Annotated in this window: 47 protein-coding genes and 2 tRNA genes (1 of these 49 running past the window's edge); 17 read left to right on the forward strand and 32 right to left on the reverse strand. The window is 39.8% G+C overall.

The window, feature by feature from the left end; all coding sequences use genetic code 11:
• From CVS91_RS03330 to CVS91_RS03340, 3 genes are all read left to right on the forward strand, one after another.
• Nucleotides 1-1,802, forward strand: partial view of an FtsK/SpoIIIE family DNA translocase gene (locus CVS91_RS03330; protein WP_107830290.1) — the 3' portion only. 304 nt of this gene lie to the left of the window's left edge; only the last 1,802 of its 2,106 coding nucleotides appear in the window; the start codon falls outside the window, past its left edge; its stop codon occupies nucleotides 1,800-1,802.
• 116 nt (nucleotides 1,803-1,918) lie between these two features.
• A complete protein-coding gene (locus tag CVS91_RS03335) occupies nucleotides 1,919-3,037 on the forward strand; it encodes a GGDEF domain-containing protein (protein WP_107830292.1) in 1,119 nt (372 codons plus the stop codon).
• Between the two features lie 322 nt (nucleotides 3,038-3,359).
• Nucleotides 3,360-3,974, forward strand: a complete 615-nt coding sequence (locus CVS91_RS03340; RefSeq protein ID WP_234409657.1) for a tyrosine-type recombinase/integrase — start codon at nucleotides 3,360-3,362, stop codon at nucleotides 3,972-3,974.
• A gap of 28 nt (nucleotides 3,975-4,002) precedes the next feature.
• Here the strand turns inward: CVS91_RS03340 and CVS91_RS03345 are convergent.
• The 5 genes from CVS91_RS03345 to rpmB all read right to left on the reverse strand — a co-directional run bounded on the left by CVS91_RS03345 (nucleotide 4,003) and on the right by rpmB (nucleotide 5,997).
• Nucleotides 4,003-4,077 (reverse strand) — tRNA-Met (locus CVS91_RS03345).
• A gap of 27 nt (nucleotides 4,078-4,104) precedes the next feature.
• A tRNA-Gln gene (locus CVS91_RS03350) sits at nucleotides 4,105-4,179 on the reverse strand.
• Between the two features lie 134 nt (nucleotides 4,180-4,313).
• Nucleotides 4,314-4,520, reverse strand: a complete 207-nt coding sequence (locus tag CVS91_RS03355) for a DUF465 domain-containing protein (RefSeq protein ID WP_002942218.1) — start codon at nucleotides 4,518-4,520, stop codon at nucleotides 4,314-4,316.
• A 132-nt stretch (nucleotides 4,521-4,652) separates the two neighbouring features.
• Nucleotides 4,653-5,783, reverse strand: coding sequence for a potassium channel family protein (locus CVS91_RS03360; protein ID WP_012001697.1), 1,131 nt, complete (start codon nucleotides 5,781-5,783; stop codon nucleotides 4,653-4,655).
• A gap of 22 nt (nucleotides 5,784-5,805) precedes the next feature.
• Nucleotides 5,806-5,997 (reverse strand): 50S ribosomal protein L28, encoded by a 192-nt coding sequence (rpmB, locus tag CVS91_RS03365; protein WP_002942221.1) that lies wholly within the window; start codon nucleotides 5,995-5,997, stop codon nucleotides 5,806-5,808.
• A 151-nt stretch (nucleotides 5,998-6,148) separates the two neighbouring features.
• Here rpmB and CVS91_RS03370 point away from each other — a divergent pair, with 151 nt between their 5' ends.
• Genes CVS91_RS03370 through CVS91_RS03385 form a run of 4 tightly spaced genes read left to right on the forward strand, consistent with a single transcriptional unit; the run spans nucleotide 6,149 to nucleotide 9,722 of the window.
• Nucleotides 6,149-6,895 carry a hypothetical protein gene (locus CVS91_RS03370; protein ID WP_107830296.1) on the forward strand — a complete coding sequence of 249 codons (747 nt, stop codon included), beginning with the start codon at nucleotides 6,149-6,151 and terminating at the stop codon, nucleotides 6,893-6,895.
• Complete coding sequence (locus tag CVS91_RS03375) at nucleotides 6,892-8,265, forward strand: prephenate dehydrogenase (protein WP_107830298.1); 1,374 nt, start codon at nucleotides 6,892-6,894, stop codon at nucleotides 8,263-8,265. The genes CVS91_RS03370 and CVS91_RS03375 overlap by 4 nt, the downstream gene beginning before the upstream one ends.
• A 9-nt stretch (nucleotides 8,266-8,274) precedes the next feature.
• A complete protein-coding gene (rpe, locus tag CVS91_RS03380; protein ID WP_009293926.1) occupies nucleotides 8,275-8,922 on the forward strand; it encodes a ribulose-phosphate 3-epimerase in 648 nt (215 codons plus the stop codon).
• Nucleotides 8,919-9,722 (forward strand): 3'-5' exonuclease, encoded by an 804-nt coding sequence (locus CVS91_RS03385; protein WP_107830300.1) that lies wholly within the window; start codon nucleotides 8,919-8,921, stop codon nucleotides 9,720-9,722. The genes rpe and CVS91_RS03385 overlap by 4 nt, the downstream gene beginning before the upstream one ends.
• Nucleotides 9,723-10,155: 433 nt before the next feature.
• Here CVS91_RS03385 and CVS91_RS03395 read toward each other — a convergent pair whose 3' ends face one another.
• From CVS91_RS03395 to CVS91_RS03410, 4 genes are all read right to left on the reverse strand, one after another.
• Nucleotides 10,156-12,273 carry an RNA degradosome polyphosphate kinase gene (locus tag CVS91_RS03395; protein WP_258034049.1) on the reverse strand — a complete coding sequence of 706 codons (2,118 nt, stop codon included), beginning with the start codon at nucleotides 12,271-12,273 and terminating at the stop codon, nucleotides 10,156-10,158.
• A gap of 163 nt (nucleotides 12,274-12,436) precedes the next feature.
• Nucleotides 12,437-13,021 (reverse strand): NUDIX domain-containing protein, encoded by a 585-nt coding sequence (locus CVS91_RS03400; protein ID WP_103636879.1) that lies wholly within the window; start codon nucleotides 13,019-13,021, stop codon nucleotides 12,437-12,439.
• Nucleotides 13,006-14,373 carry a magnesium transporter gene (gene mgtE, locus CVS91_RS03405; RefSeq protein ID WP_103606976.1) on the reverse strand — a complete coding sequence of 456 codons (1,368 nt, stop codon included), beginning with the start codon at nucleotides 14,371-14,373 and terminating at the stop codon, nucleotides 13,006-13,008. The genes CVS91_RS03400 and mgtE overlap by 16 nt, the downstream gene beginning before the upstream one ends.
• Nucleotides 14,374-14,382: 9 nt before the next feature.
• Nucleotides 14,383-15,552: a peptidoglycan DD-metalloendopeptidase family protein gene (locus CVS91_RS03410; RefSeq protein ID WP_107830302.1), complete on the reverse strand. Its 1,170-nt coding sequence runs from the start codon at nucleotides 15,550-15,552 to the stop codon at nucleotides 14,383-14,385.
• 114 nt (nucleotides 15,553-15,666) lie between these two features.
• Here CVS91_RS03410 and CVS91_RS03415 point away from each other — a divergent pair, with 114 nt between their 5' ends.
• Together CVS91_RS03415 and CVS91_RS03420 are read left to right on the forward strand one after the other, a co-directional pair.
• Complete coding sequence (locus tag CVS91_RS03415) at nucleotides 15,667-16,389, forward strand: plasminogen-binding N-terminal domain-containing protein (protein WP_002942758.1); 723 nt, start codon at nucleotides 15,667-15,669, stop codon at nucleotides 16,387-16,389.
• 3 nt (nucleotides 16,390-16,392) lie between these two features.
• On the forward strand, nucleotides 16,393-17,214 hold the full coding sequence (locus CVS91_RS03420) for a YihY family inner membrane protein (RefSeq protein ID WP_002942744.1): 822 nt from the start codon (nucleotides 16,393-16,395) through the stop codon (nucleotides 17,212-17,214).
• 74 nt (nucleotides 17,215-17,288) lie between these two features.
• Here the strand turns inward: CVS91_RS03420 and CVS91_RS03425 are convergent, their stop codons facing one another.
• The 19 genes from CVS91_RS03425 to murJ form a co-directional block, all read right to left on the reverse strand.
• Nucleotides 17,289-18,317, reverse strand: coding sequence for a hypothetical protein (locus CVS91_RS03425; RefSeq protein WP_107830304.1), 1,029 nt, complete (start codon nucleotides 18,315-18,317; stop codon nucleotides 17,289-17,291).
• Nucleotides 18,298-19,020, reverse strand: coding sequence for a metallophosphoesterase (locus CVS91_RS03430; protein ID WP_107830306.1), 723 nt, complete (start codon nucleotides 19,018-19,020; stop codon nucleotides 18,298-18,300). The genes CVS91_RS03425 and CVS91_RS03430 overlap by 20 nt, the downstream gene beginning before the upstream one ends.
• Nucleotides 19,021-19,148: 128 nt before the next feature.
• Nucleotides 19,149-20,624, reverse strand: coding sequence for an aldehyde dehydrogenase family protein (locus CVS91_RS03435; RefSeq protein WP_107830308.1), 1,476 nt, complete (start codon nucleotides 20,622-20,624; stop codon nucleotides 19,149-19,151).
• 126 nt (nucleotides 20,625-20,750) lie between these two features.
• Entirely contained in the window at nucleotides 20,751-21,920 is a 1,170-nt protein-coding gene (locus tag CVS91_RS03440) for a sensor histidine kinase (protein ID WP_107830309.1), read from the reverse strand.
• Nucleotides 21,913-22,575 (reverse strand): response regulator transcription factor, encoded by a 663-nt coding sequence (locus CVS91_RS03445; protein ID WP_107830311.1) that lies wholly within the window; start codon nucleotides 22,573-22,575, stop codon nucleotides 21,913-21,915. The genes CVS91_RS03440 and CVS91_RS03445 overlap by 8 nt, the downstream gene beginning before the upstream one ends.
• A gap of 9 nt (nucleotides 22,576-22,584) precedes the next feature.
• Nucleotides 22,585-22,827 (reverse strand): pyruvate kinase, encoded by a 243-nt coding sequence (locus CVS91_RS03450; RefSeq protein WP_107830313.1) that lies wholly within the window; start codon nucleotides 22,825-22,827, stop codon nucleotides 22,585-22,587.
• 62 nt (nucleotides 22,828-22,889) lie between these two features.
• On the reverse strand, nucleotides 22,890-23,795 hold the full coding sequence (locus CVS91_RS03455; protein WP_107830319.1) for an AEC family transporter: 906 nt from the start codon (nucleotides 23,793-23,795) through the stop codon (nucleotides 22,890-22,892).
• Between the two features lie 94 nt (nucleotides 23,796-23,889).
• Nucleotides 23,890-25,650, reverse strand: a complete 1,761-nt coding sequence (locus CVS91_RS03460) for a response regulator (protein WP_107830321.1) — start codon at nucleotides 25,648-25,650, stop codon at nucleotides 23,890-23,892.
• Nucleotides 25,651-25,758: 108 nt separating this feature from the next.
• Entirely contained in the window at nucleotides 25,759-26,397 is a 639-nt protein-coding gene (locus CVS91_RS03465) for a YggS family pyridoxal phosphate-dependent enzyme (protein ID WP_199906222.1), read from the reverse strand.
• Nucleotides 26,394-27,503: an RIP metalloprotease RseP gene (rseP, locus tag CVS91_RS03470; protein ID WP_107830323.1), complete on the reverse strand. Its 1,110-nt coding sequence runs from the start codon at nucleotides 27,501-27,503 to the stop codon at nucleotides 26,394-26,396. The genes CVS91_RS03465 and rseP overlap by 4 nt, the downstream gene beginning before the upstream one ends.
• A 76-nt stretch (nucleotides 27,504-27,579) precedes the next feature.
• Nucleotides 27,580-28,476 carry a hypothetical protein gene (locus tag CVS91_RS03475; RefSeq protein WP_107830325.1) on the reverse strand — a complete coding sequence of 299 codons (897 nt, stop codon included), beginning with the start codon at nucleotides 28,474-28,476 and terminating at the stop codon, nucleotides 27,580-27,582.
• 2 nt (nucleotides 28,477-28,478) lie between these two features.
• Nucleotides 28,479-29,024 (reverse strand): CDP-diacylglycerol--glycerol-3-phosphate 3-phosphatidyltransferase, encoded by a 546-nt coding sequence (gene pgsA, locus CVS91_RS03480; protein ID WP_103590285.1) that lies wholly within the window; start codon nucleotides 29,022-29,024, stop codon nucleotides 28,479-28,481.
• Nucleotides 29,025-29,055: 31 nt separating this feature from the next.
• Nucleotides 29,056-29,844: an enoyl-ACP reductase gene (locus CVS91_RS03485; RefSeq protein ID WP_002942175.1), complete on the reverse strand. Its 789-nt coding sequence runs from the start codon at nucleotides 29,842-29,844 to the stop codon at nucleotides 29,056-29,058.
• Entirely contained in the window at nucleotides 29,844-30,713 is an 870-nt protein-coding gene (gene dapA / locus CVS91_RS03490) for a 4-hydroxy-tetrahydrodipicolinate synthase (RefSeq protein ID WP_413784151.1), read from the reverse strand. The genes CVS91_RS03485 and dapA overlap by 1 nt, the downstream gene beginning before the upstream one ends.
• Nucleotides 30,714-30,739: 26 nt before the next feature.
• A complete protein-coding gene (locus CVS91_RS03495; protein ID WP_107830329.1) occupies nucleotides 30,740-31,981 on the reverse strand; it encodes a M16 family metallopeptidase in 1,242 nt (413 codons plus the stop codon).
• Between the two features lie 11 nt (nucleotides 31,982-31,992).
• Nucleotides 31,993-33,066: a quinone-dependent dihydroorotate dehydrogenase gene (locus CVS91_RS03500; RefSeq protein WP_107830331.1), complete on the reverse strand. Its 1,074-nt coding sequence runs from the start codon at nucleotides 33,064-33,066 to the stop codon at nucleotides 31,993-31,995.
• 53 nt (nucleotides 33,067-33,119) lie between these two features.
• Nucleotides 33,120-34,844 carry an ABC transporter ATP-binding protein gene (locus CVS91_RS03505; protein ID WP_107830333.1) on the reverse strand — a complete coding sequence of 575 codons (1,725 nt, stop codon included), beginning with the start codon at nucleotides 34,842-34,844 and terminating at the stop codon, nucleotides 33,120-33,122.
• Complete coding sequence (cysS, locus tag CVS91_RS03510; RefSeq protein WP_107830335.1) at nucleotides 34,837-36,231, reverse strand: cysteine--tRNA ligase; 1,395 nt, start codon at nucleotides 36,229-36,231, stop codon at nucleotides 34,837-34,839. Before cysS ends, CVS91_RS03505 begins: the two co-directional genes overlap by 8 nt.
• Nucleotides 36,218-37,618, reverse strand: a complete 1,401-nt coding sequence (gene murJ / locus CVS91_RS03515) for a murein biosynthesis integral membrane protein MurJ (RefSeq protein WP_107830337.1) — start codon at nucleotides 37,616-37,618, stop codon at nucleotides 36,218-36,220. Before murJ ends, cysS begins: the two co-directional genes overlap by 14 nt.
• 122 nt (nucleotides 37,619-37,740) lie before the next feature.
• On the opposite strand from murJ, the gene CVS91_RS03520 reads away from it, so the two are divergent.
• The 7 genes from CVS91_RS03520 (at nucleotide 37,741) to CVS91_RS03550 (ending at nucleotide 44,218) form a co-directional block, all read left to right on the forward strand.
• Nucleotides 37,741-39,672: a flagellar assembly protein A gene (locus CVS91_RS03520; protein ID WP_103612064.1), complete on the forward strand. Its 1,932-nt coding sequence runs from the start codon at nucleotides 37,741-37,743 to the stop codon at nucleotides 39,670-39,672.
• Entirely contained in the window at nucleotides 39,672-40,226 is a 555-nt protein-coding gene (gene ruvA, locus CVS91_RS03525; protein WP_021085097.1) for a Holliday junction branch migration protein RuvA, read from the forward strand. Before CVS91_RS03520 ends, ruvA begins: the two co-directional genes overlap by 1 nt.
• 11 nt (nucleotides 40,227-40,237) lie before the next feature.
• Nucleotides 40,238-41,278 carry a D-alanine--D-alanine ligase gene (locus CVS91_RS03530; RefSeq protein WP_107830339.1) on the forward strand — a complete coding sequence of 347 codons (1,041 nt, stop codon included), beginning with the start codon at nucleotides 40,238-40,240 and terminating at the stop codon, nucleotides 41,276-41,278.
• A 64-nt stretch (nucleotides 41,279-41,342) separates the two neighbouring features.
• Entirely contained in the window at nucleotides 41,343-41,573 is a 231-nt protein-coding gene (locus tag CVS91_RS03535) for a type II toxin-antitoxin system Phd/YefM family antitoxin (protein WP_002942153.1), read from the forward strand.
• A complete protein-coding gene (locus CVS91_RS03540; protein WP_107830341.1) occupies nucleotides 41,563-42,348 on the forward strand; it encodes an alpha/beta fold hydrolase in 786 nt (261 codons plus the stop codon). Before CVS91_RS03535 ends, CVS91_RS03540 begins: the two co-directional genes overlap by 11 nt.
• The gene (locus CVS91_RS03545) at nucleotides 42,345-43,769 is read left to right on the forward strand and encodes a UDP-N-acetylmuramoyl-tripeptide--D-alanyl-D-alanine ligase (protein ID WP_107830343.1); all 1,425 of its coding nucleotides are present in this window, start codon (nucleotides 42,345-42,347) and stop codon (nucleotides 43,767-43,769) included. The genes CVS91_RS03540 and CVS91_RS03545 overlap by 4 nt, the downstream gene beginning before the upstream one ends.
• Nucleotides 43,766-44,218, forward strand: a complete 453-nt coding sequence (locus tag CVS91_RS03550) for a hypothetical protein (RefSeq protein ID WP_107830345.1) — start codon at nucleotides 43,766-43,768, stop codon at nucleotides 44,216-44,218. The genes CVS91_RS03545 and CVS91_RS03550 overlap by 4 nt, the downstream gene beginning before the upstream one ends.
• A 174-nt stretch (nucleotides 44,219-44,392) precedes the next feature.
• Here the strand turns inward: CVS91_RS03550 and CVS91_RS10280 are convergent, their stop codons facing one another.
• From CVS91_RS10280 to pta, 4 genes are read right to left on the reverse strand one after another with little or no spacing between them, the layout of a single operon-like run.
• Complete coding sequence (locus CVS91_RS10280; protein ID WP_199906223.1) at nucleotides 44,393-44,887, reverse strand: hypothetical protein; 495 nt, start codon at nucleotides 44,885-44,887, stop codon at nucleotides 44,393-44,395.
• A 51-nt stretch (nucleotides 44,888-44,938) separates the two neighbouring features.
• Nucleotides 44,939-46,000 (reverse strand): tyrosine-type recombinase/integrase, encoded by a 1,062-nt coding sequence (locus tag CVS91_RS03560; protein WP_107830347.1) that lies wholly within the window; start codon nucleotides 45,998-46,000, stop codon nucleotides 44,939-44,941.
• 2 nt (nucleotides 46,001-46,002) lie between these two features.
• Nucleotides 46,003-47,196 carry an acetate kinase gene (locus CVS91_RS03565; protein ID WP_107830349.1) on the reverse strand — a complete coding sequence of 398 codons (1,194 nt, stop codon included), beginning with the start codon at nucleotides 47,194-47,196 and terminating at the stop codon, nucleotides 46,003-46,005.
• 1 nt (nucleotide 47,197) lies between these two features.
• Nucleotides 47,198-48,565: a phosphate acetyltransferase gene (gene pta / locus CVS91_RS03570; RefSeq protein WP_107830351.1), complete on the reverse strand. Its 1,368-nt coding sequence runs from the start codon at nucleotides 48,563-48,565 to the stop codon at nucleotides 47,198-47,200.
• 67 nt (nucleotides 48,566-48,632) lie between these two features.
• Here pta and flgH point away from each other — a divergent pair, with 67 nt between their 5' ends.
• Nucleotides 48,633-49,340 (forward strand): flagellar basal body L-ring protein FlgH, encoded by a 708-nt coding sequence (gene flgH / locus CVS91_RS03575; protein WP_107830353.1) that lies wholly within the window; start codon nucleotides 48,633-48,635, stop codon nucleotides 49,338-49,340.
• The last annotated feature ends 219 nt before the right edge of the window (nucleotides 49,341-49,559 follow it).

Consider the following 49,559-nt stretch of genomic DNA (forward strand, 5'->3'; position numbering starts at 1 on the left):
GTGCTATCGGCACTGCGGTTGCTATACTTATGATATTTATTATCTCTCTTGGGCTTGCTTTTAGAGAAAATTTTATCATCGTTTTAAGAAAGGCTTTTGTAGATAAAGAGCCAAATGGCTATGAAGACAAAAGTGCAAGCGTAAAAGAGGTAAGGGCAAGGCAGATACCAAAGATAGAGCGCAAAAAGCCAAAAGCTGAAGAGATAAAAGAAGAAGAGCTTATAGACGCTCAGGTGCTAAATGATGATGAGCCAAATTTAGAGAGCGAGCCAGAGCCAGAGATGGAGCCGGCACAAGAGAGCAGACCTGCAACTATAAGCGGGGTTGAAATTTTAAATGAAGTGGCTGAAAACAAAAAACTTCTTGATCAGATAGAACGCGGCAAGGTCGAAAAGCCAAAAGACTTTGTCTTGCCGCCACTTAAATTTCTAAACGATCCCCCAAAGCGCTCGCACAATATCAATGAGGCCGAGATCGACCAACAAATTTCAAATTTGCTAGATAAACTGCGTAAATTTAAGATAGATGGTGACGTGGTGAGAACTTATACTGGCCCTATCGTCACGACATTTGAGTTTCGCCCAGCCCCGCACATCAAGGTGAGTAAAATTCTCACTTTGCAAGATGATCTAGCGATGGCGCTAAAGGCTCAAACTATCCGTATCCAAGCGCCGATCCCTGGCAAAGACGTCGTTGGCATAGAGGTGCCAAATCAAAATTTAGAGACGATTTATCTAAAAGAAATTTTAGAGAGTGAAGTCTTTAAAAACGCGAGCAGCCCGCTAACCATGGCTCTTGGTAAAGATATCGTGGGCGCTCCTTTTGTGACTGACCTTAAAAAGCTCCCACATTTGCTAATAGCTGGAACAACTGGATCTGGTAAGAGTGTGGGCATAAATGCGATGCTTTTAAGTTTGCTTTATAGAAATAGCCCACAAACTTTGCGCCTAATGATGATCGATCCAAAGATGCTTGAATTTAGCATATATAACGACATCCCACATCTTTTGACGCCTGTTATCACAGAGGCTAAAAAGGCGATCACAGCGCTTTCAAACATGGTCGCTGAGATGGAGCGAAGATATAAGATAATGAGCCAAACTCGCACAAAAAATATAGAGAGCTACAACGAAAAGATGAAGAACGAGGGCGGCGAGCAGTTTCCATATATCGTCGTGATCATCGATGAGCTGGCCGATCTTATGATGACTAGCGGCAAGGATGTGGAGCTTTACATCGGCCGCCTAGCGCAGATGGCAAGGGCTAGTGGCATACACTTAATAGTAGCGACCCAGCGTCCAAGTGTCGACGTCGTGACTGGCCTTATAAAGGCAAATTTACCAAGCAGGATAAGCTATAGAGTAGGGCAGAGGATCGATAGTAAGGTCATCCTTGATCAAATGGGAGCTGAGAGCTTGCTAGGGCGAGGAGATATGCTATTTACGCCTCCTGGAAGCCCTGGAGTGATCAGGCTACATGCGCCATTTGCAAGCGAAAAAGAGATCGAGACAATCGTAAATTTCTTAAAAGAGCAACAAGATGTGATTTACGATGAGAAATTTCTAGCAGAAGAGGGCTCTAGCGCAGGCTCAGCTGCTGGTGTGCTAGGTGAAGAAGAGCTTGATGAGCTTTATGAAGAGGCAAAAGAGATCATCTTAAGCGAGCAAAAAACATCGATCAGCTACCTGCAAAGACGCTTAAAAATAGGCTACAACAAAGCTGCAAATATAATCGAACAGATGGAAAAAATGGGCGTTTTAAGCCCTGTAAATGCAAAAGGGCAGAGGGATATTTTGGTTTAATATAAATTTATATTTAAAAAATAAATTAATCTAAACTGCTAGCAAAAAATTTATTTACATATAAGTTATATTAAAATAAAATAAAGTGTAAATTAGGCTATGCAGGGAGTAGTAAAATGGCACAACAAGTCGTATTTGCTTGGGGAAGGGAATTTGAAACAAATATTAAACAAGTTGATTCTGAACATAGATATTTGGTTGAAATAATCAACTCTTTAGGAAACAAACTTACTATACAAAATACCGTTTTAAGTGATATGATACCTTTGTTTGAAGAACTGGTTGATTATACAAAATATCATTTTTCAAACGAAGAAGGGTTGATGTTGGAGGCAGGCGTTGATGCAAGACATGCCAAAGAACATCTCAAAGCTCACAGAATTTTTATCAAAGAAGTTACATCAAAATATAAAAATTTAAATTCAAACAATATAAAGGTTGAGGCAAAAGAACTACTTGACTTTTTGGTGCAATGGCTGACCTTTCATATACTTGGCATAGATAAAAATTTATCTGCTCAAATGCGACTTATAAAATCAGGCTATACTCCAGAACAGGCATATGAAGAGGTAAGCGGAGTAAATCACGAGCAGCTTGATACTTTAGTTAAATCATTTAATGGTGTTTTTGGTGTTTTGATGAAATATAATGAAGAACTTTTGATGCTTAAAAATTCACTTGAAGAAAAAGTTAAACAGCGCACAGAAGAGTTGCTTGAGAGCAATAAAAAATTAGAAATTTTAGCTATGACTGATCAATTAACAGCACTTGCAAATCGTCGTAGAATGAGTTATGAGCTTGAAGACTGTTTGCAAAAATACACTGAAAGTAAAGTTCCATTTACGATCATAATGTTCGATCTTGATAATTTCAAAACCATTAATGATACTTTTGGACACGATGCTGGCGATGTTGTGCTTGTGGAATTTTCAAATGTCCTTAAATTTAATCTACGCACTGATGATATAATATGCCGTATAGGTGGAGATGAATTTTTAGTAATATGCCCTAGCACCGATGCTGATGGTGCATTAAAAATAGCTACAAAAATTCATAAAAAGATAAATAAAATACGTATCGAATTTAAAAATGCTTGCTGGATCGGATCCGCAAGTATCGGAGTTGTTACGGTAAATGATAAGATCGCAGCAAAGGATAAAATTTTAAAAGCTGCTGATAAATCAGTTTATGATGCTAAAAATGCTGGAAAAAATAAAGTTGTTTGCTTTAAATGATTTTTAGATTCCAAGTTTTAAATTTACATTAAAAATATAACTTCTTGTGTGTTTTAAAATTTTTAGTTTTTAGCATTTTTTTAAATTTTTATTCATTTTTTATTCGTAGAATAATATACCTTTTTAGCGTATAGACTTAGAATGCTACAATGCTACTCAAAGTTTAAATCTATGCTTAGCTTCAAAGGACTTCAAGTTAGGCAAGTAGTAACCAAAAGACCTGCTTTAAGAGATGATGAGCTTCTAAGCACTAAAGAGTTTTTATATAACAGAGCTAAAAAAATCTAAAGCACTATCAAGTGTAGAGATATATGAGCTCTTTATAGTCTTATCTAATCTTGGACTAAGACCCTCTGAATACTTTGCATTAGAGCTTGGAGATATAAACTTCGAGCACGATACACTCTCTATCTCAAAGGCGGTTAAGACACATAAGACTAAGAAACCTATCATAGGAGCTCCTAAGAACGGACAAAGCAGGACACTACCTTGTGGAGAGAATGTTATGGAAGTCTTTAGAGCTATTAAGCAACGCTTAGAAATAGCTAAGAGTGTTAGTAGGGCGGAAGCTTTAAAACTCTTTACTGAAACAAAAACTAACGGAGTGCTTAGAATGACCTACTATTGGGTAGCCAATGGTGCTTACGATGATTGCAGAGACCTACCACTAGATAAGTGCCCTATAACCCATCTAAATATTGATAGTAGCAGTAGGATGTGGGGGGCAGTAAAAGAGTTTTTAGGATATAAGGGAGATGATAGTGCTCACGGTCTTTACGTATTATGCCATACGGTGGCTTCTAGGTTAGTGAGTTTGAAGGGATTTAATGCTCATAAATTGATGGCTTTTATGGGTCATACAGATATTAAAAGTAGCCTGCATTACGTGCATCTAAATGTTGATGATATACGTGATGGTATGGGAGTTGGTGTTTAGTTAAAAGGTGGTAAAAGTCCTTGGTATTTGGTTGCGGAGGACGGATTTGAACCGCCGACCTTCGGGTTATGAGCCCGACGAGCTACCACTGCTCTACTCCGCGATAAGAGTTATTTGGGATTTTAAAGTGTGGATGGGGTAAGAGGATTCGAACCTCTGAATGACTGGACCAAAACCAGTTGCCTTACCGCTTGGCGATACCCCAATGTTTTTAAGAGTTGTAATTATATAGACTTTAATGCCATTTGTCAAGGTTTTTTGTAAAAAAATTATTTTTATTAGAAATAAAATTTTCCAAACCAAGATTTAAAAGCAAAAAATGGTTTGGAAATGGTTTTCTTATTTTTGCTCTTTGTATTTTAAAATTTGGGCGTAAATTTCGTCTTTTAGTTTTAATTTTTCTTTTTTCAAGGCATCAAGCTCAGAGGCTTGTGCAGCTTTACTGTCTATTTTTTCATTTAGCTCGTCATGCTTTTTGCAAAGTGCGGCAAAATGAACATCTACTTTTTTCAACTCATTTATGAGATCAGTGTATTCGTGTAACATACGTAGCTCCTGTAAAAAATTTATAAATTCTAACAAGGCTTTGTAAATGTTTGGCTATCTAAATTTAGATCTATAAAAGCTTCTAGCATATAGTGGTTGAGTCAAATTTATGCCACGAATCAAATGCAAAAACTAAACGTATTTTAGTTCTTCTGGCTTGTGTTTGCTCTTTACTAGGCGTTTGGTTAGGCGTATGCCATCAACTGTGCCGATGACTAAAAGCTTTGTGCCAGTGCCGATTAGAGTATCACCATTTGGCATCGGGATAAATTTGTTATTTATGTCTCTAATGCCTACCACGTCAGCATTTGTGATATTTCTTAGGTGTGTCTCTTTTAGTCTTTTAAACCTGATCCAAGAGTAATCAGGCACAAGAATTTCTTCTATGTCGATAGGCGAGCTTTTTGTGTATAGAAATTGCTCGAGTAAATTTTCCATATCAGGTCTTACGCTCATGGCGCTTAGACGCTGTGCGACTAGGCGAGATGGGCTTACTACGTTATCAGCACCAAGTTTTTTAAGTCTTTGTGTATCATCTTCGCTATCTGAGTTTGTGATGATGTGGTAAGGTTTTTTGCGGCCTATCTCTTTTTCATAAAGTCTAACAGATGCGATAAGCGCGATATTATCAGCGATATTTGGGCTAAGAGTGATTAGTCCTTTTGCGCTTGAAAGATGCGTTTTTAAAAAGGCGATTTGAGTGTGAGGCTGAGCTTTTATGAAGTATGGATACTTGTAAATTTGAGCTATTTCTGCGATATCTTCTCTGTCGTCAACCACTACAAATGGTATGTGATTTTCACGAAACTGAGCGCTAAGCTCGATCGTGTAGAGGTTGTGGTAACAAATAACGAAGTGATTTTTTAGTCTTGCGATCTTGTAAAGCATGCGCCTTTCCTTTAAAATGCTAATTAATGTGCCTCTTTTTAGAACTTCTACAACGATACCGATTGATAGCGTAAAAATAATGAAGCCAACAAGGATAAATGTTATAGTAAAAATTCGCCCCTTTGGAGTTATGGGCGCAACTTCGGTAAAACCGACCGTCGTGAAGGTCATACCTGCTTGGTAAAAGGCATCTATGAGGGAGAAGTTATCTATAAAGATATAACCCAGTGTTCCAAAAAGTAACAGTAGTACGACTGAAATTAGTGGAAATCTAAAAGGTTTTAGTTGTTCGTAAAGCTCAGTATCTAGGCTTATTTCTGGTTTTGCGGAGTTTGACCAGTTGAGGAATTTTAAAAGTCTTGAGAGAAAAGACATAAATTCCTCTTCATTTTATCTCTTAGTTTGACTGTTTTTTCATAGTTCTTAGAGTAGAAGCAGCAACTTTTATTCTTCTTGTTGTGCCATCTTCTAGAGTAACACGGATAGTTCTAAGATTTGGTAAAAATCTTCTTTTAGTTTTATTGTTGGCGTGGCTCACGTTGTTGCCTACCATTGGTCCTTTGCCGGTTATCGCACATCTTTTTGACATTTTTTTTCCTTATAAACAAAAATTTCTGCTGATTTTATCTAAACAAAACCAAAGTATTGCTTAAAATGAACATTTATATTTATAAGTTTTGTTGATTTTTTATTTAATTAAGGCTAAAATAGCCCCAAAATAAAAAATCGGTAAAACAAAAATGCTAACTAAAAATCAAATAGATGAAATTTTAAATTTTATCTATACAATGCCCGATGTTTTTTATGAGTGCCAAAAGCACTTGGATGAGGGCGACATCACTGCTGCTATAGAGCTTTTTAGGGGTGACGAAGTTTTTAAAGCATATTTTACTACAGTTATAAAATTAGGAGATTTTGCTCCTAAAAGTTGGTCAAGAGATATCTATTCAATGGCATATATGGTTGGCATAGATAACCTAAAAATGATAATTTGCTCTTATTTTGTTTTTATCAAATCTCCAAAAAGATATAAAAATTTTGGTGTAAATTTATACTCGATTATGGAGTTTAATGCCAAATTTCTATCTGACTGGAGCAAACTTCTAAACTACCTTGGACTAAAAAATCAAAAAAATTTATTTCTAGCTGCCTACGCGCTCATTCTTCTTATATTTTGCGAGCTGATCTTTTTGAAGTATCCACACTCGCTTAAACATATCGTTGGTTTTTCTGATATGAGCTTTGATAGGATTTTGCAGCGAAGGTTTGACATTTCGCTATTTGGAGTACTTTTAAAGCTTGCAGGATGGGATAGCGACAGGCTCAATAGAGAAGAGATTTTGGTCTTAAAATACTTTAAAATTTTGCTCTCTTATGAGGCAAGCACTGCTAAATTTTTTGACTTTGGTATAGATAGGATCACCGATGTTAGCGTCCATGCTTCGGCTGATATGGTTATAAATTTAAAAAAGGCTCTTAGAAAATGAAAGTAACTTTTGAGGGCTCTTTGGCCATAGTTAGGCCATTTGGATTTTTAGAGGTTAATATCACCCCTTCAAGCATCAAAAAGGCCGAAGTAGAGCAAATTTGCGCAAGGCAGATAAGTGCCATTTTGCTTTCATTAAAAAATGTCACATTTTTTAGCCCACTTTGGCTAAATAGCACGTGCGAGCATCTATCAAGCATCGCTAAGCAGATAGGCGCTGAGTTTGCAGTCTGCGACTATGATGATACTTTTTACGAGCTTGTGGCAAAGACTTCAAAAAATATTTTGAGATTTTCACTCTTTGAAAATGAAAGAGTTGCGACGCTATTTTTAAACGATACGCTAGCAGATAGTAGTGAAGCCATCGTGATTTATAACAAAAATGAGCAGTATAAAGACTACATCAACTCGCTTTTGGAGCAAAAGTGCTACAAGTGTAAATTTGTAAAAAGCGTGGAAGAATTTAATGCCGCCAAGCAAGCTTACAAATACACCATCAGCACCCTAAATCACATCGTTTTAGGCAAAAAAGAGTTTAGCACCTTTGTAAGAGGCGACGTCGTCATTTATAAGACAGTAGGGCTCATGGATAGCTCTTTTGTGCAGAATTTTGACTATAAATTTCACGAAAGATTACAAAAGATAGGCTTTAAATTCTTTGTTTTTTGGTCTGATTCGGTCGGTGCTTTAAATACCATAGGTGCTAGTTTTCTGATAAAGCTATCTGAGCTGAGCCAAAAAAGTGGCGGTATATTGGCGATTTGCGGCTTAAATGAGGGCAACATCTCAGAGACACTTGCCTCAAATTTAAAAGCGGCAAAGATACTTTTATATAAAAAGATGGATGATTTTTTCAAAGATGACTCGACGCTCTATTTTAAAAAGCGCCTTATCGATATTGAGCCTACAAAGATGAATAAAAACTTAGTTGAGTTTTTGCCACTTGTGATCTCAAGTATCACAGACGTGCTCTCGCCTTTGATAGAGAGTGAAATTTTATGCCTTGACGCAAAGATTAGCAACTTTAATGTAGAGGGCGAAAATGACTATTTGCGGGCTTGCGTGCTCTTTTATGGCGACGTACAGATGAGAATTTTGCTTGGTGTTAAAAAGGACAAGCTTGGTAAAATTTGCTCTATTTTTTCAGATAATGGCGATCTAGAGTGTGGCTGTTTAAGCGGATTTTCTCAAATTTTTAGTATCATTGCAAGCAAAATTTTAGATATTTTCATCGAGAGAAATTTAAAGGTAAAACTTAGCAACTTTAAATTTTTCGAAAATGAGATGTTTTTCGACAGAGCAAGCAGTGGAATTTTTGCCACATTAAATGCAAAAGAGAGCCAAACTGGCGTGATTTTTATAAGTAAATAAGGATTTAAAATGTACGTTGCACCTAGTATTTTGTCGGCTGATTTTGGAAATTTAGCAGCTGAGATAAGAGCCATTTGCGAGGCTGGGTGCGATCTGGTGCATGTTGATGTTATGGACGGGCATTTTGTGCCAAATTTAACCATCGGACCAGTCGTGGTAAGTGCCGTTGCAAAGGCTGCTACAAAGCCACTTGATATTCATTTGATGGTTGAAAATAATTCTTTTTTTGCTGACCTTTTTTTGCCGTTAAAGCCAAAATTTCTAACCTTTCACATAGAAGAAGAGAAGCATCCAATGAGGCTCATCGATCACATCAGAAAAAATGGCGTTAGCCCTGGTATCGTGCTAAATCCGCACACGCCAGTTAGTGCGATCGAGCATATCATAGATGAAGTCGATATGGTGCTATTAATGAGCGTAAATCCTGGCTTTGGCGGTCAGAAATTTATGCCAGTCGTGCTTGAGAAAACAAGGGCGCTACGAGAGCTGATAGAACGCAAAAATGCCAAGTGTCTCATCGAAGTAGATGGCGGCGTAAATGGACTAAATGCGCCTGATCTTGAAGAGGCTGGAGCTGATGTCTTGGTGGCTGGCAGCTATATCTTTTCATCAAATTCATACGAACAAGCCATTCGCGCCATAAAGCTTGAGTTTTGAAACCAAAAAAACAGCGTTTAGAAAATAGCATTGAAATTTTAGCTAGGCAAAATTTAGGCTATCACGAGTTTATCTTGAAATTTAGTGATATCGAGGAAATTTCATCGCTCATTGACGTGCGCGACCTTGATATGTGGCGAACTCTCGGGCTTGACATCACTAGAAATGAAAGCAACGAGATCGAGCTTGGCACCAGATTTAGAGATATTAGCGAGCAGGAATTTTGCGTCGTAGATATCGAAACGACTGGTGGCACGACAAATGGCCAGATCATCGAAATAGGCGCTATAAAAATGAAAAATGGCACCGAAATAGGGCGCTTTGAAAGCTTTGTAGCAGCTAGTGCGGTGCCTGAAAATATCACAGAGCTAACTGGCATAAGAGCAAGCGATCTAGTCGGTGCGCCAAATTTGCTAAACGTGCTGGAGCGGTTTAAAGTTTTTCTTGGAACTAGCGTCTTTATCGCACACAACGTAAATTTTGACTACGGATTTATCTCGCATAGTCTAAATGAGATCGGCCTTGGCATGCTGCTAAACAGAAAGCTTTGCACCATCGATCTTAGCCGCCGAACAATAGCTTCGCAAAAATACGGCCTTGGCTCGCTAAAAGAGCTCCTTGGCATAAACAACACCCATCACAGAGCCCTAAATGACGCGGTAGCAGCGGCTGAAATCTTTAAAGTCTGCCTCAAGCGCCTACCTTTTAGCATCCAAACGACAGAGGATCTCATAAGCTTTAGCAAAAATGCCCCAAGCGTAAAGCTAAAACCAGAACCAGTTTTAAAAGCTTTGGAATAGGGCTGGTTTAAATTTAAGCCACTTGGCTGGGGATTTAGAAATTTGATTTAGCTATGACCCATTTAAACGAGATCGTCTATCTTTTCTCGGTTTGCGATCATTGTGCTTTTCAAAACGCCACGATCTATCCGTGCGCACGCCGATCTTTGCAAAATCTCCTAAAACAAAGTTGCCATTGTGATAGATTCCTCGTGAATGCTAGTTTTTGCATGTGTATAGCCAAGCCGTCGCTACTGATGACGTATTTTGCTAGGCTGGTTGCTTTTGTAGCTAAATTTAGAGTTTGTGCCAATGTGAAAATTTATTTTCGTTAAAATTGCTAGCTAAATTTGGAGTCAAATTTAGCTAGAAACTAAAATTAGTCTTTGGATTTAAGATTTAGGATTTATGGTAAAAATGGCTTTTAAACTTAAATTTAAAAGCCATTTATCTTTTAGCTCTCTTTTAAAAGCTTGCTTGCAAGCATGTCAGCTTTTGCTTTGTCGGTGTCTTTTTTGACGGATTTGTAAATTTTAGAGATGTAGTTTTCTAAAACTTCGTGGCAAGAGATCACTTTTTCGCCCTCGCGTCTAGCTACTTTTGTGTATTCGCCGTTATTTTGTAGCTCAAATGCTAAGTCATTATCACTTAGCTGAAGCTCTAAAATTTCAAGCAGTCTCTCTTGCAGTCTTGGCTCAAAGATAGGTGTCATGAGCTCCAAGCGGCGCTCTAAATTTCGTGGCATCCAGTCAGCGCTTGAGATGTAAATTTTTGGATTAGCGTGCTTAAAATATAAAATTCTAGCGTGCTCCAAATACTTACCGATGATCGAGCGAACTCTTATATTTTCGCTTTTGCCTTTTACGCCAGGCCTTAGTCCGCACACACCCCGAACGATCAAGTCGATCTTTACGCCTGCGTTTGAGGCGCGACTAAGCTCGTTTATCACGTCTTCGTCTATTAGCGCGTTCATCTTAGCGATGATCCTGCCCTCGCTGCCTTTGCTAGCCTCCACTCTTATCTTTTCGATGATGCGTTCTTTTATCTGAAAGGGCGACATGCTAAGGGCGTTTAGACGACGGTTTTTGTTATATCCTGAGAGGATGTGAAAAAACGAGGTCGTATCTTGGCTAAATTCCTCTTTGCTGGTAAATAGGCTAACGTCAGTGTAAATTTTTGCTGAGCTGCCATTGTAGTTGCCAGTGCCAAAGTGCATGTAAAATTTAAGTTTATCACCGATCTGGCGGATCACTTGGCTAACTTTTGCATGGACTTTAAAGCCTGTGATACCATATATCACGTGTGCGCCAGCATCTTCAAGCGCCTTTGCCCAGTGCAAGTTGTTTTCTTCATCAAACCTCGCTTTTAGCTCGACCATCACGGTTACTTGCTTTCCGTCGCTTGCAGCGTCTATCAGGCTTTGAATGATCGGTGAGTTTTTATCGACCCTGTAAAGCGTCATGCGTATCGAGATCACCTTTGGATCTTTGCTCGCTTCTCTTATAAAGCTAACGACTGGATCAAAGCTCTCAAATGGATGAACTAGCAGCACATCCTCTTTATCTATGGCGTCAAAGATCGAGACGCCATTGCCAAATGGAGGCAGGGTTTTTGGGGCGTATGGTGGGTTTGCTAAGTGGCTAAAGTTCTTGCTCCCAGCTATCTCCCAAAGAGAGCTAAGCGTGAGCGGGATGCTTGAAAAGTAGATATCTTTATGAAAAATTTTCATGTGAAAATTTAAAAACTCTAAGATATCAGCGTCTGCATCTTTATCTATCTGCATACGCACAAAAGCCCCTTTTCTACGAAGCTTTAGCCCTTGCTCAAGTATCATCATAAAGTCATCCGCCTCTTCTTCTTCGATGACGATATCAGCATTTCTTGTCACTCTAAAAGCAGCCGAGCTAATGAGCTTATATCCTGGGAAAATTTCTTCTGCGTGGCGGTGCACGATCGTTTCAATCGGCACAAAAACGTTGCTACTTGGCTGGGTAAATCTTGGCAATACTCTTGAAATTCTTATCATGCCGTATTTTAAAATTTCAGGGTGCTCGATGTCAGCAAGCTTAACGGCGAGCGAGAAGCTAAGGTTGTTTAGGTGCGGAAATGGATGTGTCGCATCAACAGCGATAGGCACGATAACTGGCAGGATGTTTGAGAAAAAATACTCGTCGCATTTTTGCTTTAAACTATCATCAAGCTCGTCATAGTTTTTGATAAAAAGACCCTCTTTGCTAAGCGCATCAACGGTGCTTTTGTAGTGGCTTTCAACTAAATTTTGCTCATCTTGAAGATATTTTCTGATCTCACGTAGTTGATCAAGTGGGCTCATGCCATCGCTGCTACTTGTCGTCACTCCAGCTGCAAAAAGCTGCTTTAGACCAGCTACTCTTATCATATAAAATTCATCAAGATTTGTCATATAAATGGCTATAAATTTTAGCTTTTCAAGTAAAGGTATATCCTTTTCACACTGAGCGAGCACCCTTGAGTTGAAGCGTAGCCAGCTTAATTCGCGGTTGATAAAAAGAGTTTCATTTTCGCTCATCATTTTCTCCTTATAATTTTTGATTATTTTATGATATGTGCGGTTATAAAGTTCTTATTTTGTTAAAAATTTAGTTACAATAGTGCAAATTTTAAACATAAAGGTTTCTTATGTCGGATTATATTATATTAGTTGGCATTTTTGTTGTGGCGGTTGTTGTCTTTGCGCTTATCAAAAAGGTCTCTTTTTAGCCTTTAAATTTCTCCCACCACAAGTAGGCAAAGATGAGCCCAAAGCCCTTGACCTTGCTCTCGTCAAAGGCAAATTTCATCATATCTTCTCGTTTTATAAAAACTAGCTCGATATCCTCGCCATCGATGCCACCGCCTGCATTTACTTTCATGCTCTCATCGATCTTTGCGTAAAACATCGTTTGCATGTTGCCGCCAAAGCCAAAAGCGCCGTACGTCATCGTGATGCGCTCCATCTCTTTTAGCTCGTATCCGACCTCTTCGACTGCCTCTTCTCTAGCTGTTTGCTCTTCGCTTAGCCCCTTATCCATAAGTCCTGCGCAAAGCTCATAAGTAAAGCCTTGCTCGCTTGTTTTGATGTCTTCTTTTTCTTGCGAGTACCAAACGGCTGGGCGAAACTGCTTTACAAATAAAAATGCATCTTTTTGCTCGTGATATAAAAATATACTAACGCTATTCATCACTTTGACGCAGTCCCAGTCCCTTTGCAAGCCATTTTGTTTAAATTTCATCTTAAATGGCTTTAGGTATTTTGACTCACCAAGAGGTAAAATTTCTAAATTTGTTATAGTAGTATCCATTTTGCAAGTCCTAAAAAGCTAAAAAATCCTATCGCATCAGTAAATGTAGTAAGAATGACCGCCGAGCCAACGGCAGGATCGATGTTAAAGCGCCTTAGCGTCAAAGGTATGATCGTGCCAAAAAAACCAGCAAAGAATAAATTTGTAACCATACTAAGGCCAATAACCACGCCAAGCATGCCTTTGTCAAACCAAACAGCGGCGATCACGCCCATGATAGCGCCAAAGATGAGGCCATTTACGAGTGAGATCGTCACCTCGCGCTTTAAAACGCTCTTTGCATCTTTAAATTCTATCTCGCCAAGTGCCAAACGACGAACCGTAACGGCAAGTGCTTGCGTGCCAGTGTTGCCACCCATTGAAGCAACTATTGGCATAAGCACGGCAAGTGCGACGTAAGCTGCGATCGTCTCATCAAAAAGTCCGATGATAGATGAGCTAAAAAGTGCTGTTAGTAAATTTATGCCAAGCCAAACCGCACGGCCACGACCCGCTTTAAATAGCGTATCGTCTTCTTCTGACTCGTCATCAACGCCAGCTAGGTTATAAATTTGCTCTGTTGCGCTCTCTTGGATGTAGTCGTGGATATCATCATACGTGATACGACCTAGCAAAATTCCAGTGCTACTTGTAACTGCGATAACGTTTAGATCGTACTCTTGAAACATATCGGCGACATCTTGCATGAGATCCATATCGTTTGCCATGTGAGGTTTGTAGTGGTCGATCTGGGTTGATTCGATATTTTGTTTTAGCGTCTTTGTAAAGTCAAAAAGGATGAGATCTTCAAGCGGGATGGCGTATTGCAAGACGCTATTTTTATCGATGATGAAAAGCTGTGAGACGTTTTCTAGTTTGCCTTCTTGCTTCTCTTGCCTTAGTCTTGCGACTGCGCTGCCAAGCTTCTCTTCAAGATGAGCTGAAAATAGCTCTGTTTGCATGTGCGCACCAGCTCTATCTTCGTCATAGCTTCTAAGTCTTAAAATTTCGTTTTGATTTTCTTTATCTAGCTCGTTAAAAAGCTCTCTAGCCTTGTCCTCATCGATATCCTCGATGTATTGAAGTAGGTCGGTCGCATCGTCACTCTCTAGCTCTTCAAGCGCTTCTACGATCTTTTCAGCTGGGAGCGTGTCGATCACGTCTTTTAGCATGTGATCAGGTAACTCTATCGCCACATCACCCAAAATTTCAGGATCTAGCTTTTCAAGGTACTGAGCAAAAAGCTCTTCATCGTGCTTTTTAAGTGTTTTAAGATGCTGGGCTAGCTCGTAAGCAGAGAGCTCACCGTCTTCTAAATTTTCATCTAAGTGCTGATCTATCAGCTCTTTTGCTTCTTCTAGTTCTTGGCTCAAGTTTTACCTTTAAAAATCTATTACGTTAGGGAAAAATTCCACCTTGTGATACTCTTTGTCGTTGCTTAGAGCTTGTCTTATCAGCTCATCATTTCTATTTATGACTGCTTTAAATTTAGCCGACTCTTTTTTATCTTCTATATTTTTTACGACCTTGATGGCGCTTTCTGGATTGATCGGCTTGCCACCTAGATAGAGGCCAAAGTGCAAGTGTGGGCCAGTGCTCATGCCGCTTGTGCCAACGTATGCTATTAACGTGCCTTGTTTTACTTTAAGACCGCTTCTTATGCCCTTTGCAAAGCCATTTAGGTGGGCATAAAGTGTCTCGTAGCCGCCAGCGTGAGAGATGATGACGGTTCTGCCATAACCACTCTTTTGTCCGACAAATTTGACCGTGCCATCGCCTGCAGCCTTGATCGGTGTGCCTTTTGGAGCACCGTAATCAACTCCAAGGTGCGCTCTATATCTTTGAAGGATCGGATGCCATCTTTTTAGAGTGAAATTTGATGTGATCCTAGCGTTTGCAAGAGGACGAACGAGCAAAAATTTGTCATTTTTCTTGCCGTTTTTATCATAAAATTTATCTTCAAATTTATACATCACGTAGCGTTTATTTTTAGTCTCTATCATCGCTGCGTAAATTTCAGGCGTGCCAAAAGAGCGCCCCATGCGTAGTTTTTGATTATAAACGATAGCGATCGTATCGCCTTTGTTTATCTTTTTAAAATCAATCCCGCTGCCGCTAAAAACCTCTTTAAAACCAAGCGCTAGCGTGCCAGAGCCAGTGTAGTCAAAGATATCTTCAGAGACTGATTTATCTACTTTTAGGTCTAAAGCTTTGTCTTCGCTTTGGTATAAGATCGGGATAAACTCAAGCTGAAATTTACCCTTATCATCTCTATAAATATGTATCTGAAGCTCGTCGCTAACGGGGATGAGGGCTTGCTTAACCTCGCCGTTATCGTCTTTATAAATTTGATATTTTGTGCCAGCGATGATCTCTTCTGTTAGCTCTTGATCTTCGCTTGCTAGGTTGTAGTAAAGTGAAAGTGGAATTTTGTTTGTCTCTAGGAAATTTAAAAAGCTGCTGCCATTTGGCCAACTAAGCTCATCGACAGTTGGTTTTATGGCATATAAATTTATACATAATATTGCAAAAATCACAAAAATACGAGGCATCGATATCCTTTTAAAAAGCTGGAATGGATTTTAACTAAAACTTGCTTTAATTTTGCAAAAGATAAAGCATTTTAGGCTATAATCGCTCTAAAAATTTAAACTTAGGAGATATTTTTGAAACGTATAATCGTGATTTTATCGCTGTTTTTTGGCTTTGCTTTTGGGGCTGATTTTTCTTTAAACGAGTATAGAACTCCTCTTATTAGCGTCGAGAGTGACGGCACAGCAACGATAGTTGATAGTCCTGAAATTTTGATCGGATCAAGCGGTGTTGTGCTTCATAAATTTGACACTGATAGCTCTATCATCGCAAGAGTGAGCGTTGTCTCTAAAAATGCCGGCTTTGCGAAGGTTAGATTTGAGGTGTTTGACCTGCTCGAGCAAAAGGCTCTCCCACTCCCTGGCATCGCACCTGCAAGTGGCGATATAGTCGTGCTAAACTACCTTTATAACCGCTCACTAATCGTCGTGCCAAATAAAGAAATTTATGAAGAGGTTTTGGGCGCATTTCCTAATATGATATTTATCCATCCAGATCTTGTCGGAGCATACTTAAGCTACGAATACAAGCCAAATCCAAGCAGAGATGACTTTAGAAAGATGTGCGCTCAAAGTGCAGCTGGACTTATCTTTGTCGCGATGGATGGTAGAAGCGTTTTTGCTGATTGTCAAAGCTTTAAGGTGCTAAAAGAGTTTAAAACTGGCGAGGTTGAGTACTATCAACTACCATTTTATACAAGAGTTAGCGACATAGACACTGTATTTTGGAAGCTAAATAGCGAGCACATCAACAACTACGACGCTCACTACGAAAAACTTTTTGAAGAAGACAACTGATAAATGAGCCGTTTGTCCTTAAGCAAGAGCGATTTAAAGAGTGGTTTAAATTTGCTAGCTGCTCTTAAGGACAAAGAGCTCTTTCACTACGCAGCAAGCCTTAGTTTTCACACGATCTTATCGATCATACCGATACTTCTCATATCGTTTTCTATCTTTACAAAGCTGCCTAGCTTTGAGGATTATTACGCCAAAATTCAAGACTTTGTATTCTCAGCTCTTTTGCCAAGCAACCAAGAGATCATCTCAAACTACTTGCAAAATTTCCTCCAAAATAGCGGAAATTTAGGCATAGTTGGCTTTGTGGCGATGATATTTACTTCGGCTATGTTTTTTAGCGATTATGAATACGTAGTCTTAAAAGTGACAAGAGCTAGCAAGGCTAGGGGATTTTGGTCAGCACTTAGCTCGTACTGGACGCTCATCACGCTTGCGCCACTCGGACTTGCTGGCAGTTTTTACCTCTCAAGCCTTGTACAAGAGATGCTAAACTCGACTAAATTTACAAGCTGGATAAATTTCTTAAGCATCGTGCCATATCTCATCATCTGGGTGATATTTTGTGTCACATATCTCATCTCTGTAAATGACGAGATAAAATTTAAAAGCGCGTTTTTTAGTTCATTTGCCGCCTCGCTCGTTTGGTATCTTGGCAAGTCAGCCTTTGTCTATTACGTCCTTTATAATAAGACCTATCTAAGCGTCTATGGCTCGTTTTCAGCTGTGCTTTTCTTCTTTGTCTGGATCTACATCTCGTGGATCATCTTTTTATATGGGCTTAAATTTTGCGCCTATCTCTCAAATAGCTCTAAATTTAAAGGATAAATTTATTGCCAGCTAGCAATTTTAAATTTACCAGCTAGCAGAATATGTAATATTTTACGTTAAATTTTATCTATCTAGCGTTTAAATTCGCAAATTTCTATCTTGATATCAAGCTCTTTGCTAAATTTACTAACAGCCTTTTTAAGCTCGTCTTTGTCAAAGCAGATAAGATCAACATAAGAGTGCTTAGTGCCAGTTGCTGCACCCATGCATTCGCAAAAAGTGCTAGTTTCAAGCTCATCTTCTATCTTAGTTTTACTATCAATGCCAAACTGCACATCGCCGCCGTGATGCAGGACTAAAAAGCAGAAATTTATACCAAGCTCGTAGGCTTCATTATAGATATCGCTTTTGCCGTCATAGTATTCATTTAGCAGTGGGATTAGGCTTGTATATCCCATAAAAACATCATCTCTTAGCGCGTCTGAGCGGGGCTCTAGCTCATAAAAGCTAAACTGCTTTAGTGGCTCGCTCGAGGCTTCTTTGCCAAATTTATCATCTATAAGATCAGCAAAGTCAGTAAGCGCGACGCCTTTTTCTCTTGGCTCATCTACGATCTCAAAGTCGCCAAGCGTGTTTATCATCGCTGTCTCGCCAACAACGTTGTCACAAAGTATGAAAGCTAGCGTGTAGGCCTTGTTTTCATCTTCGCTTTTTAGCTTACTCAAAGTTTCGTTGTATAGGTACATATCCACGCTTTTTTCTTCAAAATTTGCATAGACCATGACCTCGTTTGCATCAACACTCACGCCATACATCTGTATAGTGGCCACTTCGCGTGGTGCACGTTGCTTGCCTAGCGTGCAAGTAAGCTTTGCCTCATACTCTTTTGGCATGCGTGATTTGATAAATTTAAGCCAAAAAAGCCTATATTTCATCCCCTCTGGTGTTAGCACTAGATCTATCTTGCCATTAACAAGACCTATCATAAAAGTTGGATCGACTAAACATAAATTTAGCGCCTCTTCAGTCATTTTGCTCGCTGTTTCGTAATTTTTATCTTCTAAATTACGCTTGATGACGTCTAAATTTTTACCAAGTTCGCTCCAAAATTTATCAACCCTGCTAGCAAAACTTGAGTTGTTATGATGTGAAAACTCCATATTCTTTCCCCCTTTCAAAAGACTCTACATTTCTTTGCGTATAAATTTTCATCGATGGAAACTCTAATGCACTTAGTTTATCAAAACCAACTTCGTTAAAAACGCAGCCTGTGTCGATATCTGCGCTATTTTTATAAAATTTTACCTCTTTTACTGGCGTGTGACCATAGACGTTAAATATGCCACTAACTTGCATCTCGTCGCCTCTGCCTGAGAGCAGGTGCCTTTTAAACTCTTCGCTAGCATATTTATCGTTTCTTAGCTCCCACATATTGCCAACGGCTGAGTGAGAGACGACTAGATGCTCGCCATTTTGGGTTTTGTACTCTTTAAATTCCAGATAAACAGGCCTGCTTTCTAAAAAATCCACATGCCTTTGCTTAAACTCCACGCTTTGCCCAAGATAAGATCTATACGTCGCTTCGCCGCCGTTTCCAAAGAACCAGCTCCTATCAAATGGCACTTTGTTGTTTAGAAATTCAAATTTATTGCTAAGTAACCTTCGCTCGTGATTTCCCATTACCATTTTATAGTCATTTTGCATGATAAGCTCGACCACGTCGCAGCTAAAAAGCCCCCGATCTATCACGTCGCCAACAAAGCAAATTTGAGATTTTTCTTTGTTTGGAAACTGCTTGATAAGCTCTAAAAGCGTGTTAAAACAGCCGTGAACGTCGCCGATAATGTAAATTTGCTCGCTCAAATTTTCTCCTTTGCGCCAAATTTTAGTCTATTAAACTTAAAAATAGAGATTGTTATTTTGCTGATAAATTTAGAAAAAAAATTTATTTATGAAATTTAAAGAAGTAGGGGAGGCTAAACCCCCTAAAATCATTGTGCGTAAAAGCCGCTAACCTTGCCGGTGAGATCTATCATGATGTTTTTCATCTGAGTGTAGTGCTCAAGGATGATCTTGTGTGTCTCGCGGCCGATACCTGAGTTTTTATATCCGCCAAATGGGCTGCCTGCTGGGATTTGATTATAAGTGTTAATCCAGACCCTGCCAGTCTCCATAGACCTTGCGACGCGAAGTGCTTTTGTGATGTCTTGCGTGAAAATACCGCCACCAAGGCCGTATTCGCTGTCATTTACCATTTTGATAAGCTCGGCTTCATCTTTAAATTTTATGACAACGCCAACTGGTCCAAAGATTTCTTCTTGGGCCACTCTCATATCGTTTGTCACATCAACTAGCAGCGTTGGCTCGACAAATGCGCCCTTGTCGCAACCATTTGCGGTGTAGGCTTTGCCACCGACTGCTACTTTTGCGCCTTCTTTTTTGCCGATCTCGACGTAGTTTAAGATTTGCTCAGCTTGTTTTTTATTGATCTGAGAGCCCATTTGAGTCTTAGGATCTAGCGGATCGCCAACTTTTATGGTGCTAAATTTCTTAACTGCAGCCTCGATAAATTTCTCATAAAAGCTCTCTTCTACGAAAATTCTCGATCCCGCGCAGCAAACTTGACCTTGGTTAAATAAAATTCCAAGCTGAAGGCCGTCAAGCGCCTTGTCTAAATTTGCGTCGCTAAAGAAGATATTTGCGCTCTTGCCGCCAAGCTCAAGTGTGGCTGGGATGATACGGCGAGCCGCAGCTATGGCGATATCGCGACCGATCTCGGTTGAGCCAGTAAATGCTAGCTTGTCAAGGCCTGGGTGGTTTTTGATCCACTCGCCACTCTTGCTACCTCTGCCAGTTACTATGTTTATTAAGCCTTTTGGCAAAATTTTATCTATCAGTCTAAATAGCTCAAGCACGCTTAGGCTTGTCTCGCTTGAAGGCTTAAAGACGCTCGCATCGCCTGCTGCGATCACTGGAGCTAGCTTCCAAGCTGCCATTAAAAATGGAAAATTCCAAGGCACGATCTGACCTACGACGCCTATTGGCTCGCGCAAAACGATAGAGAGTTGCTTCTCGTAAAGCACGTTTGCGCTGCCTTCTTTGCCCATGATAACGCCAGCAAAGTACCTAAAATGCTCTGCTGCAAAAGGGATATCGACATTTAGTGTCTCACGGATTGGCTTGCCGTTGTCCATGCTTTCAACTTTTGCGAGGTGCTCTTTGTGCTCATCGATGATATCAGCGATCTTGTTTAGAAGCTTTGCGCGCTCGCTAACTGTGGTGTGTTTAAATTTATTAAAAGCTTCACGTGCAGCACGAACTGCGTCATTTACATCTTCTTCGGTAGCGTCAGCGATCTTTGCAAGGTGCTCGCCGTTTGCTGGATTTTTGGCATCAAGTGTAGCGCCGTCTTTTGCGTCACGCCACTCACCATTTATGAAAAGCCCGTATTTTTCAAGTAGTTTCATACTTTTCTCCTTGATTAAGATTTTGTAAAAGGATTATAATATTAATAAAATTTATCAAAAATAAATTTTGGACATAAATTCTCTTTTTTAATAAATTTTATTATTTAGAGTAGGGTGGTTTTAAATTTAACTCTGCCAAGAGAGCAAAAACGTAGTCTCGCCATCAAGCTCGCTTTGGCATTTTACGGTGATGTCATTTTTCTTGCAGCACTCTTTTACTAAATTTAGCCCTATGCCAAAGCCGCCTTGATCGTCGTTAAATCTCGTGTAGCGATCAAAAATTTTCATCTGCTGCTCTTTACTGATGCCATGCCCAGTGTTGCTTATGCTAAAGAAATTTGACTCTAAAATGATGCTAACCTTTGAATTTGGCGCTGCATATTTTGAGGCGTTGCTTAAGAGGTTGTCTAAAATTTTACTCACATCCTCAAGGTCTGCGTTTATGAAGCTTGGTTTTAAGCTAGCCTCTATCTTAAGCCCGCGTTTGGCAAAAAATGGCGAAAAGTAGTTTAACCTTTGTGTGGTTAGCAAATTTAGATCGATTAGCTCTTTTTTGCTTGGTTTATCAAGGTTGAAGCTTAGATGAACGAGCGCGTCGTAGATGCTACCTAGGCTCTTTGCAGCAAGGCTGATGTTATTAAAACGCTTTAAATTTCGCTCATTTAGGTTTTCAAGATCAGCCGTTTCTATACTCATCGAGATAACGCTTAGGGGCGTGTTTATCTCGTGAGTTGAGTCCTTTATGAAGTGATTTAGCGTATCTATCTTTTCATAAAGTGGCTTTAGGCTCAGTTTTGCTAGGTAAAAGGCGATGAAAAGCAGTATAAAAAGGAAAAATATAGCATCCACAACGCATGAAATTACAAGGGATAAGATCTCTTTTTTGATGTCCTTGCCAACTAAAAATATCTCAGCGCTAGAAAGCTCATCTGTTATGTCATTATCCATGCTTTGGATGTTTTCAAAGATCGTAACCTTGCCGTTTATCAAATTTATATTTTTTTCTTTATCTATATTTTCGCAGGCAAAGTCCTGATAAATTTTCGCTCCATTTTTTGAGATGATGCAGGCTTTTACCCCTTTTTCTTTTGTTAGGCTTGAAACCGAACTAAGACCATTTGTCCTTGCTTTCATGTAAATGCCCATCTTTATCTCTTTTAGAGTTTTGACCTCGTTTAAGATGAGCGCATTCTTTTTATTTTTGTAGTCGTTTATGAAAAAATAGCCCAGAAAGAGCACGGAGCTAACAAGATAGAGGGATAAAATTTTAAATAAAATTTGCGTCTTTTCAGACATAGATGTAACCATCTCCACGCCTGTTTAGTATGGCATCTTTGCCTAAAATTTGACGTAGATTTTTGATATAGACACGAAGGCTAAGCTCGCTTGGCTCCTCGTCAAATTTCCAAATTTTATTAAAAATTTCATCTTTGGTTAAAATTTTGCCCTTGTTTTGCAAAAATAGGGCGAGCAGGTCGCTCTCTTTGCTTGAGATGCTTATCTTTTCGCCATTTTTACTTAGAATTTTACTTTGTGGATGAAAGCTAAGCTCGTTTGAAATTACGACCTTTTCGTCGTTGTTGTGCGAGAAATTTCTCTTTAGAAGCGCTTGTATGCGGATAAATAGCTCTTTTAGCTCAAATGGCTTTTTTAGATAGTCATCGCAGCCACTTTTGTAGCCTTTTTCAAGATCATCAATGGTGTTTAGTGAAGTGGTAAAGATGCTAGGTGCGCTAACACCTAGCTCTCTTAAGGAAGAAAGAAGTGAAAAGCCATCTCCTTTTGGGAGCTTGACATCAAGGATCAAAAGGTCGAAATTTCGCTCGTAGGCAAGATCTAGTGCATCTTTGGCGTTGTTTGAAGTGGTGACATCGTAGCCATTTTCGCTTAGATACTCACTGATGAGATCAAGTAAAATTTCATCATCTTCAACGAGCAAAATTCTAACCATTAAGCACCTTTACATGCCTTTTTTCATTTCATCTTTTTTCATGCCCATGTCGTCTTTTTTCATGCCCATGTCATCTTTTTTCATTTCGTCTTTTTTCATCATTGGTTTTTTAGCCATGTCATCCTTTTTCATCTGCTCTTTCTTCATCATCTCGTCTTTGCCCATGTTGTCTTTCTTCATCATTTCAGTAGCATTTGCAAGACCACCAAGCATAAACATAGCACCAAGTGCAACTAAGATTAACTTTTTCATAACGTCTCCTTTAAATGAAATATGATGAAATACTAGCCTCTTAGTGTGAAATAAGTGTGAATTTATGCAAATACAAAATAGATAACTGGAAGCGTGATAAATGAAAAAAGCACGCCTATGGCCACTGATGAGATGGCTAGTGAGCTATCAAGTCCAGCTTTTATGACCATCGCACTTGCAAGGGCTGATGTCGGCATCGCACATTGAAAGAGGCCAACGACCCAAGTTTTGCTCATCTGGATACCTGAGACTTTTAATATGATGAAAAATACGATAGCTGGCAAGATCATCTTACACAAAAGCACAACGCTAACGCCTTTGTATGAGCTTGTGATGCTACTAAAGTTAAGACCAACACCGATCGCAAAAAGTGCCACTGGAGTGACGCTGCCTTCAAACATCCTAAGCGGCGCAAAGATAAAATCTGGAAGCGGGACTTCTTTTAAGATAAGACCCATAATGAGCGCGATAAATGGTGGAAATTTTAAAATTTTCATTGTATTTTGAAATAGCGAAACCTTCTCTGGTGCGGCAAAAGATAGGATGAGTGGTCCAAGGATAGAAAGCGGGATACCAGTGGCTATTTGGTCGTAAAAGATAACCTCATTTACCATCGCATCGCCAAAGAAGCCCTGAATGACAGGCATACCAACAAATAGTGTGTTACCAAAAAGGCTTAGCATGATCATACTAACAGTTGTTATTTTGGTAAATTTAAAAACCCTGCCTATGACAAATGCCAAAGCGGCGCTAATGGCGGTTGATGCAAAGCCGATTAGGATCGTGTTTATAAGCGAGGCATCGACATTTACGTGGTAAATTTTGTCAAAGATTAGCGCAGGCATTGCAAAACAAAGGACAAAATCCACAAATGGGATCGAGTGCTTTTGCTCAACAATGCCGACTTTTTTAGCAAAAAAACCAGTTGCGATTATGAAAAATATTGCAAAAAGTGGTGTGAAATTCATAGCAGTCTCTTTTAAGTTTGGAATTTACAAAGAATTGATTATATGCCCCAAAAGATTAAATTACAATAAACTTTTTTGGATTTTACTCTTAAATTTAAACCCTAGTATCAACCTTTTTGTAAAATTTATCCCTCTCATCTATCTTTTCTTTATTTTTTAGATCGTTTTCAAGATAGCTGATATTATAAATTTCTCTTGCAGATATACTTTTGCCGCTATTTAGGCTGATTAAAAATTTGCTCTCAAATTTATTTGATAAGTTGATGATAGCGATCGCTCCAGCATCTTTTAAGCTTGTGATCTTGCCACTTTGCATAACGCCGATATCATTGAAATTTAGTCCATTTAGCTGCGCATTATCCATCTTTTTTGCATCTAAATTTACGCTAGTTTTTAGCTCGCTTGGCGTATTTAGCTTGCCAGTGTCATTGTAAAGCTCATTTACGTCTAACTCTCTGCCACTATCAAATTTTAGCCTTATCGTTCCATCTTGATTTGGCTTCATAGCTATGACGCTATCGCTATCTCGTAGTGCGGTGGCAGCTGTGGCTTCATTTGTAGTAAAAGCCTTTTTTACCTTTTTTAGATTTGAGATGCTAAAATCAAGCCCAGTTGCTTGCTTAAATTCATTTTCCATTGCAATCATCTTAGCGGATTTTGTATTTTCAAGCTTTGATATGTAAGCGTCCGCATTTTTGTCAAATTTTTTTAAATTAGCACTAAGATTTTCTATCATCTTTTTATGCGCATCAAGCTCAGTGTTGTAGTCACTATAAAATTTCATAAAACTATCTTTTTGAAATTTTGTGTATGAGAAATTTTCATCTTGTTTATGCTCTTTGCTTGGCTCGATGATCGGGTTAAACTCGCTTAGTCTTGCGCTCTCATCAAAGCCTATTTTTGTGTAAGCGAAATTTTTAAAAGAGCTATCCTTGCCAAAGATATTATTGTGCCTTAGATCGACCCAGCCGTCATTTTGAGCATATTTTTTAAAGAAATTATTTATATCATTTTTGCCTATCTTTTCATATCTATTTTCTGCAGCAAACAAGGTATTTGGATCTGAGGCGTAGTAGGAGTGCCTGTGATCGATCTCTTTTGTATCTACGTAAAGATCGGGACTATTTGTGATTATTGCTTTATGGTTTAGCTCTTCTCTTGCTATTTGATTGTGATTTATGACATTTGTGCTGATAAACTGCCTAAGATCAACTCTAGTAGTTACGTCACTTAAATTTGCTATTTTTTCATTTCCGTCTTTGTCGTATCCTCTTACTTTTAGCTTGTCAAAGAGCATATCTTTTTGATCTAGCATGCCGTCATTATTGCTATCAAAGCTAAAAAGTGCGCTATTGTTTTCTAGCTTTCCAACGCCTAACTCATCGTTATCGCCATAAATATCTAAAAAGACTTCCACTTCGCCATAATTTGTCTTTAGAGTGTTTGAATAGGCGTAGTCGTTTAAATTTTGAAATTTTGTATTTTCTAAGTAGCCACTTTTTAAGACAGGTAGCATGGCGGCATCATCTGTGGCATTTATATTTTTAAAGTAGGCGTTTTTGCTAAAGCCATTAGAAAGTTCGTCTGAGTAAATTTTATTGTTGCTATTTATTAAATTTTGCGCGTAATCTTTTAAAATTTCTTTTGCTTTTTGTGTTGCTAGATATTTGTTGTATTCTTTGATATCAGCCTCAGTTATGTAGATGGTATCTGTTTTACTTGCTTCATAAAGCTCGTTAAACTGGCTTAAATTTACTTTTGAGCTATTTTGATCGCCATGATTTAAAAATCTTTTGGAGAGATTTTGCAAATCATTTAAATTTATAAAATCATACTTTTGTGGTGCAACATTCATCTAAAATCCTTTTAAAGATGTTGCACTCAATATCGGCTAAATTTATAAATTATTTAAATAAACTATAAATTTTCGATGATTTTGCCCCCCCCAAAAAAATGGACAAATTTATAGATATAGCATCGTCCCAAGGCGGATCATATTTGAGCCACATTTTATCGCTAGTTCGAAGTCGCTACTCATGCCCATCGAGCAGATAGTTGCGCCTTTTGGCTTTAGGCTCTCGTAAATTTTATATGTTAGCTCAAAGCTCTTTTGCACCTCTTTTGGCTCATCCACATGCGCTCCGATGCTCATCACGCCTTTTAAATTTATATTTTTGCACTCGCTTTGGATACGCTCATAAATTTCAGCCGCATTTGCGACGCTGACACCTTGTTTTGTATCTTCATCGGCCGAGTTTATCTGAAGCAAAGTATCTAGCTTATAGCTAAGCCTTTTATCGACCTCTAGGGCTCTTTCGAAGCTATCGCAGCTTTGCCAAAGCACTGGTTTTAGGCTTATCATTTGATTGATTTTATTGTTTTGCAGGCGGCCGATCATGTGCCATTTGATGTCAGTGAAATCTTGCAGCTCTAGCTCTTTTTTGGCTAGCTCCTGGACTCTGTTTTCGCCAAAATTTCTCTGCCCTTGTGCGTAAAGCTCCTTTACTTCAGTGCATGTCACGTTTTTGCTAACGGCTATTAGCGTCACATCTTTGCTTAAATTTTCTATCTTTTCAAGTAGATCTTTTAAAACTATCATCATAAACCTCCGTTTAATCTCATAATGTCGTTGAAGGTCGCAAGCACCATTATGCCAAGCAGTAGCGCCCAGCCGCAGTAGGTGAGTACGACAAGCACCCGCTCATTTACCTCGCGTCTAAAAATTAGTTCATAAATATTAAATAAAATATGCCCACCATCAAGCGCTGGGATCGGAAAAAGGTTTAGCACGCCCAAATTTACAGAGATGAGCGCTACGATGGTTAAGAGCACGCTAAGGCTGATCTTAGCGGCCTTTGATGTGACATCGGCGATCTGCACGATGCCTCCCACCTCTTTTAGTGGCACAGCTCCAACAACTAGCTTTTCAAAGCTTTTAAAGATGAGTTTTGAAGCTTCGATCGTCTCGTCAAAGGCAAATTTAAGGCTACCAAGACCTGTGTGATAAATTTTCACCACTTCGCCATTTGGAGAGATGCCTATTAGTGGGCGCTGCACCTTTTCATTAAATAAATTTATCGTCTCGCCTATCTTTGGTGTTAAATTTATAGTTAGTGACGAGCCGTTGCGGTATATCAAAATGGTGCTTGGCTCAAGTTTTACATTTTTGCTGATCTCGTCCCACTCGGTTATTTTTACGCCATTTATCGCTAAAATTTTATCGTTTATTGCTATGCCAGCGCTCGCAGCTGCCGAGCCTTCAGCTATATGTCCGACACTTGGCGCAAGCCTCTCAACGCCGATAAATCCAAGCAAAATGTATATGAAAAATGCCAAGATAAAGTTAAAAAATGGTCCTGAAAAAAGGATGTAGATGCGCTTTATCGGACTTAGCACGTTGTAGCTGTCCGCGTCGTAGTTTTTAGCCTTTGGGTCGGTGTCGTCTTGTCCTTTTAGCTGCACATATCCGCCAAGTGGTATAGCGCTTAGGCAGTAGTCGGTGCCGCCAACATTTTTGGTGTAAATTTTCTCACCAAAGCCGATGCTAAAGGTATTTACTTTGACGCCAAGCGATCTTGCTGCTAAAAAGTGGCCAAGCTCGTGAAAAAATATGAGAAAACTAATGGCTAAAACGGTCACTAAAAAATAAAACGAATACGCATAGAGCCCAAGGCAAAGCAGGGCCAGCGTGAAGAGAATGCCTTTCAAAACTTACCTTTTTTTGAAAAAATTGTTGAGATTTTAGCCAAAATTTATAAATTTACTCTCAAATTTGCCTTGCCATTTAGGCAAAAATTTCTCTTAGCCAAGAGAGTGTTTTGGCTCTATTTAGCCCTTTGCTGACGCTAAAATAACTTTTGTCTTTATCATCTAGGTCAAATTTCACATTAAAACGTGACTTTACTTGAGCTACAAATGGCTTTAAATTTAATATATCAGGGCAGGGCAAAATATCTTTTGGCAGCTCTTGCAAAAAGCTCATGCCATCATCGTTAAAATTTATTCTAGCCCTTGGCACAGCGTCATTTCTAAGCTCTATCTCAAATGTGTGATCATACACAAATGGCGCAAAAAGGCGAATTTCTAAGTGAAATTTACCGGCTAGCTCATCATCACTTAAGCCTTGATTGCTAAACCAGTAGCCAAAATTTACAGCATTTAGTGAGATATTAAAATCATAAGGATCAGCAGGGCTTACACCTATACGGCGCAAAAGCTCATATATAGGTAGTTTTGCTTGCAAACCATCATAATAGTCATAAAGCTTTGCAAGCAGTGGATGCGAACGGCCGGCCTTCTCTTGCAAGCGTAAAATTTCAAAGATATATCTGTGGGCAAACGAGCGGTGCGATACCGAGCGAGTAGCCTGCGTGCTTAGATAGTCTAAAATTTCAGGGCTTTTTGAAAAGCTCATCGCACTCCAAATGCCACGCAAAGTCTCTACGTCGTTATCAAACGTATCAAATTTATCTGCATGCGTCTTGTCGTATTCTAAAGCGCAGCTTAATAAAAATTCATTTAGCTCAGGGCTGATCACACCGCCGATCTTTTCTAAATTTTTAGCATCGTGATAGAAATTTGTGTTGATGATCTTTTGATTTAGCTTTTTGGCTTGTTTTTGCAGTGCTGGCTCTAAATTTGCAGTGCGCTCTAAAATGATCTCTTGCAGGTCACAGCTCAAATTTAACTCTTTTTCATCGCTTTTACGTAGGCAAAAATGTACTCAAACCCAGAATAAAGCGTAAGCGCAACAGCTATCCATAGCAAAAGCTCGCCACCAGGCCAGCTCATCAGCAAAAATCCAACCGCAAACATCTGCGAAACGGTTTTAACCTTGCCAGCCATCGAAGCAGCGACCTCAACTCCGTCACTTGCCATCACGACACGAAAGCCAGTTATGAAAAACTCTCTTACCAAGATAAGATAAACAGCCCAAGCGCTCGCTCTACCAAGCATCATAAGGCCTAAAAATGCAGCAAGAATTAGCATCTTATCAGCTAGTGGGTCAAGGATAGCGCCAAGCTTGGTCTTTTGATCCCAGCTTCTGGCGATGTAGCCGTCAAAAAAGTCAGTCACCGAGGCGATCACAAAGATAAGAGCTGCGAAGTAGTTTATCCAGCTTATATGAATTTGCGTAAAAATTCCTGGCGCATTTACGAGCATAAAAAACATAAGCGGAGCTAGCAATATCCTAAAAAATGCCAGTGAATTTGGTAAATTTAAGCTCACAAATATGCCTTTATGTTTAGAAATTTCACTCTCATTTAAAAGTCGTGCCGCCATCTATTATAAATGTATGTCCAGTCACCCAGCTAGCCTTAGATGAGCATAAAAATAGACATGCTCCAGCTAGATCAGCAGGCTGTCCCATGCGGTTTAGTGGGCTAAGCTTTGCCGTCATATCGCGCACCTCTTCGTAGTTTGTAAAGGCTCTTAGTGCGTCTGTCTCGATAGGGCCGCCGCTTACGACATTTACGCGGATGTTTTTCTCGCCAAGCTCGGTCGCAGCGTATCTTGCCATCGCTTCGACGGCTGCTTTTGCTGTGCCGTGTCCTGCATAGTTTTCGATATAGACTAAATTTCCAGTTGAGCTTAGGCTAATAATACTGCCACCACCCACTTTTTCCATGCGTTTTGCAGCCTCTTGTGCGCCCACGACAAAGGCATTTACGGTTGCTGTGAAGATATTATTTATACCTCTTGGTTTTAGCTTCATAAATTTAGTGTATCCGCCAGCCACTGCACGACCTGAGATGATAGCGTTTGAGATGAAAAAATCAACCCTGTCAAAGTCCTCATCTATCTTTAAAAATAGCTCCTTATAAGTCTCTGGCTCAAGGATATTTAGCGCGTAGGCTCTAGCTTTTATCTTGTAGGTAGCCTCAAGCTCTTTTGCCTGCTCTTTAGCAAGCTCCTCGTTTGAGTTATAGGTAAAAGCGATATTTACACCAGCTTTTGCAAATTCTTCGACTATGGCTCTGCCGATGCCTCTAGTGCCGCCACTGATGACTAGCGTTTTACCTTTAAATTCGTTTAGTGTGTCCTTCATTAAAATCCCTTTATTTCGTAATTTTTAATAACTTCTTCGATCTTTTTGAAATTTTCTTTGCTCGGTTTGCAAAGTGGCAAGCGGTACTCCAAAGTGTCGATCAGTCCAGCTAGATACATCGCCGCTTTGATCGGTATCGGGTTGCTTTCGCAAAAGAGCGTTTTGTTTATCGTATAGAGGTTGTCATTTATCAGTTTTGCTTTTTTATACTCTTCGCTCATCGCAAGGTGAGTAAGCTGTGAAATTTGATCTGGTAAGAGGTTTGCAGTGACCGAGATGACGCCCTTTCCGCCGTATGATAGGATAGGGTAGTTTATCGCATCTTCGCCGCTGATGACTACTAAATCAGGCTCGTGAGCTAGCAGATCGACGCATCTATCGATGCTGCCTGTTGCTTCTTTGATGCCAAAAATATTTTTGCAATCTTTAAAAAGTCTAAAAACGGTCGCTGGCAAGATATCTACGCCAACTCTGCCTGGGACGTTGTAAAGAAGCACTGGAATTTCTATGCTATTTGCGATAGCCTTGTAGTGCTCGTAAAGCCCTTCTTGCGTTGGTTTGTTGTAGTAAGGAGCGACTGATAGGATGCCGTGAGCGCCGTGAGCTTGGGCAAATTTAGCGATATCGATGGCCTCGTGAGTAGCGTTGCTGCCAGCACCAGCTAGCACCTTGACATTTGTGCCTTTACACGCATCTACTGCGATCTCGATGCAAATTCTATGCTCATCATGCGTTAGAGTCGCACTCTCGCCAGTAGTTCCAACTGGCACAACGACGTCTATGCCGTTTTTTATCTGTCTTTTTATCAGTTTTTCAAAACTGGCTTCGTCTATTTTTTGGTTTTTAAATGGCGTAACTAGTGCTGTCATCGCACCTTGAAGCGAATTTTTCACGTCTATTCCTTTTTTAAGATTATTGTCGTGCTAGTTTTTTCATTGAAATATCTATTTGCTATCTCTTTTAAAAGCTTGGCATCTATCTTATCTATATTTTTTTCAAGCTCGTAAAGTGGCTTTATATCGCCTCTAGCAAGGTATGAGCCATATAAATTTGCCACCTTACTTGCGCTCTCAAATGAGTAGATAAAATCAGTTTTTATCAAATTTTTAACTCTTAAAACGTCCTCTTTGTCGATTGGCTTTCTTTTTAGATCATCTATGATCTTTAAAATTTCAGCCTCAACTGCGCTAGCCTCGACGTCTGGGTTGCAAACTGCTAAAAATATAAATAAATTTTCATCAACGCAGCTCATATTGTAAGCGTAAATTTGATTTACAAGCATTAGCTCATCGACTAGGCGCTGTTGTAAGATAGAACTTTTGCCAGTGGCTAGATATTCGCTTATCGCATTTAGCCCCACTTGATCAGCATGCCTAAAGTCTGGGATCTTATAAGCGATCGCTAGCATTTGCGTTTGGCTATCTTTGTAGATGATAGCCCTTCTTGCGCCGTCTTGCTCAGGCTCTTTGCAGTGCAGTTTTGGTATGGCTCTTTTATTTTTTATGCCGCTAAAGTTTTTCTTAGCCAGCTTAAATGCCTCATCTTTGCCGATGTCGCCACTTATCATCAAAATGGCGTTTTTTGGCTGATAGTATGTGGCGTGAAATTCTTTTATATCAGCGATCTTCCAGTTTTCGATATCTTTTATAAAGCCTATCGGAGTCCAGTGGTATGGGTGGTAGATAAATGCGTGGTTGTAGAGCCTAAAGTAGAGGTATCCCATAGGGTTGTTGTCTGTTCGCCACCTGCGCTCTTCATGCACCACCTCGCGCTCTGGTTGAAATTCTTTATCTTTTAGGCTTAAATTTTTCATAAGCTCGGCAAAAAGACCAAGCGTTTTGTCTAAATTTTCATTTGAGGCTTTTATGAAGTAGTGAGTGTAGTCAAAGCCAGTGCTTGCGTTATTTACACCACCAAAACCCTTTACGATCTCATCAAACTCCCCAGCTCGTAAATTTTTGGTTGATTTGAAATTTAGATGCTCTAGCATGTGAGCGATGCCGCTTTTGCCCATCACTTCGTTTCTAGAGCCAACTTTGTAAAAAACATCGACGCTTATCACTTTTGATTCATGATTTACTGGCACGTGATAAATTTCAAGTCCATTTTCTAGTTTAAATTTATTAAATTTTATCAATCTCTTGCCCTCTATTTTTTAACATTTGCGCCGACTGCTTCGCTGATAGAGGCAAAGCCATCTCTTTTTAAAAGCTCTAAAATTTCTAAATTTATATCCCTTGCGATCATCGGTCCTTTAAAGATAAAGCTTGTAAAAATTTGGACCAAATTTGCTCCCATTTTTATGCGCTCATAAGCCTCTGCACCGCTATCTATGCCGCCACACGCGATAAGCGTTGTCTTGCCATAAAGCTCATCAGCCACGGCTTTAAAGATCTCTTTTGACTTTTTGGCGATCACCTTGCCGCTTAGTCCGCCAAAATCCTTTAAATTTGACGAGTGAGAGAGCGAATAATCAACGCTTGTATTTGAAACAAGCACGCCACTAGCGCCGTTTTCTACCGCACAGCTACAAAGCTTGATCGCATCTTCGTGGCTCATATCAGGAGCTATTTTAAAGATGATCGGCTTTTTAGTAAGTGGCAAAATGACGCTAAAAAGCTCTTTTATGAAGCTCTCATCTTGCAATGCTCTTAAATTTGGCGTGTTTGGCGATGAGACATTTATGACAAATGTATCGCAAATTTCACTAAATTCTCTTACTAAAATTTCATAGTCTTTTATCGCATCTTCGTTTGGCGTAACCTTGTTTTTACCGATGTTTGCCCAGATCGGTATGGTAAAAGGATAGATCTTTTTTACTCTATTTTTGATAGCCTCACAGCCTTCGTTATTAAAGCCCATCGCATTTTGAATGCTCTCTTCGTCTATGAGCCTAAAAAGCCTTGGTTTTGCATTGCCAGGTTGTGGTTTTGGTGTAAATGTGCCAAATTCTAAATGTCCAAATCCAAGAGCCGTTAGTGCCTCAAACATTGTGGCGTTTTTATCAAAGCCACCAGCTATGCCAACTGGGTTGTGGTAGGTGCTTGAGAATAAATTTTGTTTTAGCGCGTTATCATCGACCACGCATTTGTTTGCTAAAAAGCTTAGTGAGCCAGGAAAGATTTTATTTGCCCCAACCATCGCTACTTCAGCGATCTTGTGGGCGGTTTCAGGATCAAATTTGAAAAATATAGATTTTAAAGTATTGTAGTTTAAGCTCATTTTAACCTCTTTAAAATGCCTAAAAATTTACGCAAATCTTAGCAAAAATCGCCTTAAACTAAGGCTTTGCCCTTAAGCCTTGCATAAATTTCATTTCTCTTGCTAAGCTCCTCGTCGCTTCCACTATCAATGATCTTACCATCGCTCAAAACTGCGATTTTATCGGCATTTTCAACCGTGCTTAAGCGGTGAGCGATGACGAAGATGATCTTTTTGCTTCTTAGATTATTTATCGCTTTTGTGATCTCTTTTTCGCTCTCGTTATCAAGCGCTGAAGTAGCCTCGTCAAAGATTAGGATTTGTGGGTTTTGATAAAGCGCTCTAGCTATGGCGATGCGCTGTCTTTGACCGCCTGAGAGGTTGGTGCCAAATTCATTTAAGATAGTGTTTATGCCGTTATCTAGCTTGCTTACAAACTCATAGGCATTGGCTAGTTTTAGTGCGTTTATCACGGCATCTTCGTTAAATTCTCTGCCGTAAGCTACGTTTTTAGCAACTGTGTCGTTAAAGATATAGACGCGCTGGGTTACAAGCCCGATATTTTGGCGAAGTGAGTGAATTTTGATATCTTTTAAATTTATGCCGTTTATCAAAATTTCTCCGCCATTTACGTCGTAAAATCTCATAAGCAAATTCATAAGCGAGCTTTTTCCGCCGCCACTTGAGCCAACAAGGGCTATAAATTCTGACTTATTTGCCTCTAAATTTATCCCTTTTAAGACCTCTTTGTCGCCGTAGTTTAGGCAGACATTGTTAAATTTGATCAAATTTATCTCTTCGTTTAGCTCTTTTTGGCCATCTTTTATCTGGCTTACTTTATCCATCAAGAAAAACGTCCTCTCGCTTGCTGCGATGGCGTCTTGCATCTTGTTGTAGATATTTACGATGCGTTTTAGCGGGGTGTAGAGCATAAAAAGCGCTGTTAAAAACGAGAAAAATGCGCCCATATTTATATGCCCGTCGATGACGTCTTTACCGCCTATTATTATAACAGCTGCCACGCCTATCGAGCCTATGGTCTCCATTAGCGGGCTTACTAGTTGCTCGATCTTGACGCTTTTTAAATTTAGCCTAAAAAATTTGTTGTTTTCATCAACAAAGCGTGAATGCTCATATTCTTGGGCGTTATTTGCTTTGATTATCTCGATATTTGTAAAAATTTCACTAAGCGCAGAGGTGATGTCAGATGTTTTTTCTTGTGACTGCTTTGAAATTTTTTTCATCCTTTTAGCAAGGCGCGAGATCGGATAGATCGCCACTGGCATGACGACAAGGGCGAAAAATGCCAGCTTTGGACTTTGATAGATGACGACGCAAAGAAGCCCTATAATAGTTATAAATTCTCTCGTAAGTTCAGGGATCATGCTTGATACTATCGATCTTATGCGGTCGATGTCGTTTGTCGTTCTGCTGATTAGCTCGCCGGTTCTAAATTCATTGAAAAAATCCATATCTAAATTTAAAAGGTTTGCAACCATCTTTTCGCGAAATCTTCTAATCGTATCTTGCCCGATATATGCCGTAAAATAGGCCTGCATGAAGGTTCCGATGTTTTTTATAACGTAGATCGCGATGATGGCGCAAGGCAAGATGTAGAGCAGCTTTTCGTTTTTCTCAACAAAAATTTTATTTAGCACAGGCTCCACTAGATAGGCACTTACCGCCGTTCCACCACTGGCAAGCCCCATGCCGATGATGGCAAAGATGAAGTGTGGGATATAGTCTTTAAAGTAAGGACCAAAGCGCTTTAGCACATCTTTTAAGCCAAAATTATTCATTATTTCTCTCCCAAACTGCGCCATTTGGCGTATCCATGATAGAGATATTCATCTTTGTTAGCTCATCTCTTATCTCATCAGCTCTTGCGAAATTTCTCTCTTTTTTAGCTAACGCGCGCTCATCAAGAAGTTTTTGGATATGCCCTTTTTGCTCGTCACTTACACCAAACTGAAAATACTCCACATAGTTTGTGATAGCAATGCCTAAAATTTCGCCTATGAGCTCTAAATTTGCCACCACTTCGGCCTTATATGCTTTATCTTTTGGGTTATTATCAAGTCTTTCATTTGCCGTTTTTACAAACTCATCAACGCTTGCAAGCGCCTTTGAAGCGTTTAGATCATCGCTTAGTGCCTCAAGTAGCTCACTTTTAAAGCTCTCATTTGCCATGCCAGCTTGCACGCCATCAACTCTTTTTTTGAGGCGGTAAATTTTATCAAGCCTCTTTTTAGAAGCCACAAGATCATCGTTGGAGTAGTTAAAGTGCGCTCTGTAATGGCTCGTAAGCAAGTAATATCTAAGCACTTCGCCATGAACGTTTTTTAGGGCGTCCTTTACAAAAAAGCTGTTATTTAGGCTCTTGCTCATCTTTTCGTTATTTACCTTTATAAAGCCATTGTGCATCCAGTATTTGCTTAAATTTTTGTGATAGGCACATCTGCACTGGCTTGCCTCATTTTCGTGGTGCGGAAAGAGTAGGTCGATCCCGCCAGCGTGGATGTCGATCTCAAATTTATCATTTTCTTTATCGCTTAAAAACTCTCTTATCATCGCTACGCACTCAGTGTGCCAGCCAGGGCGACCCTTGCCAAATGGACTCTCGTACCATTTCTCGTCAAATTTCCAAAGCACAAAGTCTTTTTCATCTCTTTTTTCGCCAAAACTTGCCACACGCGCGATTAGATCGGTGTTGTTATCCTTGCCACTAATGCTAAAATAGCCACTATCCTTGCTCGTATCAAAGTAAATTCCATCACTCGTCTTATACGCCACACCTCTATCCATAAGCACCTTGATGTAGCTAATGATCGCCTCCAAGCACTGCGTAGCCTTTGGTTTAAAGTCTGGATCAAGCACGTTTAAAGCGCCCATGTCGCTCTCGTAGTGCGCTATATATTTGTTTGTGATCTCTTCTAGGCTTTGGTTAGTCTGCGCCATTTTATTTAAAATTTTATCGTCGATGTCGGTGTAGTTTCTTGCAAATTTGACCTTGTAGCCAAGCGCTTTTAAGACTCTTCTTAAAAGATCAAAGCTAACGGCTGACTTTGCATGTCCCAAATGCGCGTCGTCATAGACCGTTGGGCCGCATAGGTAGATGCTAACTTCACCATCTTTAATAGGGCTAAACTCAACCTTTTCTCTTTTAGAAGTATCAAAAATTCGCATTAAATATATCCTTTAAAAATGTTAAACCAAAATAGAGCAAAACCGCCAAAAGTGCGATAGCGGCTATAAATTTAGGCTCGATTATAGCTAAAAATCGCTTAGCTCCAAAGGCTCTAATGTATAAAATAAGCTGTAAAAATCCCCCAAGCGAGCTTGCAAATGCAAGGCCAGCAGCTCCAAATTTCTGCATCAAAATGACCGCTAGGATCAAATTTATCACAAGGCAGATGATAGAAATTTTGGCCGCCTCTTTTTGCTTCATATTTGCATAAAGCCAAAGTGAGAAAATTTTAGCCAGTCCAAATGGCGTAAGCCCCACCAAATAGGCACTTAGCACTTTGGCACATTCAATGGTGTTTGCCCTTACAAAATTCCCTCTCTCAAACAAGAGCCAGATGATAAACTCACTTAGCACGACGCCTGTGATCGTAGCTGCTAGCAGGGCGCAAAGTAGCAGATAAAAGCTCTTTTTCGTCCAAACTAGGGCGTTTGCTTCATCTTTTTGCTTTAAAAGTCTAGTGATCTTTGGGAAAAGTGCCTGAGAGAGCGCGATCGCAAAGATGGCAAGTGGGAGCTGGAAAATTCTATTAGCATAAAAAAGATAGCTTATCGAGCCACTTACCAAAAAGCTAGCTAGCCAAGTGTCCATAAATGCGCTTATCTGCATCGCACTTGAGCCAAGTAAGCCGTGGTAGAAATTTATAAAAAAGCCTTTACTCTTCGCTCTTTTGCCTTTAAAGTATCCACTTAAACCGCCCCAGAAAATTTTATTTAAGGCGTTAAATTTCATAGCGATTAGATGCACTAAAACCTGCAAGATGCCGCCTGCAACGACGCCAAAGCTAAGATAAAGTGCGACCACGCTCTCGCTCTTGCCACGAGCCAAAAGTAGCGAAGCGATCATGGCTAAATTTAGTAGCGCAGTAGAAAACGCAGTCGTGGCAAAGTGCCCTTTATACTGAAGCAGCGCACCCATGAAAGTGACGATATAAACAAGGGCTAGATAGTAGAAATTTATGCGCACAAGTGGCACTGCGTCTGTGATATTTTGCTCGCTCAAGCCGCTTGCGATGATCTTTATAAAGTAGGGCGTAAATAAATTTACAAGAAGCGTCAAAACGCCTATAAAAAGTAGAAATTTGATGAAAATTTCAGCTTGAAAGATCGCTTTTTTCTTGCTATTTGCAAAATTTGGCAAAAATGCCTGTGTAAAGGCACCCTCGCCAAAGATACGGCGAAATAAATTTGGTATCTTAAATGCTATAAAAAAGAGGTCGCTAAATATGCCAGCACCAAGGATGGAGGCCGTAAGAAGGTCTCTTATAAGCCCTAAAATCCTTGACGTCATGATGCCAACTGAGTTTGAAAAAAAGCCTTTTATAAACATCGCCCACCTAGTAAATTTAAAAACGCAATAGTAACAAAAGATGCTTTAAAGCTTACATAACCCAAATTTAATAAAGTTTTAGAGATAATAAGAGCCAAAATTTTATGTGAAATGGATCAAATTTGAGCGAGAACGTGCAAGAAAACGAGAGATTTTTACCGCCAACGCAAATTCAAACTTCAACACCTTATCTATCGCTTAAAGAGCTAAGCAAACAATATAGCGTGCCGGTAGAATTTATAGACTTCAAGCTCTCAAATATCTTAACCTACTACAAAAATAAAGACAACGTCGAGCCAGTCTTTGTCCCTGAAGAAAATTTAAGCTTTTTTGATGACAACACATTTTATCTCGACGAGACACTAGAGATCGAGCAGGTCTATGACGTGGAGTTTTTTGACGTTAGGCTAAATGCCACGCCAAAGCTACCAAAGATCGACATCGGAGTAAATTCAACCATCACAAAGGTCATCGCAAAGGTTAGAGCGAGCAAAGAGTGCGAATACGAGCAGCACTACGAAGACAAGCTTTATGAATACATCGCAAAGCAGCTTATGAAGGCTCAAATTTTAATAGGCATAAGGATCGGCAAGCTAAAAGAGGAGCTAAAGCAAATCGCCTCGATAATCCACGTAAAAGGCGAGCTTGACAAGGACTACACGCTAAATTTAACCCAAGGCATCAACCCTAAAAAGGCGATCGATGCTAAGATCATCTACTACTACAAAGATAAGCTTGATGGGTTAAAAGACGAAGATAAGGTTGATTACGCTGATAGGGGCTTTGTCTTTGGCGTGGCAAAAGATGAAGTGATAATGGAGGAGAAAAAGTCACACGAGGGCGCAAATGGACGCGACGTAAGAGGCAAGCTTATAGAGGTTGCAAAGCCAAAAGAAGAGAGCGAAAAAGAGATAAGCATAAGCGAAAATATCGAGCGCGTAGAAAATGATGAAAGTATAAAATATATCGCTAAAAAAGCGGGCTACGTGGTAGAGAAAAACGGCTCTTTTGATATAGAAGAGCGCATAGAGATAAATGAAGCAAATTTTAAAACTACTGGCTCAATCCAAGCAGGCACCGACACAAACGTCACTTTAGTAGTTCGTGAGACTGACACGATAAAAGACGCTATCGGCACTGGCATCATCGTGGAGGCTGATGAGATCGAAGTAAAAGGAAACGTCGGCGCAAACGCGATGGTCAAGGCAAATGATGTAAATATCGGCGGACAAACTCACCAAAAGGCTAAAATTTACGCCAAACACGCCAAAATTTCTATCCACATCGGTAAGGTAGAGGCTGAAAGCGTCGAGATAGATAGGCTTGAAGGTGGCACTGTCATAGCAAAAAGAGTAAAGATAAATAGCGTAGTTGGCGGCTCTATAACAGCTCAAAATATCCAGATAGACACGCTTGGCTCAAACTGCACCATCACAGCCTCGCACCTAATCGACGTTAGATATCTAAGAGGCACTGATAATAAATTCATAATTGACGCCAGCAAGATGCCTGAGAGTGCGGAGGCTACGCAAGATCAGCTAAGTAAGATAGAGAGCACCAAGTCTGAGCTAGCTACGCTTCTAAAAAACATAGAGAGCAAGAAAAATGTCATCAACGAGAACAAAGACTCGATCTACACGATAAAAGCTAAGATCGAGGAGCTCTCAAAAGCCAAAGTGATACCGCCAGTTACGTTTATGAAAAAGCTAAAAGAGTATCAAGGGCTCGTTAATGAGTACAACACCTTGCTTAGGATATTTAAAGAGAAAAAAGAGCTTTTGGCTGATCTAAAAGATGAGCTTGAGATCATGCAAAATGGCATATTCTCAGCCAAAGTGATAAACAGAGGCAACTGGATCGAGCTAAATGAGATAAGATTTGTCATAGTCGATCCTCCGCAAAATGTCACCTACGTCTCAAAACAAAACGAGACCGCTCACGTCATCACGCTAGATAAATTTGATAACGGCGGCGAGGTCGAATACAAGATCAAAAAGTCAAACAAACTTGAAGACTACGCGGATATAAATTTCATGGAACAAAAGGTTAAATGATGATAAAAGCAATCGAAGGCGTCGTTACAAAAAAAGAGCCTGCATTTGCCATACTTAAGACAAATAGCGGCGTAAGTTATGGGATTTTTATCTCGCTTTTTTGCTCAGCAAAACTTAGTAAAGGCGAAAAGGTCGAGCTTGCCATAACGCAGATCATAAGAGAGGACGCAAATTTACTCTACGGCTTTTTAGACGCAAACGAGCAAAAGATGTTTGAAATGCTTATCAAGCTAAATGGCATCGGAGCTAGCACAGCGATGGCAGTTTGCTCAAGTCTTAGCTCGCAGGCATTTACAAACGCCATAATAAGCGGCGACGCAGACACCTTTAAAAGCGTGCCAGGCATCGGACCAAAGACTGCTAGGCGCATAATAGCCGAACTAAGCGATGCAAAACTAATAAGTGACGAGAGCGTGCCAAGCTACCAAAATGAGGCGCTTTTGGCACTTGAGGCACTTGGCTTTAAGCGTGAGAAGATAGTGAAAATTTTGCCTGATTGTAAGAGTGAAAACACGAGCGATCTTATAAAAGAGGCACTTAAAAAACTAGGATAAGGATAAAAAAGATGAATTTAGGCGTGATATTTGGGGCAAAGAGTTTTGAGCATGAGATAAGCATAGTAAGCGCGATAGTTTTAAAAAACGTCCTAAAACAGGAGCTAAAATTTATATTTTGCGATGCAAACAGGGACTTTTACCTGATCGAAGAGAAAGATATGAGGGCAAATTTCTTTAGCTCTGGCAAATACAAAAACTCAAAGAAGCTATCTTTAGCAAAGGGCGGCTTTTACGCGCACTCACTTTTTGGCGCAAACAAAGTTGAATGTGACGTCATTATAAATTTGATCCACGGTATGGACGGCGAAGATGGCAAGATAGCGGCACTTTTTGACTTTTACGGGGTCAAATACATAGGTCCAAGGCTTGAAGCAAGCGCGCTTAGCTACAACAAAGAGCTTACTAAATTTCTAGCACAAAAGGCTGGTGTAAAGGCGCTTGACTATGAGATGCTAACTCGTCAAAGTGAGCCAAAATTTCACTATCCTATTATATTAAAGCCAGCAAGGCTAGGCAGCAGCATCGGCGTGAGCGTCGTGCATGACGATAGTGAGCTTGCCTACGCAAAAGACGTGGCGTTTGAATTTGACAAAGATGTTTTAGTAGAGCCATTTATAAAAGGTGTCAAAGAGTACAACCTTGCAGGCTGCAGGATCGATGGAAAGATTAAATTTTCTATCGTCGAAGAGCCAAAAAAGAAAGAATTTCTTGACTACGAGCAAAAATATCTTAGTTTTTCAAATGAAAATAAGGTAAAAGAGGCGGAAATTTCTGAAGAGCTAAAGCAAAAGCTTAAATTTAACTTTTCTAAAATTTATGATTGTGGATTTGACGGAGCGATCATTAGATGCGACTTTTTCGTGATAGATGACGAGGTCTATCTAAACGAGATCAATCCAAACCCAGGAAGCCTTGCAAACTATCTATTTGAGGACTTTGAGAACACGCTAAACGCCCTTGCAAACTCACTTCCAAAAGAGCGTGAGATAAAGATTGATTATAAATTTATAAACTCTATCACTTCGGTAAAAGGTAGCGGCAAGCTCTAGTTTATTTAGCGATATATAAAGTAGTTTGTGATATTTTACGTAAAATTTTACATAAAGAGCGACAATGGTAACTTTTACAAAAGATGAAATTTATACAGCAACCGAGGTGGTTAGAAATTTTAGCTCAGTGCTTTCTCGCGTAGGAGCTAGCGAGCTAAAGCGCGCTGTCATCGTTAAAAACAATAAATTTGAAGCAGTCCTTTTAAATATGGAGGAGTATGAGCGCCTTTGCGAGGCAGTAAGCGTGCTTGAGAGCATTTACGCTGCTAAAAAGAGAGAAAACGATGGCGAGTAGGGCGGTAAAATACGGCTCAGACGAGTACGAGATCAGCTACGAAGTAGTAAATCCAAAATGCAAAAAAGTAGTGCTTTTCTTGCACGGCTGGGGCGCAAATAAAGAGATAATGAAAAAGGCTTTTGGGCACTATTTAAATGACTTTTGCCACGTCTATATCGACATGCCAGGCTTTGGTAAAAGCTCCATTTTTAAGCCCTTAAAAACAAGCGACTACGCAAAAATAGTTGCAAATTTCTGCGCTGAGCTTGGCATAAAACCAGACATCATCGCAGGACATAGCTTTGGCGGCAAGGTCGCAACACTTCTAAAACCGCCATATCTAGTGCTTTTAAGCTCAGCTGGTATAGTCGTCAAAAAGCCATTTATCGTGCGAGCAAAGATAGCAATTTTTAAAATTTTAAAGATATTTGGCTTTGGTAAATTTTATAAACTCTTTGCCACAAAAGATGTGAGCGGCATGAGCAGAGTGATGTATGAAACCCTAAAAAACGTTGTTGATGAGGATTTTACAAGGCATTTTGCTGACTTTGGGGGCAGGGCTTTTATATTTTGGGGAGAAAATGACAAGGCAACGCCTGTAACAAGCGGCGAGAGCATAGATAGGCTTATCAAAAATAGCTCATTTTTCCCGCTTAGTGGCGATCATTTTTTCTTTTTGCTCCACGCTAAATTTATAAGTGACGAGATAGAAAAAGGGATAAATTTTGAGCCAAATGAAGCAAAAAATGTCGTGCTAGATGACGATGAGAGCGGGATCGAGGAGATAAGATGAGTATATTTTTAAGCATAAGCACGGTTTTATTTATCTTTGCGCTTGCTTTTTATGTGATCACTTGCTTTCAGTGGTTTTCATATAGGCCTGAGCGCGTGCTCTTTCACTTCACAAAGCCCGCTTGGCACGTCTTTTTCTTCATCGTGCCTTTGGTGCTTTTTTACACTACTGGCAAGTGGTTTTTTATCTATTTTTACTTTGCGCTTTTGCCAGCTCTTTATCTGTGGCATAAAAAACTTGATAAAAAGCTAGTCTTTACCGCTAGGATAAAGCACTTTTTTGCCATCCTTGCTTGTGCTATCATCATAAACTACGCTTTAAATTTCATCATCCACAAGGCATTTTTAGCTCCTATGCCACTTTTTGTCTTGGTTGTGAGCCTATTTTTTAGTGAAATTTTAGAAAAGATCAAATTTCAAGGCTTTAAAAACAAGGCACTTAAAAAACTTGGTGCAAACAAAGAGCTAAAGATCATCCTAATCACCGCAAGTTACGGCAAAACGAGCATTAAAAATTTCCTATTTGAAATTTTAAAAGATAGCTTTGTCTGCTACAAAACGCCACGCAGCGTAAATACAATGGCTGGTATCATCAGAGATATCAACGAAAATTTAAGCGAGCAAACGCAAATTTACATCGCAGAAGCAGGCGCTAGACTAAAGGGCGACATCTTAGAGATCACTAAATTTCTAAATCCGCAAATCGTCATCGTTGGCGAGATCGGCGCTCAGCACATTGAGTACTTTAAAACGCTTGATAACATCCGCGCGACAAAGCTCGAGGCGCTGCAAAGTGAGCGTTTGCAAAGGGCATTTTTACATAGTTCGACAAAAAAAGAGCCAAGCCAAAATTTAGAAATTTACGATGAGAGCCTAAAAGATATAAATGCAAATTTAGATGGAATTTCATTTACGCTTGATGGCAAGAGCTACGCTTCGCCGCTTCTTGGTAAATTTAACGCTACAAATTTAGCCGTCTGCGTCAAGGTCGCAAGCTACCTAAAAATGAGTGAAGAGGCGATAAAAGAGGCGCTTTTAAAGATGAAAAACGTCGAGCACCGCCTAAGCAAGATCGAGGCTGGTGGTAAGCTAATAATAGACGATAGTTTTAATGGAAATTTATCAGGCATGTGCGCTAGCTACGAGCTGGTAAGCAGCTATGCTGGCAGAAAAGTGCTGCTAACGCCTGGTATCGTCGAGAGCGATGCAGAGCAAAATGCAAATTTAGCCAAAGTGATAAATGAAATTTTTGACCTTGTCATCATCACAAGCTCGCTAAATGCCGAAGTCTTGCTAAAATACATCGTAAAGCCAAAGATCATCATCCTAAAGGACAAGAATAAAATGCAAGAAATTTTAGCCCAAAACACGCGCGCTGGCGATCTTATACTATTTTCAAACGACGCACCGAGCTTTGTATGAAAAAGATATTTTTTTTAGCTCTGGCACTAAATTTAGCCTTTTGTTTCGATATAGACGACTTTGACAGGGGCAACGAAGCCCTAAATACCGGAGACTACGTGGGCGCATATGAGATATTTTTTGAGGGCTGCGAGCAAAAAGACGTGCTTTCTTGCGAGGCTTTGGGCGATATGTTTGTAAATGAAGAGATAAATGAGCAGATGGATGGCGACTTAAAAAGATACTCAAAGATCGAGCTTGCCGTTAGATACTTTATGAAAAGCTGCGACCTTGGCTATCAAAACGCCTGCGATGATGTGATGAGCCTAAAGGACGATCTAAACATAACCTTGCCATCTGGTGTCTATGAAAACGCTAAGGCTAGGTATGACGAGCTTTTTGAAGAGTTTAAAGAGCAAGAGGCAAATAAGACTATGGAAAATTTAGAAGAGCAAAAGGCTAAAAAATAGTCAAATTTAACTTTGCAAGTAGACTAAATTTCATATCAAATTTAAAATTTAAATTTGCCGCCTTTTGAAAGCGGCTAATACAAAATAGACATAAAGACAAGCCACATCTTGTGTTAAAACTAGGCACTTTTTATATAAGCAGGGTTAAATTTATACCGCAGGGCAAAGTGGTATTTAGGCTTGCTCGTCTATGGCTTTTAAAATTTTTTCTAAATTTTGCTTTCTTACGGCACTGCTGGTTATAAAAAGATCGACAAACCACCAAATGGTTATGACAATGCCCAAGATACCAGCTATAAAGGTATTTACTCCGATTAGTTTAAAGGCATTTTGCAGATCTTCATTTGTAGCGGCGTTTGCAACTGCGTCAAGTGTCGCACCGGTTATGACTATAAAAAGGATCATATGAGCTAGAAAAAGGGCTAGTTTTAGTACCCCAAGCCAAATTTGCCCCGTCATAAAGCGGTTTACGCCAAGCGCACCAAAGATGAAGCTCCCCACCCAAAAGACAAAGATAGGCGACTTTAAATTTAAGATCGGTATCTTTTGTGCTAGCTCATCAAGCTTTTTTTCATCAAGTGTGCCGAGTTTATTTTCCAGCATTTTTAGCAAGGCAAAATCCTTTGGCAGCTTGTCTTGTAATAACGAAATGATAGAACTTGCGTTCATTTTCTCTCCTTTTTAAAAGGCGGATTATATAAAATTTGATCTAAATTTAGCCTAGTTTGCCAGATCCTCAGCCACTTTGGCGGCTAGTTTTAGTTTATCACTATCAAAGTGCGTGTAAATTCGCGAGGTATTTAGGCTTGCATGTCCAAGAGCTTCTTGCACTAGCACGAGGTCTTTTTGCTTTTTATAAAGCATAGTTGCAAAGGTGTGGCGCAGCATGTGAGCGCCATTTTTCTCTTTTCTGATACCAGCTTTAAACAAAATTTGCTCCACGATACGGCTAACATAAGCCTGCGTGAGCCTCGTGCCTTTTTTATTTATAAAAAGATAGCCCTCTTTGTTTATGTAGTTTATCGCGATTGCGTTTAGATGAGCTTCGATTAGGTGACGCTTTATCATCACGATGCGGTATTTGTTGCCTTTGCCTCGGATCCTAATAATAAAAAGATCGCCATCTTCGGTGATATCTTTTCTCTTTAAATTTAGCGCCTCACTCACACGAATGCCAGTAAAGATAATGACCTTGATGATGAGCTTGTTGCGGTTTGAGTTTTGCTTAAAGTCGCTCTCCTCGATCGCATCAAGAAATTTCTTGACCTCCTCTTCGCCCATAAACTCAGGCAGCTTTTGCCCTTTGTTACCACTAACGCCGCCCCAGTTTTTTAAATTTATATCAAAAACATGAGCCTTGCCGTCTTCTTCGTTTTGTTTATCTAAAAAGGCAAAGAAATTTATCACTGAAATTCTGTAGTTTTTCTTGCTAGCATCACTTAGTCCGCCAGTCGTACTTGCTAAAATTTCACTTAGTAGCTCTTCATCTATCTGCTTTAGACTGCTAAGCTCATAAAATTTCATCGTCTCATATATCTTTTTAAGTGGGTTAAAGTAGGTATTTATGCCAGTTAGCCCTGCGTTTCTAGCGCTTTTTACCAGCCCATCAAGCTGATCTATATTTTTTATCTCACGGCTTAGGGCAAAATTTACACTTGCAAGCGCTTTTGGGTCTCTTAGCTCCTTGTTTGAAAGTGAGCTAAGTTTAAATTTGACATATCTTGTGAGCCAAAAAATAAATGAGCTCTCGAAGCTATCTTTGCAGTCAAGTGGGAATTTCATGCTTAAAGCGTTCTCTCTTTTATCACCCTGGCTGTCTCTATGGCGATCTCAAGCTCTTCGTTGGTTGGTATGATGAGCGTTTTTATCTTAGCGCCTTCTTCATCTATGCACCTCTCGCCTCGCTCGTTTGAGAAATTTAGCTCGTGGTTGATGTGAATGCCAAGATGCTTTAGATCATCACAAATTTTTTGCCTTGTATTTGGCGCATTTTCGCCGATACCGCCAGTAAATATGAGCGCATCAACTCGCCCTAAAATGGCGTAGTATGAGCCGATATACTTTTTCACTCGGTAGCAAAACATATCAAATGCAAGCTTTGCGCGTTCGTCGTTTTGCATCTTAGCTACGACCTCTCTCATGTCGCTTGAGCCACAAATTCCAAAAAGTCCGCTCTTTTTATTTAAAAAGTTATCGATCTCATTCCACTTTAAAACGCCGATATTTAGTAAGTAAATGACTACGGCTGGGTCCATATCGCCGCTTCTTGTGCCCATTATGAGCCCTTCAAGCGGACTAAGACCCATCGAAGTGTCGATGCTTTTGCCATTTTGCACAGCACAAGCTGAGGCGCCGTTGCCTAAGTGAAGCGAGATGGCGTTAAATTTATCAAACTCAATGCCAAGCATTTTGGCTGCTTGCTTGCAAACATATCTGTGCGATGTGCCGTGAAAGCCATATTTTCTGATGTGATGAGCCTTGCAAACATCGTAGGGTAGGGCGTAGCGGTAGGCGTACTCTGGCATACTTTGATGAAAAACTGTGTCAAAAACGACCACGTGAGGCACGTTTTTACTCTCTTTCATCGCATTTTTGATGCCAGCTAGGTGCCCTGGGTTGTGAAGCGGGGCAAGTGGGCTTATCTCCTCAATCTTTTTAATGACACTCTCATCAACGATCATCGAGCTAAAAAAGCTCTCGCCACCATGCACTATCCTGTGTCCTATGCCGTCAAGCTCGCTTAGATCGTGCAGTGTATGTGAGGTGGTAAAGAGTTCGTTCATCGCCTCAAGTCCGTCGTGGTGGTCTTTTATAAAGCGTTTTATCTCATAAACTTCGCCATTTGCTTTTAGCACTGCCCTTGAGCTAGAGCTGCCGATTTGCTCGACTAGACCGCTTGCTAGGCTTGTTTTTGTCTGCATTTCAAAAAGTTGAAATTTTATCGAGCTGCTACCTGAGTTTAAAACTAAAATTCTCATATCACTCTCCTGCTTGTATCGCGCTTATTAAGATGGTATTTACCACGTCTTCGACGAGGCAGCCACGGCTTAGGTCATTTACTGGTTTTTTTAGCCCTTGAAGTATCGGGCCCACAGCTAGGGCGTTTGCGCTTCGCTGAACTGCTTTGTAGCAGATGTTACCGCAGTTTAAATTTGGAAATATAAATACATTTGCCTGCCCAGCGACATCGGAATTTGGCATCTTTTTGCTAGCCACGCTTAGATCAATCGCCGCGTCAAACTGAATTGGCGCTGCGATCTTTAAATTCGCATCAAGCTCGCTTGCCTTTTTGGCAGCCTCTTTTACAAACTCCACGTCAGCCCCGCTACCACTATCAGCTGTTGAGTAGCTTAGCATGGCGATCTTTGGGTTAAGCCCAAAGGCACTTGCCGTTTGAGCGCTGCTTATCGTGATGCTAGCTAGCTCATCTGTGCTTGGATTTGGCGTGACGGCGCAGTCGGCAAAGAGCAAAATCTCTTCTTCAAGCGCCATGAAAAATGCCCCGCTTACCACACTTACATTTGGCTTTGTTTTTATGATCTGAAGGGCTGGGCGGATAGTATCAGCCGTGCTCATCGTAGCGCCACTTACCAAAGCATCAGCTATGCCTTCATGTATTAGCATCGTGGCAAAGTAAATTTTATCTTTTGCAAGCGCGTTTGCCTTGGCTTCGTCCACACCTTTATGCTTTCTTAGCTCATAAATTTTCTTTGCAAATTCATCTGTTAGCTCATTTTGCGCTGGGTTTAGCACTTTGGCTTTGCTTAAATTTAGCCCCAAAGTGGCTGCCTTTTTTGAAATTTCACTCTCAAGGCCTAGCAAGATGATATTTGCCGCACCTTTTTCTAGCACGATGTGAGCTGCTTTTAAAATTCTCTCATCATCACTTTCAGGCAAAACGACTGTTTTGTTTGCCACTTTGGCTCTTTTTAGAAGCAAGCTTTGAAATTTAAATGGTGTGATGATCTCGGCTTTGTAGCTTAAAATTTCATCAAATTTATCAGTTATTAGAAGCTTCGAGTTTAAATTTAGCGCCCTAAGCTCGCTTGCATCTTCGTCAAAAACAGGCGCGTTTAAATTTCTAGCTAGCTTTAAATTTAGCTCGCTCTTGCCAAAGAGGCTAAAGCCCTCACAGCCAACGACTATGACAAAGTCGCTTTTAGCCTTTAGCTCCTCAAATTTATCTATAAATTTTAAAAAAAACTCCTTTTCATTTAGATTTATTAGATTTTTTTTGTCGTCTTCGTCTGGAGTTATCTTAAAGATCTCAACTTTTTTGAATTTTGTAGCTATAATTTCCTGCAAATATGCTAGATTTTTGTCTGAAAAAATGTAACAACTTTTCATTTTGTGACCTTTTTGGGAACTTAAATTGCTTAATCTTAGCACAAAGATACTTATTTTAAGGCATTTTATGAACTATAAAAAGATTTGGCTCGTCACATTTGCGGGCATTTTTTACACAGGTTGCACCCCAAGTGCAGATCCTCACATCAATATGAAACCCCCAGTTTATGTCGAGCAACTCCCTTCAAAAGATAGTGGCAACGGTCAAAGCAACGCCGGCAGCCTCTTTGGCAAGGGCGAAAATCCGCTATTTTCAGATAGAAAGGCGATGAATGTAAATGACATCGTAACCATCGTCATCTCAGAAAATGCAAGTCAAATTTCAAGCGGCAGCAAAAGCACCAACAAAGATAGCACCGTCTCACTTGGCGGCGGCGTTTTCACAGCTGGAGCCGCACCGCTCTCAACTGTGGCTGATAATCTAAACAAATACGGCGACATCGGCTTTAAAGCAGGTGGTGGTAATAAATTTACAGGTAGTGGCACTAGCAACAGAAGTGAGAAATTTACCGCGACCATCTCAGCTAGGATCATCAAGATCTTAAATAATGGCAACTACTTCATCGAGGGCAGCCGCGAGCTACTTATAAACGGCGAAAAACAGATCATGCAAGTAAGCGGCGTCATCAGACCTTACGACATCTCGCAAAACAACGAAATCGACTCAAAATACATAGCTGATGCCAAAATTTTATATAAAACCGAGGGCGAGCTAGACAAATCAACCAAAAAACCTTGGGGCACAAGGCTTATGGAGGCTATCTGGCCATTTTAATGCAAATTTAAAAGCCTAAATTTAACCCATTTAGGCTTTTGTGATTTTTACCTTAAATTTCACTCTTCTTAAAAATACTAAATTATATTTTTTAAAAATTATTAAAATTTAATTGATATTTACTTTCAGAAAAATAGATTTTTTGCCATATCATTTCTCAAAATGGGATAAATTCTCACTAAATATTATTTTTTAGCATATTTTAAGATTATTGATAAC

This window comes from Campylobacter concisus (assembly GCF_003048985.1).
In the GTDB taxonomy this organism is placed as follows: domain Bacteria; phylum Campylobacterota; class Campylobacteria; order Campylobacterales; family Campylobacteraceae; genus Campylobacter_A; species Campylobacter_A concisus_AY.

Bases quoted from the DNA above. Each gene is read 5' to 3' on its own strand.
- CVS91_RS10280 (WP_199906223.1), bottom strand. From the start codon at position 44,887: ATGAACGCAAGTTCTATCATTTCGTTATTACAAGACAAGCTGCCAAAG.
- CVS91_RS03420 (WP_002942744.1), top strand. From the start codon at position 16,393: ATGAGCCGTTTGTCCTTAAGCAAGAGCGATTTAAAGAGTGGTTTAAAT.
- CVS91_RS03445 (WP_107830311.1), bottom strand. From the start codon at position 22,575: ATGGTTAGAATTTTGCTCGTTGAAGATGATGAAATTTTACTTGATCTC.
- flgH (WP_107830353.1), top strand. From the start codon at position 48,633: ATGAACTATAAAAAGATTTGGCTCGTCACATTTGCGGGCATTTTTTAC.
- CVS91_RS03485 (WP_002942175.1), bottom strand. From the start codon at position 29,844: ATGAAGGACACACTAAACGAATTTAAAGGTAAAACGCTAGTCATCAGT.
- CVS91_RS03335 (WP_107830292.1), top strand. From the start codon at position 1,919: ATGGCACAACAAGTCGTATTTGCTTGGGGAAGGGAATTTGAAACAAAT.
- CVS91_RS03505 (WP_107830333.1), bottom strand. From the start codon at position 34,844: ATGAATAATTTTGGCTTAAAAGATGTGCTAAAGCGCTTTGGTCCTTAC.
- pta (WP_107830351.1), bottom strand. From the start codon at position 48,565: ATGAAAAGTTGTTACATTTTTTCAGACAAAAATCTAGCATATTTGCAG.
- CVS91_RS03400 (WP_103636879.1), bottom strand. From the start codon at position 13,021: ATGGATACTACTATAACAAATTTAGAAATTTTACCTCTTGGTGAGTCA.
- dapA (WP_413784151.1), bottom strand. From the start codon at position 30,713: ATGACAGCACTAGTTACGCCATTTAAAAACCAAAAAATAGACGAAGCC.
- CVS91_RS03545 (WP_107830343.1), top strand. From the start codon at position 42,345: ATGAGTATATTTTTAAGCATAAGCACGGTTTTATTTATCTTTGCGCTT.
- CVS91_RS03370 (WP_107830296.1), top strand. From the start codon at position 6,149: ATGCTAACTAAAAATCAAATAGATGAAATTTTAAATTTTATCTATACA.
- CVS91_RS03500 (WP_107830331.1), bottom strand. From the start codon at position 33,066: ATGAGCTTAAACTACAATACTTTAAAATCTATATTTTTCAAATTTGAT.
- CVS91_RS03450 (WP_107830313.1), bottom strand. From the start codon at position 22,827: ATGAAAAAGTTAATCTTAGTTGCACTTGGTGCTATGTTTATGCTTGGT.
- CVS91_RS03410 (WP_107830302.1), bottom strand. From the start codon at position 15,552: ATGCCTCGTATTTTTGTGATTTTTGCAATATTATGTATAAATTTATAT.
- CVS91_RS03540 (WP_107830341.1), top strand. From the start codon at position 41,563: ATGGCGAGTAGGGCGGTAAAATACGGCTCAGACGAGTACGAGATCAGC.
- CVS91_RS03360 (WP_012001697.1), bottom strand. From the start codon at position 5,783: ATGTCTTTTCTCTCAAGACTTTTAAAATTCCTCAACTGGTCAAACTCC.
- CVS91_RS03550 (WP_107830345.1), top strand. From the start codon at position 43,766: ATGAAAAAGATATTTTTTTTAGCTCTGGCACTAAATTTAGCCTTTTGT.
- ruvA (WP_021085097.1), top strand. From the start codon at position 39,672: ATGATAAAAGCAATCGAAGGCGTCGTTACAAAAAAAGAGCCTGCATTT.
- CVS91_RS03455 (WP_107830319.1), bottom strand. From the start codon at position 23,795: ATGAATTTCACACCACTTTTTGCAATATTTTTCATAATCGCAACTGGT.
- CVS91_RS03425 (WP_107830304.1), bottom strand. From the start codon at position 18,317: ATGGAGTTTTCACATCATAACAACTCAAGTTTTGCTAGCAGGGTTGAT.
- CVS91_RS03535 (WP_002942153.1), top strand. From the start codon at position 41,343: ATGGTAACTTTTACAAAAGATGAAATTTATACAGCAACCGAGGTGGTT.
- murJ (WP_107830337.1), bottom strand. From the start codon at position 37,618: ATGTTTATAAAAGGCTTTTTTTCAAACTCAGTTGGCATCATGACGTCA.
- CVS91_RS03465 (WP_199906222.1), bottom strand. From the start codon at position 26,397: ATGATGATAGTTTTAAAAGATCTACTTGAAAAGATAGAAAATTTAAGC.
- rpmB (WP_002942221.1), bottom strand. From the start codon at position 5,997: ATGTCAAAAAGATGTGCGATAACCGGCAAAGGACCAATGGTAGGCAAC.
- cysS (WP_107830335.1), bottom strand. From the start codon at position 36,231: ATGCGAATTTTTGATACTTCTAAAAGAGAAAAGGTTGAGTTTAGCCCT.
- CVS91_RS03565 (WP_107830349.1), bottom strand. From the start codon at position 47,196: ATGAGAATTTTAGTTTTAAACTCAGGTAGCAGCTCGATAAAATTTCAA.
- CVS91_RS03355 (WP_002942218.1), bottom strand. From the start codon at position 4,520: ATGTTACACGAATACACTGATCTCATAAATGAGTTGAAAAAAGTAGAT.
- CVS91_RS03460 (WP_107830321.1), bottom strand. From the start codon at position 25,650: ATGAATGTTGCACCACAAAAGTATGATTTTATAAATTTAAATGATTTG.
- rpe (WP_009293926.1), top strand. From the start codon at position 8,275: ATGTACGTTGCACCTAGTATTTTGTCGGCTGATTTTGGAAATTTAGCA.
- CVS91_RS03375 (WP_107830298.1), top strand. From the start codon at position 6,892: ATGAAAGTAACTTTTGAGGGCTCTTTGGCCATAGTTAGGCCATTTGGA.
- CVS91_RS03560 (WP_107830347.1), bottom strand. From the start codon at position 46,000: ATGAAATTCCCACTTGACTGCAAAGATAGCTTCGAGAGCTCATTTATT.
- CVS91_RS03530 (WP_107830339.1), top strand. From the start codon at position 40,238: ATGAATTTAGGCGTGATATTTGGGGCAAAGAGTTTTGAGCATGAGATA.
- CVS91_RS03435 (WP_107830308.1), bottom strand. From the start codon at position 20,624: ATGAAACTACTTGAAAAATACGGGCTTTTCATAAATGGTGAGTGGCGT.
- CVS91_RS03440 (WP_107830309.1), bottom strand. From the start codon at position 21,920: ATGTCTGAAAAGACGCAAATTTTATTTAAAATTTTATCCCTCTATCTT.